Source organism: Nonomuraea sp. NPDC005650 (genome assembly GCF_040605375.1).
In the GTDB taxonomy this organism is placed as follows: domain Bacteria; phylum Actinomycetota; class Actinomycetes; order Streptosporangiales; family Streptosporangiaceae; genus Nonomuraea.
Window position 1 is genome coordinate 394,470 of record NZ_JBEXCR010000002.1, and the last position, 56,352, is coordinate 450,821.

General features: G+C 67.2%; 55 protein-coding genes, 1 tRNA gene and 2 pseudogenes (2 of these 58 running past the window's edge). 20 read left to right on the forward strand and 38 right to left on the reverse strand.

The features are described 5' to 3' along the window. Positions 1-586, reverse strand: partial view of a hypothetical protein gene (locus tag ABZS69_RS04625; RefSeq protein ID WP_355366929.1) — the 5' portion only. It extends 29 nt beyond the left edge of the window; only the first 586 of its 615 coding nucleotides appear in the window; its start codon is at positions 584-586; its stop codon lies off the left edge, out of view. Between the two features lie 351 nt (positions 587-937). Here ABZS69_RS04625 and ABZS69_RS04630 point away from each other — a divergent pair. Continuing rightward, positions 938-1,023 (forward strand) — tRNA-Leu (locus ABZS69_RS04630). A gap of 64 nt (positions 1,024-1,087) precedes the next feature. Further along, positions 1,088-1,519 carry a hypothetical protein gene (locus tag ABZS69_RS04635; RefSeq protein ID WP_355366403.1) on the forward strand — a complete coding sequence of 144 codons (432 nt, stop codon included), beginning with the start codon at positions 1,088-1,090 and terminating at the stop codon, positions 1,517-1,519. A 45-nt stretch (positions 1,520-1,564) separates the two neighbouring features. Here ABZS69_RS04635 and ABZS69_RS04640 read toward each other — a convergent pair. The 9 genes and pseudogenes from ABZS69_RS04640 to ABZS69_RS04680 all read right to left on the reverse strand — a co-directional run. Next, positions 1,565-2,680, reverse strand: a pseudogene (locus ABZS69_RS04640) (recombinase family protein); the annotation flags it as partial. A gap of 8 nt (positions 2,681-2,688) precedes the next feature. Next, positions 2,689-2,820, reverse strand: coding sequence for a hypothetical protein (locus tag ABZS69_RS04645; protein WP_355366406.1), 132 nt, complete (start codon positions 2,818-2,820; stop codon positions 2,689-2,691). After that, entirely contained in the window at positions 2,817-4,385 is a 1,569-nt protein-coding gene (locus tag ABZS69_RS04650; RefSeq protein ID WP_355366932.1) for a replication initiator, read from the reverse strand. The genes ABZS69_RS04645 and ABZS69_RS04650 overlap by 4 nt, the downstream gene beginning before the upstream one ends. Before the next feature lie 38 nt (positions 4,386-4,423). Continuing rightward, complete coding sequence (locus tag ABZS69_RS04655) at positions 4,424-4,579, reverse strand: hypothetical protein (RefSeq protein WP_355366409.1); 156 nt, start codon at positions 4,577-4,579, stop codon at positions 4,424-4,426. Next, entirely contained in the window at positions 4,572-4,772 is a 201-nt protein-coding gene (locus ABZS69_RS04660) for a hypothetical protein (protein ID WP_355366412.1), read from the reverse strand. Before ABZS69_RS04660 ends, ABZS69_RS04655 begins: the two co-directional genes overlap by 8 nt. Next, on the reverse strand, positions 4,772-6,196 hold the full coding sequence (locus ABZS69_RS04665) for an FtsK/SpoIIIE domain-containing protein (RefSeq protein ID WP_355366415.1): 1,425 nt from the start codon (positions 6,194-6,196) through the stop codon (positions 4,772-4,774). The genes ABZS69_RS04660 and ABZS69_RS04665 overlap by 1 nt, the downstream gene beginning before the upstream one ends. 86 nt (positions 6,197-6,282) lie before the next feature. Further along, on the reverse strand, positions 6,283-6,603 hold the full coding sequence (locus ABZS69_RS04670; protein ID WP_355366418.1) for a hypothetical protein: 321 nt from the start codon (positions 6,601-6,603) through the stop codon (positions 6,283-6,285). After that, on the reverse strand, positions 6,600-6,878 hold the full coding sequence (locus ABZS69_RS04675; RefSeq protein WP_355366421.1) for a hypothetical protein: 279 nt from the start codon (positions 6,876-6,878) through the stop codon (positions 6,600-6,602). The genes ABZS69_RS04670 and ABZS69_RS04675 overlap by 4 nt, the downstream gene beginning before the upstream one ends. Then, positions 6,878-7,288: a plasmid replication, integration and excision activator gene (locus ABZS69_RS04680; RefSeq protein ID WP_355366424.1), complete on the reverse strand. Its 411-nt coding sequence runs from the start codon at positions 7,286-7,288 to the stop codon at positions 6,878-6,880. Before ABZS69_RS04680 ends, ABZS69_RS04675 begins: the two co-directional genes overlap by 1 nt. 154 nt (positions 7,289-7,442) lie before the next feature. Between ABZS69_RS04680 and ABZS69_RS04685 the strand changes: the two genes are divergently transcribed. Continuing rightward, positions 7,443-7,823 carry a hypothetical protein gene (locus tag ABZS69_RS04685; protein WP_355366427.1) on the forward strand — a complete coding sequence of 127 codons (381 nt, stop codon included), beginning with the start codon at positions 7,443-7,445 and terminating at the stop codon, positions 7,821-7,823. Here the strand turns inward: ABZS69_RS04685 and ABZS69_RS04690 are convergent. Together ABZS69_RS04690 and ABZS69_RS04695 are read right to left on the reverse strand one after the other, a co-directional pair. Further along, on the reverse strand, positions 7,808-8,539 hold the full coding sequence (locus tag ABZS69_RS04690; protein WP_355366430.1) for a GntR family transcriptional regulator: 732 nt from the start codon (positions 8,537-8,539) through the stop codon (positions 7,808-7,810). The two genes, ABZS69_RS04685 and ABZS69_RS04690, sit on opposite strands and share 16 nt — an antisense overlap. 181 nt (positions 8,540-8,720) lie before the next feature. Continuing rightward, a complete protein-coding gene (locus ABZS69_RS04695; RefSeq protein ID WP_355366433.1) occupies positions 8,721-9,005 on the reverse strand; it encodes a hypothetical protein in 285 nt (94 codons plus the stop codon). Positions 9,006-9,353: 348 nt separating this feature from the next. On the opposite strand from ABZS69_RS04695, the gene ABZS69_RS04700 reads away from it, so the two are divergent. From ABZS69_RS04700 to ABZS69_RS04710, 3 genes are all read left to right on the forward strand, one after another. Then, positions 9,354-10,736, forward strand: a complete 1,383-nt coding sequence (locus tag ABZS69_RS04700; protein ID WP_355366436.1) for an XRE family transcriptional regulator — start codon at positions 9,354-9,356, stop codon at positions 10,734-10,736. After that, positions 10,733-11,275: a flavoprotein gene (locus ABZS69_RS04705; protein ID WP_355366439.1), complete on the forward strand. Its 543-nt coding sequence runs from the start codon at positions 10,733-10,735 to the stop codon at positions 11,273-11,275. Before ABZS69_RS04700 ends, ABZS69_RS04705 begins: the two co-directional genes overlap by 4 nt. A gap of 272 nt (positions 11,276-11,547) precedes the next feature. Further along, complete coding sequence (locus ABZS69_RS04710; RefSeq protein WP_355366442.1) at positions 11,548-12,537, forward strand: hypothetical protein; 990 nt, start codon at positions 11,548-11,550, stop codon at positions 12,535-12,537. Between the two features lie 223 nt (positions 12,538-12,760). Here the strand turns inward: ABZS69_RS04710 and ABZS69_RS04715 are convergent, their stop codons facing one another. The 11 genes from ABZS69_RS04715 to ABZS69_RS04765 all read right to left on the reverse strand — a co-directional run bounded on the left by ABZS69_RS04715 (position 12,761) and on the right by ABZS69_RS04765 (position 23,343). Continuing rightward, entirely contained in the window at positions 12,761-13,957 is a 1,197-nt protein-coding gene (locus tag ABZS69_RS04715; protein WP_355366445.1) for a hypothetical protein, read from the reverse strand. A 630-nt stretch (positions 13,958-14,587) separates the two neighbouring features. Next, the gene (locus ABZS69_RS04720; protein WP_355366448.1) at positions 14,588-14,752 is read right to left on the reverse strand and encodes a hypothetical protein; all 165 of its coding nucleotides are present in this window, start codon (positions 14,750-14,752) and stop codon (positions 14,588-14,590) included. A gap of 93 nt (positions 14,753-14,845) precedes the next feature. Then, positions 14,846-15,529, reverse strand: a complete 684-nt coding sequence (locus tag ABZS69_RS04725) for a zinc ribbon domain-containing protein (RefSeq protein ID WP_355366451.1) — start codon at positions 15,527-15,529, stop codon at positions 14,846-14,848. Between the two features lie 93 nt (positions 15,530-15,622). Further along, positions 15,623-16,528 (reverse strand): ROK family protein, encoded by a 906-nt coding sequence (locus ABZS69_RS04730; RefSeq protein ID WP_355366454.1) that lies wholly within the window; start codon positions 16,526-16,528, stop codon positions 15,623-15,625. 31 nt (positions 16,529-16,559) lie between these two features. After that, a complete protein-coding gene (locus ABZS69_RS04735; RefSeq protein WP_355366457.1) occupies positions 16,560-18,047 on the reverse strand; it encodes a M81 family metallopeptidase in 1,488 nt (495 codons plus the stop codon). Next, the gene (locus ABZS69_RS04740; protein ID WP_355366460.1) at positions 18,044-18,946 is read right to left on the reverse strand and encodes a carbohydrate ABC transporter permease; all 903 of its coding nucleotides are present in this window, start codon (positions 18,944-18,946) and stop codon (positions 18,044-18,046) included. Before ABZS69_RS04740 ends, ABZS69_RS04735 begins: the two co-directional genes overlap by 4 nt. Then, positions 18,936-19,853 (reverse strand): sugar ABC transporter permease, encoded by a 918-nt coding sequence (locus ABZS69_RS04745; RefSeq protein WP_355366463.1) that lies wholly within the window; start codon positions 19,851-19,853, stop codon positions 18,936-18,938. The genes ABZS69_RS04740 and ABZS69_RS04745 overlap by 11 nt, the downstream gene beginning before the upstream one ends. Next, positions 19,850-20,122, reverse strand: a complete 273-nt coding sequence (locus tag ABZS69_RS04750; protein WP_355366466.1) for a hypothetical protein — start codon at positions 20,120-20,122, stop codon at positions 19,850-19,852. The genes ABZS69_RS04745 and ABZS69_RS04750 overlap by 4 nt, the downstream gene beginning before the upstream one ends. Positions 20,123-20,184: 62 nt before the next feature. Beyond that, positions 20,185-21,450 (reverse strand): sugar ABC transporter substrate-binding protein, encoded by a 1,266-nt coding sequence (locus tag ABZS69_RS04755; protein WP_355366469.1) that lies wholly within the window; start codon positions 21,448-21,450, stop codon positions 20,185-20,187. Positions 21,451-21,629: 179 nt separating this feature from the next. Beyond that, positions 21,630-22,820 carry an ROK family protein gene (locus ABZS69_RS04760; protein ID WP_355366472.1) on the reverse strand — a complete coding sequence of 397 codons (1,191 nt, stop codon included), beginning with the start codon at positions 22,818-22,820 and terminating at the stop codon, positions 21,630-21,632. A gap of 310 nt (positions 22,821-23,130) precedes the next feature. Next, a complete protein-coding gene (locus ABZS69_RS04765; RefSeq protein ID WP_355366475.1) occupies positions 23,131-23,343 on the reverse strand; it encodes a DUF2637 domain-containing protein in 213 nt (70 codons plus the stop codon). Positions 23,344-23,601: 258 nt separating this feature from the next. Between ABZS69_RS04765 and ABZS69_RS04770 the strand changes: the two genes are divergently transcribed. Both ABZS69_RS04770 and ilvA read left to right on the forward strand, forming a co-directional pair. Further along, complete coding sequence (locus ABZS69_RS04770; RefSeq protein ID WP_355366478.1) at positions 23,602-25,677, forward strand: 2OG-Fe(II) oxygenase; 2,076 nt, start codon at positions 23,602-23,604, stop codon at positions 25,675-25,677. A 477-nt stretch (positions 25,678-26,154) separates the two neighbouring features. Continuing rightward, positions 26,155-27,405 carry a threonine ammonia-lyase IlvA gene (gene ilvA, locus ABZS69_RS04775; protein WP_355366481.1) on the forward strand — a complete coding sequence of 417 codons (1,251 nt, stop codon included), beginning with the start codon at positions 26,155-26,157 and terminating at the stop codon, positions 27,403-27,405. 578 nt (positions 27,406-27,983) lie between these two features. Here the strand turns inward: ilvA and ABZS69_RS04780 are convergent. Then, positions 27,984-28,688, reverse strand: coding sequence for a helix-turn-helix transcriptional regulator (locus tag ABZS69_RS04780; RefSeq protein WP_355366484.1), 705 nt, complete (start codon positions 28,686-28,688; stop codon positions 27,984-27,986). 1,137 nt (positions 28,689-29,825) lie between these two features. On the opposite strand from ABZS69_RS04780, the gene ABZS69_RS04785 reads away from it, so the two are divergent. The 5 genes from ABZS69_RS04785 (at position 29,826) to ABZS69_RS04805 (ending at position 35,991) form a co-directional block, all read left to right on the forward strand. Beyond that, complete coding sequence (locus ABZS69_RS04785; protein ID WP_355366487.1) at positions 29,826-30,494, forward strand: Crp/Fnr family transcriptional regulator; 669 nt, start codon at positions 29,826-29,828, stop codon at positions 30,492-30,494. Between the two features lie 105 nt (positions 30,495-30,599). After that, on the forward strand, positions 30,600-31,526 hold the full coding sequence (locus ABZS69_RS04790) for a hypothetical protein (protein ID WP_355366490.1): 927 nt from the start codon (positions 30,600-30,602) through the stop codon (positions 31,524-31,526). Beyond that, positions 31,510-33,546, forward strand: coding sequence for a hypothetical protein (locus tag ABZS69_RS04795; RefSeq protein ID WP_355366493.1), 2,037 nt, complete (start codon positions 31,510-31,512; stop codon positions 33,544-33,546). Before ABZS69_RS04790 ends, ABZS69_RS04795 begins: the two co-directional genes overlap by 17 nt. Then, positions 33,543-34,667, forward strand: a complete 1,125-nt coding sequence (locus ABZS69_RS04800) for a hypothetical protein (RefSeq protein ID WP_355366496.1) — start codon at positions 33,543-33,545, stop codon at positions 34,665-34,667. The genes ABZS69_RS04795 and ABZS69_RS04800 overlap by 4 nt, the downstream gene beginning before the upstream one ends. After that, a complete protein-coding gene (locus ABZS69_RS04805; protein ID WP_355366499.1) occupies positions 34,660-35,991 on the forward strand; it encodes a DUF4407 domain-containing protein in 1,332 nt (443 codons plus the stop codon). Before ABZS69_RS04800 ends, ABZS69_RS04805 begins: the two co-directional genes overlap by 8 nt. A 174-nt stretch (positions 35,992-36,165) precedes the next feature. Here the strand turns inward: ABZS69_RS04805 and ABZS69_RS04810 are convergent, their stop codons facing one another. From ABZS69_RS04810 to ABZS69_RS04825, 4 genes are all read right to left on the reverse strand, one after another. Then, the gene (locus ABZS69_RS04810) at positions 36,166-38,277 is read right to left on the reverse strand and encodes a hypothetical protein (RefSeq protein ID WP_355366502.1); all 2,112 of its coding nucleotides are present in this window, start codon (positions 38,275-38,277) and stop codon (positions 36,166-36,168) included. A gap of 837 nt (positions 38,278-39,114) precedes the next feature. Then, entirely contained in the window at positions 39,115-39,498 is a 384-nt protein-coding gene (locus ABZS69_RS04815) for a hypothetical protein (protein WP_355366505.1), read from the reverse strand. 46 nt (positions 39,499-39,544) lie between these two features. Beyond that, positions 39,545-39,676: a hypothetical protein gene (locus ABZS69_RS04820; RefSeq protein WP_355366507.1), complete on the reverse strand. Its 132-nt coding sequence runs from the start codon at positions 39,674-39,676 to the stop codon at positions 39,545-39,547. Between the two features lie 334 nt (positions 39,677-40,010). Continuing rightward, complete coding sequence (locus ABZS69_RS04825) at positions 40,011-40,826, reverse strand: SDR family oxidoreductase (RefSeq protein WP_355366510.1); 816 nt, start codon at positions 40,824-40,826, stop codon at positions 40,011-40,013. A gap of 81 nt (positions 40,827-40,907) precedes the next feature. On the opposite strand from ABZS69_RS04825, the gene ABZS69_RS04830 reads away from it, so the two are divergent. After that, positions 40,908-41,327: a MarR family winged helix-turn-helix transcriptional regulator gene (locus tag ABZS69_RS04830; protein WP_355366513.1), complete on the forward strand. Its 420-nt coding sequence runs from the start codon at positions 40,908-40,910 to the stop codon at positions 41,325-41,327. Positions 41,328-41,511: 184 nt separating this feature from the next. Here ABZS69_RS04830 and ABZS69_RS04835 read toward each other — a convergent pair whose 3' ends face one another. The 3 genes from ABZS69_RS04835 to ABZS69_RS04845 all read right to left on the reverse strand — a co-directional run bounded on the left by ABZS69_RS04835 (position 41,512) and on the right by ABZS69_RS04845 (position 44,887). Next, positions 41,512-43,005: an arabinofuranosidase catalytic domain-containing protein gene (locus ABZS69_RS04835; RefSeq protein WP_355366516.1), complete on the reverse strand. Its 1,494-nt coding sequence runs from the start codon at positions 43,003-43,005 to the stop codon at positions 41,512-41,514. A gap of 309 nt (positions 43,006-43,314) precedes the next feature. Then, complete coding sequence (locus tag ABZS69_RS04840) at positions 43,315-44,241, reverse strand: alpha/beta hydrolase (protein ID WP_355366519.1); 927 nt, start codon at positions 44,239-44,241, stop codon at positions 43,315-43,317. Between the two features lie 160 nt (positions 44,242-44,401). Beyond that, a complete protein-coding gene (locus ABZS69_RS04845; protein WP_355366522.1) occupies positions 44,402-44,887 on the reverse strand; it encodes an LLM class flavin-dependent oxidoreductase in 486 nt (161 codons plus the stop codon). 23 nt (positions 44,888-44,910) lie between these two features. On the opposite strand from ABZS69_RS04845, the pseudogene ABZS69_RS04850 reads away from it, so the two are divergent. From ABZS69_RS04850 to ABZS69_RS04860, 3 genes and pseudogenes are all read left to right on the forward strand, one after another. Continuing rightward, positions 44,911-44,997 (forward strand): annotated as a pseudogene (locus ABZS69_RS04850) (TetR/AcrR family transcriptional regulator); the annotation flags it as partial. Positions 44,998-45,051: 54 nt separating this feature from the next. Continuing rightward, a complete protein-coding gene (locus ABZS69_RS04855) occupies positions 45,052-45,387 on the forward strand; it encodes a hypothetical protein (RefSeq protein WP_355366935.1) in 336 nt (111 codons plus the stop codon). A gap of 44 nt (positions 45,388-45,431) precedes the next feature. After that, positions 45,432-45,905: a GNAT family N-acetyltransferase gene (locus ABZS69_RS04860; protein WP_355366525.1), complete on the forward strand. Its 474-nt coding sequence runs from the start codon at positions 45,432-45,434 to the stop codon at positions 45,903-45,905. A 9-nt stretch (positions 45,906-45,914) separates the two neighbouring features. Here the strand turns inward: ABZS69_RS04860 and ABZS69_RS04865 are convergent, their stop codons facing one another. Then, positions 45,915-46,901, reverse strand: a complete 987-nt coding sequence (locus ABZS69_RS04865) for a hypothetical protein (RefSeq protein ID WP_355366528.1) — start codon at positions 46,899-46,901, stop codon at positions 45,915-45,917. Between the two features lie 234 nt (positions 46,902-47,135). On the opposite strand from ABZS69_RS04865, the gene ABZS69_RS04870 reads away from it, so the two are divergent. Both ABZS69_RS04870 and ABZS69_RS04875 read left to right on the forward strand, forming a co-directional pair. Beyond that, positions 47,136-48,050: an alpha/beta hydrolase gene (locus ABZS69_RS04870; protein WP_355366531.1), complete on the forward strand. Its 915-nt coding sequence runs from the start codon at positions 47,136-47,138 to the stop codon at positions 48,048-48,050. Then, positions 48,047-49,636, forward strand: coding sequence for an NAD(P)/FAD-dependent oxidoreductase (locus ABZS69_RS04875; protein WP_355366534.1), 1,590 nt, complete (start codon positions 48,047-48,049; stop codon positions 49,634-49,636). Before ABZS69_RS04870 ends, ABZS69_RS04875 begins: the two co-directional genes overlap by 4 nt. Here the strand turns inward: ABZS69_RS04875 and ABZS69_RS04880 are convergent. From ABZS69_RS04880 to ABZS69_RS04905, 6 genes are all read right to left on the reverse strand, one after another. Further along, positions 49,609-50,298, reverse strand: coding sequence for a GntR family transcriptional regulator (locus ABZS69_RS04880; RefSeq protein ID WP_355366537.1), 690 nt, complete (start codon positions 50,296-50,298; stop codon positions 49,609-49,611). The genes ABZS69_RS04875 and ABZS69_RS04880 overlap by 28 nt on opposite strands. A gap of 79 nt (positions 50,299-50,377) precedes the next feature. Beyond that, a complete protein-coding gene (locus ABZS69_RS04885; RefSeq protein WP_355366540.1) occupies positions 50,378-51,289 on the reverse strand; it encodes a LysR family transcriptional regulator in 912 nt (303 codons plus the stop codon). Positions 51,290-51,320: 31 nt separating this feature from the next. Next, positions 51,321-51,704 (reverse strand): OB-fold domain-containing protein, encoded by a 384-nt coding sequence (locus ABZS69_RS04890; RefSeq protein ID WP_355366543.1) that lies wholly within the window; start codon positions 51,702-51,704, stop codon positions 51,321-51,323. Positions 51,705-51,714: 10 nt separating this feature from the next. Beyond that, positions 51,715-52,878, reverse strand: a complete 1,164-nt coding sequence (locus ABZS69_RS04895; RefSeq protein ID WP_355366546.1) for a thiolase family protein — start codon at positions 52,876-52,878, stop codon at positions 51,715-51,717. After that, positions 52,875-53,663 carry a crotonase/enoyl-CoA hydratase family protein gene (locus ABZS69_RS04900; RefSeq protein ID WP_355366549.1) on the reverse strand — a complete coding sequence of 263 codons (789 nt, stop codon included), beginning with the start codon at positions 53,661-53,663 and terminating at the stop codon, positions 52,875-52,877. The genes ABZS69_RS04895 and ABZS69_RS04900 overlap by 4 nt, the downstream gene beginning before the upstream one ends. 2 nt (positions 53,664-53,665) lie before the next feature. Beyond that, positions 53,666-56,071, reverse strand: a complete 2,406-nt coding sequence (locus ABZS69_RS04905) for a CoA transferase (protein WP_355366552.1) — start codon at positions 56,069-56,071, stop codon at positions 53,666-53,668. A gap of 218 nt (positions 56,072-56,289) precedes the next feature. Here ABZS69_RS04905 and ABZS69_RS04910 point away from each other — a divergent pair, with 218 nt between their 5' ends. Continuing rightward, a protein-coding gene (locus ABZS69_RS04910; RefSeq protein WP_355366555.1) for a LysR family transcriptional regulator crosses the window boundary here: on the forward strand, positions 56,290-56,352 show its start. Its footprint extends 849 nt past the window's final position; only the first 63 of its 912 coding nucleotides appear in the window; it begins with the start codon at positions 56,290-56,292; its stop codon lies beyond the right edge, outside the window.

Sequence of the window (56,352 nt, forward strand, 5' to 3'; positions counted from 1 at the left end):
CCGCTGTGCGGACGACGGGGGCAGGCACCCGCGCCACGAGGGCGCGGAGCACCTGCAGCCGCGGGTCGAAAACTGACCTCGCGACGTCACCCGCAGCGGCTCCGAACGAGCCGCTGCCACCGCCGTTGGGCACCAAGCCATTGGTGTCCAGGATCTTTCCGGCGGTGGACGGTGTTGGCAGGCCAGGATCCTGCTGGCTGTTGAGCCCGTCAACCGTACGCCCGGCCATGGCCTCGGCGTTGTCGTTGTCGGACGCCGTGGCGCCGTCCGGGCTGATGAGGGATCGAGACACCTGGGCGGACACATCGTCCACGGGCTGCGCGGCCGTGGACCTCACTTGCGTGTCCGCCGTCGGAGTCGCCGCTTCGGCGGCCGCCGGGGCGGCGGTGATCATGCCGAAGACGAGCGCGAACAGCCACCCGGCGGCCACCAGGGCGCCAATCGTGACTGCCCGCACGACGAGCCGACGGGCACCGGCCGCGAACCGCGCCATCCGGTCGACCCAATCGGTGGTCTCGTCCTGCGCCGGGACGGTCACGGGCAGGCGATGCACACCGAGGGCCCCAGCCCTCCGCTGCATCACCATGCGCGCCACGTGACCTCCCGCACTCCAGAACCGGCCTCATTTGTCGTGAGGCCGGCCCATGGACTCACCCCTCAACGGTCCGTAACCGTAGCAGCACTCAAAGTTGCCGCAAGGCCTTTTCATCGGAGACCCAGAAATTCACCAACTCCCCATGCCCCAAAGCATCCCCAACTGCCACAACACCCTCTTGCGTATGCCACCGAAGCCCCATCAGGAGCCCCCGCCCGCCCCATTTCCCGCCCCCGGGAGACACCCCGGAGGAGCGACTGGATTCTTGGTATGAAGCACCCCTCAGAGTTTGCTAACCTTACTGAGCCGACGCGAGATGACGGTCCCGCGTGCAGGCACCAAGTCCGGGTGGCGGAATAGGCAGACGCGCTAGCTTGAGGTGCTAGTGCCCAGTGATGGGCATGGGGGTTCAAGTCCCCCCTCGGACACAGACCCGTACCCCATATGGTCCTGGTTGCTGGAGACAGCGACCAGGACTTTATGTTGTGAGGGGTGGTAGACCAGCTCCAGGCCGAGGCTCGCGTAGATCTTGGCTTTGCGCGTGGGGTCCGCTCTCCCCAGAACGTCGACGAGGCTCCCCAGATCGCGCAGGGACGCAGCCAGGCCGTCGCGATCGAGGAGACGGGGCCGGGCGACGGGAAACCGCTTGAGCCTGTGTTGCAGCTCAGTCTTCCGACCTTGCTCCTCGCTCATCCAACTCGCGATGAGCACCGGGTCGGCGCCGGCTTCCAGGGCCGCGCGGTGGCGAGCCAGCTTCCGATCACATTCGGCCATCTGCCGCTTGATGGCTTCGGTCTCGTGCAGTACCGGGGACGGCGCTTCGTGCGCTGTCAGCAGAAGGTCCAAGGTGCGGTCGATGTTCGACGGGGTGAACAGGCGTGCCAACCAGCGGTCGAGCTTGGGAGCTACGTCGATCTCGCGTAGGTAGACGTTGCGTGGGTGCGTCACGCGGTTGGCGAGCGCGTACTCCTCTGGGAACCTGCACCGGTAGTAGGGCATTTCGTTGGCCCAATGCCCTTGCATCTTGCGGTCACAGAGCCCGCAGATGAGTCGTCCGCGGAGCTGGTACACGCGCTGAGCTCGCCTGACAGTCTTGTCGGTGTAGCGGTCACCCCGACTGTGGAGCGTCTGTTGCGCTGCCTCGAAGTCCTCCCGGCTCACGATCGGTGGATGCGCCGGGGCGTCCGACCAGATCCACTTGTCCTTGGGGTTCCAGCGGAGCTTGGGCATGTGCCCGAGGCCGACGTCATCCACATCGATCAGGACCTCGTCCTTCCGCTGCCTGTTCCATACCTGATAGCCGGTGTAACGAGGGTTGAGCAGGATGGCGCGTACGGCGCCCTTGGACCAGGCGATCCCGGACCGGTGGCGGTTGCGTCCGGGATCATGAGCGGAGGGACACAGGATGCCCTCTCGCGTCAGCCTCTCGGCGATGGCGAAGATGCCGTAACCCGAGAGGAAGTCGGCGAAGATTCGAGCGACCACGGCCCAGGCGACGGGGTCGAGTTCGAGCCGATGCAACCGCCGGCCATCCGCCGCTTTCGCCGGGTTGGGGTGCGGACCGGCATCCACCAAGATGTAGCCGTACGGCGGACGCCCGCCGAGAAATCGGCCTTCCATCTGCGCTTGGGCACCCATGGCACTGCGGACGCGGACCTTGACGCGGTTGCGCTCTCCCTTGCTCATGCCGCCGAAGACGCTCATCACAAGATCGTGCGCCTCGTTCGTCGGATCGATGGGACCACCCACCTCCGGCACCCACAGCGGCACGCCGAAGTGCTCGAAGATCGGGAACGTCAGGCCGTACTGGTTGCCGTAGAAGGCCCGGTGAGGCTCACCGATCACCACGGCCTCGAACCCGCGATCATGGTCTCGTAGCCCGACCAGGAGCTCCGCCGCCTGCGGACGACGCTGCCAGGGGATCGAGCGTGACTTGTCCACGTCGAAGAACTCGGTGACGATCACTCCCCCACGTGGCTCGATGAGCGCACGGGAACGTGTGATCTGCCATGCTCGCGACGACGCGGGGTCTTGGTTGTCCTCCGTGGAAACTCGGCCGTAGAAGCCGAATCGAATGGTGTCCATGTCGCTCCTCAGGCGGCGTCGGCGTGGACGCTCTGGGACTCCCGAGCCTCCAACAGGATCGCGAGCAACTCCGCCGCAGCGCTCGCGTTCAATGTGGGAACAGGTGGGAGGACGACCGACAGCTCGTTCACCGCCTTCATGCCGCCCTCCCCTCACTTGCCGAAGGATCTTGGTCGCCCGCCTCGGCTTGGAGTCGGGCCATGTGGGCGCGCCAGCGTTGCCGTTCGGCCACCGAGCGCAGGAGCCGGAGCGCCAACGGTGCGAGGTTGGCGTCTCCGGCCGGGACGGGCTTCCAGACGTAGCGGTGTGGATCGGTCGGTTGGTCGGTCTGGCCGAGGGCTTCCAGGACCCAGGTACGGCGGTCCTGCTTGTGCTCGGCGAGGGTCTTGTTGGACCACTTGCGGGAGACCAGGACGCGGCGCCCCGCGTAACCGAGGTGTTCGGGCTTGTGGGCCTTGCCTCGACACTGGCCGGGAGCCATGCCCGGCTTGGCTCCCTTGGGCTGGACGCCGTAACGCAGCCAGTTCGAGCAGGCCGGCGAGCAGGGCTCGTAGCGCAGCGCCTCAGCCAGGCGTGCAGCATGGTCGCGCCGGGCCTGGTGGTCCGGGTCGAGACTGTCACTGAGCGACTTGGTGAGGTACTTGGACAGGTAACGGACGCACTGGTCGGCGTCCGGGGTGCCCGCGAGCACGCCTTGCACGTCCACCTGGACGCCGAACCGGATCACATGCAGGGGTTCGGCGGTCTCGTCCACGTCGAGCTGGTCGAGCGCCTGGTCCCAGGTAGGCAACACCTCACCCGTGCTGGGGTCGAGATAGCCCGTGCCGTCCTCCCAGACGGGCAGGTGATTGCCGCCGAAGACGACCTTGTCGGCCGCCGGCCACCAGACCTGGTGGTAGGTGGCGGCGGCTATCTGCTTGATCTCCGCGCGTGGCAGGGTTCCGCGGATGGCCATGTGCAGGTGCGGCGCGAGCCGCTTTTGTGGCTCCACAGCTGCGAAGTACTGCACGTCGTAGCCAGCGACGCGGCGCAGGTTCTGCACGAATCGGTCGACGAGCTTGGAGAAGTGCAGCGCGTCACGAGCGGCGCGGGCGTAGTCGTAGGTGTCGGGCTCGACGGGAACCCCGTCCTTGACCTTGCCGTAGGACGGGAGGGTGAGAGTGACGAACAGGGAAGGCCGGTAGACCTTGCCGTCCGAGCTGGTGAAGGTCCGCCCGAGCGTGGAGTTGATCATTTTGCGCTTGGGCAGTTCGGGGGCGTCCTGCCGTCGTCTGGTCGAGCGGTTGCGCTTGGGGAGCGTCCGGCCGAGGACGTTGCCACGCATGCCCGCCGCGTTGATCTCCTCATCGAGCCCGACGATCAGCTCGTCAAGGTCGGTGGTGTCCTGGCCCGCTTGGTCTGCCGCGTCGCGTTGGGCTTGGACGTCAGCGCGGAACTCGACCAGCCAACGCTGTTCCTCGTTCGGCTCGTCCGGCGTGATCGCGGGTTCTTGGTCGAGGTGCCAGCCTTCCCGGCATTGGGCCATGCGCAGGTGCCGGTTGCGCTTGGCACACGGCGGGCACTTGGCCTCCAGGGTGGCTCCGCACGGGACATCGACGATCTCCCAGACTCCGGTGTGGGTGTCGAGCCGCTTCAGAGGGATGGGCTGGATGCACACCCCGTACTGCTTGGCGACCTCTTCGGCCACATCGCGGGCAAGGGGCATAGCCAGCCGTTCGGCGCGGGGCAACGCGCGGTCGTAGGTCAAAGATCGTCCCCCTCGTGGTCGGGGTCAAAGAGGGCGCCTTGGCCGCACTCGCGGCATTCGACCAGGCCCGCCGCCAGGTCCAACCAGAGCGTGTTCTCGCTCAGGCACTCCGAGCAGCGCAGCCCGTCAAGGAGGTTGGAGAGGTCACGCACGGTCGCTGCCCTCCGTCTCGGCCAGCTCGGCGCACAGCCGGTAGAGGCCTTGGTAGGGGTGGCGACTGATGTGGGTGTGGAAGATCTCGAACGCTCGCACGCGGGGCAGGTCCCGGACGGTGAGCATAAGGAGGACCGAACGTCCTGCCACCAGCTCGATCTCTTCGGCGGTGCCGTGGAAGCAGACCTTCATCAGGCGTCCTCTCCGGCAGCGAAGGCGTCGGCCATGGCGCGGATGTCGGCGTCGGAGACGTAGGCGGCACGGACGCGGATCGGGTCGGGCGAGGTCTCCAGCCGGACGTAGCCGACGCCGGCGCCCAGTCCTGGGACGGGTGAGATGTGGTCGGCCAGCGCTCCCCGATCCCGCGCGCCATCGCCGAGGACCATGTCCACCTGTTCGGACTCGTCCAGCCGAAGCGCGATCTTGTCGGGGAACAGGTTGCGGATGTTCATGACCTCCTTGCGTGGGTCCTGGAGAGCCGCCAGGACACCCACACCCACAGCACGGCCCTGAGTCGTGAGGGTGGCCAGCGCGGCCGAGATCCGCCGTTTCAGCTCCCTGTCGGACTGGTACGCGGTCAGGAACGCCACCTCGTCGACCACCACCAGGACGAAGGGGTCATCCACGGTCGGGGTGTGGGAGCGCTGGATGCCGGCGAAACGGGCCGCGCGCTTCTGCATGACGGACACGGCCTGGTCGAGGAGGTCGGCGCATTCCTCCGGGGTGGCGGCGTACCGGCTGCCGAACAGGTCGCGTCCGTAGGACAGTTCCATCAGTTTGGGGTCCAGGGCCCAGATCTCGACCAGGCCCACGCGGACGGCGGGAAGGAGCCCGCGGATCGTTGACCAGATGATCGAGCCCTTGCCCGCTCCGGTGGCGCCCGCGACCAGGACGTGTGTGCCGTGAACCTTGAGCAGCCAGGGTTGCCCGTCCTCCTGCTTTCCGATCTCGACCGGCCCCACGGTCGGCGAGCAGGGCATGGGAAGCGCCGGGATGCGTTCGGCCAGCGGGTCATGCCTGGGAAAGGTGAGCGTGAGGCGACCGCCCCGTGACAGCGCTACTCGGCATGAGGCGGAGCCGAACCCTTGGGCGAGGTGGTCGAGGCGGTCGGCCCAGTCCTTGACTGACTGCCCTTTGAGCATGCGAACGGTGACGAGGTCGGCCCACGGGGTGCATGTGACCTTGCCGAGCCTGGGGAGGTAATCGCGTCCCCACAAATGTCTGCCGAGACCGGAGACGATCATGACAGGTTGCCAGTGTCGCCGGTAGACCCAGACGAGCCGCCACCAGGCCAGCAGCCGCCAGCCGACCCACCTGGCGAACGAGGAACGGCCGGCGAGAGCCCAGGCGATGAGCCCTGCTGGCGCCGGCGAGAGGAGGAGCAGAGCGGTCTGCCAGCCGTACAGCCAGCACAGCACGGACGGCACCGCCAGGACCACGACGGCGATGGGGTGGCGCCAGATCGTACGGACGAGCCCGGCGAGCAGCCGCCAGGCGAGGATGACGATGGTGATGATGGCGGGGGTCTTGACGACGGCCGGGCGGAAGACGACGGCCGTGTCGGGGGTGGTGGAGACGAGGTTGCGCGCCTCGTCACCGGGAAGCCTGCGGAACATAAGCTGAATGCCTCTCGTGATGTGGATCGTGGGAGAACCAAGGGGCCGCCGGAAGTTGCCGCTTCTGGCGGCCCCGCCTTGCTTGGTCAGGCCGCCGGGTCGTTGGCGGTCATGTCAGCGGCTGACTGATCGGTGTGCAGTCGCTCGCAGTCAGCCAGGTAACGAGCGGCTGCGGTGAAGATCTCTCGGGCGATCGCCAGGTCGGCATCGGTGACCGGCCCCGCGCCGGTGGTGGAGATGTGCACGTTGGCCTCGTGCGAAGTGAATTCCAGGAACGGGCGCGGGTTGCTGAGCAGCATTCCGGAGCTGACTCGCAGCTTGGGCGTGTAGAACGAAACGGCCAGATGCGGGGCGTTGTCCGGCCGCATCGTCAGCGTGGCGTAGGTGTAAGGGCCGACGTTGCTCACGCCGCCCTCCTCTTGGGAGCCACCTCACGGTCGCCCAGGGCTCGGAAGGAGCGCTCGACCGAGCGGGCGTAGCGGGCGGTCTCGCGGGCGAGTTGGCGCGCGAACGTCAGGTCCTCCGCGGTCACCGGACCGGCGGTGGTGACCAGGACGCAGGCGGCTCCGAAGTCGAGCGCCAGCACGGGCTCACGGTGGCCGTAGGGGTGGAGCAGGGTTCTGGCGGTCCGGCCGGTGGTCAGCCGGATCACGCTGGTTCGAGGGGTACGACGACGGGTCATCAGGCGGCGTCCTTTCCGGCCTTGTTCGGGGCGCTCTGGCGGGGAGCGTGCATCTCGTGGACCTTGATCGAGTAGGCGAGGCGACCGGCGGCGTTGACGTACGGGGTGACGGACATGCCGTCGAACTCGACCGGCGTGAATGGCAGGCCCGGCATCGGCTGCGGGGGCACCGGCTGGACCGGGGCGAGGATCTTGACCGCCACGGTCTTCTGGGCGGGCTTGAGGGTCGGGTCACCGTCCATGACCGCGACCTGCCAGACCAGCTCTGCGGTCTGCTTGTCACGGGCCTGCACGAACCGGCCGTTGGACGAGGCGTCGAAGTCCTTGACGGGCTCGACCTCACCGACGATGTAGCAGCCTCGTGGGAAGACCATGGCGAAGGTGACGGGGATAGGACCTTGCAGAGCCATGACGGCCCCCTTCTTGGATGTCAGACACTTGACCTATCAAGTGATGCTCTGAAGATACGACTCACAAACTTGCTACGTCAAGTGACCTAGCTGGAGTGACACACCTCTAACCGATCCGGTAGACACAGCCCTCACGATCAAGGAGGAGCCACAGGTGTACGTGCGGTTTCAAAGCCCCAGCCCCAACGCACGAGGAGTCCATCCCGGCGTCTTCGGCCTCGTCAACGACCTCGCCAAACGGGACAGACTCTCACCCGAGGAAGAGCGCTTCAAGACCGAGACGCATGCCTGGTACCACGCGAACCTGATCGACCCCAGCAACGTGGACCCCGACATCTACAACCGGGAACGCAACCCAGGAGCCACCGCCTGGTTCAAGCTAACGGCCGGCCATCTCATCGACCGGGTCTCCGGCTACCTGGAGATCCTTGCCACACACGAGGTGGCGTGCGTGCGCGTCGAAATGGCCGACCCCGGCAACGTGATCTATGAGGACGCGCACCAAGTCATCATCGTGCCCTACCGAACCGGATAGGCGTCTTCCAACTCGTGACGGTCGGCCGGAAGCAGCACCTCCACCACGACCAGGGGACGACCGGAGGCATCCCGGACAGCCCCGAAGACCGCCAGGAGCGGGACGTTCTTGGGCATGCCGAGCTGCTTGACCTCCTGAGCGGTAGGCATGCGCGCGGTGATCTGCTCCACGATGTGATCAAAGCGGATCCCCTTGCGGGACTGGAGATGCTGCCGGATGCCCTGCGGCAACGGCTCGCCACTCGTCAGGTCGGTGCCCTCCGACAGCTCCAGGGGCAGCCAAAGCGAGACCAATTCACTCGGCTCGCCATCTCGGACGACCAGACGTCGACGCAGGAACGCCTTGCTCTTGGGCTGTGCCTCCAGCAACGCCGCCACCCGATTGGGCAGCGCGACGGCGCCGGCCTCGATCAGCTCACCGGGGGCATTGGTCTCCGGATTGGTCAGGTACGCCTGCCCGGGACGGTTGGGCTCCACGGCTGCCATCGCGGGACGGCCACGCACGAAACGCCCCTTGCCCTGCTGGGACTCGATCCAACCCTGCTCACGCATCACCCGCAGCGCGGCGACAACGGTGGGGCGCGAGACGCCGAACTCTTGGATGAGCTGGTGTTCGCTGGGGAGGAGGGAGCCGGGCGGGTAGGCCCCCGACTCGATACGCCGTTGAAGGGCCTGCACAAGCTGCGCATACTTCGGCGGCACGGACTCTAGCGACATTCTGACCGTCCAACACCCGACAGGTTGTTTTACCAAGTTTGAGCGTATCCCTGGCCTGCCCCTGCTGTCCACGCTTAGCTCAAGCAACCCAGGCCCGGCAACTGGACAGCGAGACGCGACGAGGCAGCAAGCACCACCGGCCCTCTGGCCGGAGCACCGTCACGGCCTCGCCGCACCCGTCTCAGCGACCCTTGACGTACTCCGCCAGGATCAAGGCCGCACCCCGCGGATCGTTGGTCGGATGCCGCATGTCGGCGTCCGGCCAGGAGTAGTAAGCACCGTGGTACTCGATGAACACCCGCACCGGCAGCCCCGGATGGGGCCGGGCCACCATCAGCGCACTGTTGTTGTCACGCAGTTCTGCATTCACGCCGAGGACAGTGAGCTCATCACGCAGCCGCACGAGCATGCGCCCCGCAGCCCACCGCATGACATCCGCCGCCAGTTCGGCCGCGATCGGATTCATCTCCCGCTCCCTTCGGCCCGGCCTCTTCCGAGGCAGTCGAGACACTCCCGCTCCCCAATCCCTTCGGGCTCCTCCCCGTCGTTGCCAATCAGGAGGGCGCGGCGCGAGCCCTTCAGCTTGTAACCGAGCCCCCGACACGCAGGGCAGAGCCTTGCCTCGCTGTTCTCGTCTGGCCGGGTCACCGTCGCCATCTCCTCGCGAGTCGTTCGGTACTCCCTGTGGCGGAAGTCCGCTTGACGTACCGTGGTTGATTGATGGCAAGTTCACCGGCAAATCAGAATCAGGGGACCCGCTAAGAGGCCCCCCTCTTAACCCCTTTTCGATCCACCATCGGAAAGCAGGCCAGGTATGCCCGAGGCAACACCCAATGTGCTACTTCGGAACTGGCGGCAGCAGGCCGATTTGACCCGCGCCGAAATGGCCAAAATGGTCAACCTCACCAGGAGCGGGATCAAGTACAACCTCGCCTGCGACGAGGAGCGCATACGCCGCTGGGAGGCGGGCGAGGTCACATGGCCGCGCGAGCCGTACCGACTGGCCTTGACCGAGCTCACACACCAGGACCCGGAAGACCTGGGCTTCGCGCCCACCAGACGCACCCGCACTCACGTGGATTCCCCCAAAGCGGTTGATACCCTTGCAAATGCACCACGCGCTGTGAATCTCGTCGAAAGAGGAGAGGACGAGAACGTGCGACGCCGCGAATTCGTCGGCCTCACGGGGGCCGCCCTGTTCAGCTCAGTAATCGGACAGCCCGGCCCCACCCAGGACACCGGCCTCAATATCGAAAACCTCGCCGCCGCACTCGTCGATTACTCCACGCCCACAAACGGCCCGATCGACCTCGACGCACTCGCCACCGCAGTCAGCACCGCCAAGCGCAACTACCAGGCATGCCGATACGCGCAGGTAACCGCCAAACTGCCGGCCCTGCTCAGCAAACTCCGTGCCGCCAGCACCACGCTGAACGGCGACGACCGGCTACGCGCCTACATGCTGTGCGCCGAGGCGTACCACGTGACCGCCTCCATCCTGCTCAAACAGGAGGACAAGGGACTCGCCTGGCTCGCCGCAGATCGCAGCGTCCAAGCCGCGCACGCCAGCCAGAGCCCCCTCATGATCGGCTCAAGCTCCCGCATCATCACCCACGCCCTGATGGACGGCGGCCACCACTGCGCCGCCACCGACTCCGCACGCAGCGCAGCCCAACGCATGGACACCGACCTTGCTGCCCCGTCCCCCGACGACCTGTCGATCTACGGATCCCTCCTGCTACGCGGAGCCGTCGCTGCCGCCAACACCGGGGACCGGCACAACACCGTCGAACTCCTCGACGAAGCCGCCGAAGCAGGCACACGACTGGGGCACGACGGCAATCACATGTGGACCGCGTTCGGCCCGAATAACGTCCTTTGCCACCGTGCCAATGTCGCCCTCCGTCTGGGGGATGCCGGCACCGCCATCGACTACGCCCGCCAGGTCGAGTTGGACAAGCTCCCGATCAGCGAACGCAAGGCCACGCTGCTACTCGACACCTCCCGCGCGTTCCTGATGTGGAACCAGCATGACAAGGCGCTGCACATCCTGCGCGCCGCAGGTGAGCTCGCCCCCGAGGAAATCACCGGCCGCCCCGCGGCTCTCCGGCTGGTACGTGACATCCTGGCAACCGCCCCGATCAGCGTCCGCCGCGAAGCCCGCGAGTACGCGGCAACCTTGGGAGTCAGCGCGTGACCCAACCCGGCAAGGTCCTCTACATCATCGTCTGCGCCGCAGGACCCGCCCCGGACGTCGGCCGCCTCGTCGCCCTCGCCCACGACCAAGGCTGGACCGTCCAGATCGTCGCCACCCCGCCGGCCCTCGACTTCATCGACATCCCCGTGTTGGAGAAGCAGACCGGGTTCCCCGTCCGCAGCCAGTACCGCAAGCCCGACGAGCCGAGATCACCCCGCGCCGATGCGATCATCGTCGCCCCCGCCACGTACAACACGATCAACAAGTTCGCCCAAGGCATCGCCGACACCTACGCCCTAGGAATTCTCTCCGAAGCCCCAGGCTTGGGCATCCCAGTTGTCATCCTGCCGTTCGTCAACAGCGCCCTGGCCTCCCGCACACCATTCCGCCGCAGCATCGAGGACCTACGCACCGATGGCGTGCGCGTCCTGTTCGGCCCAGACCAGTTCGAGCCGCATCCGCCGAGTTCGGGAGGCGACCGAATCGACGCCTACCCTTGGAAGCGCGCACTCACAGAACTTGCCGAATTGATCTCATAGGTATCAAGGGCGGCGCTGCGCGCCGCCGGCGCGGGCCGAGCGCGGCCGCACGCTGCGCGTGCGGCCTGGAGGCCGTTCTCGCGCACGGCCGCGCTCGGCCCGCGCATCACTCTTTCGAAGCCGCTTGCAGCTCAGCGTTCTTCCGCACCATTCCGAAACGATGGAGATGATACGCCCTATGGCACCAGCGTTGAGCGAGATATGTTCCTGCCTTGACAAGCTGTCTCAGACATGCCCTGATAACTATAAGGTCTGTCTTGCTGTGGAGGGCTATGGCCAACAGAAAATTCGCACACGAGTTCGGCCTAACACTTGTATGCACGCCGCAGCGCTTCGGCCGCCAACGAGAGTTTGAACTGCTTCCTGCGGAACAACTAGAGGGCTGTCACATCTATATCGTAAGCCAGCAGCCTAGGCTATCCATAGCGCCAAACAGCGGCGAATTCGCAAACTCAATATTTCGCGCAATCCTCCGGGTTCAGCATGCGGGCGAGTTCCATGAGCACCCAATCCGTATGCGCATTCCACCAGAGCAGGAAGGATTCACACTTAAGACCGAATGGCCTCACGACTTTATGCGTGTCTTCGATCAGCAGGGTGAGCTATATTTCTCGGCTCCAGTTGCACTATTTCTACGTGGATACAACATAAAAGGCCTGCCTGGCAACATCTTCGATCAGGAAGTTCTATATGTGGGACAGGCATTCGGGAAGGAGGGTGAAAGATCTGCGTTTGATCGCCTACGCAGCCACTCAACTCTACAGAGGATCTACTCTGAATTGTCGCCCGATAAAGAGGTGTGGCTCTCCCTATGCAAAATAACTGACGTTGTTCTTATGCAAACCATGACTCCGCACCTAGAAGCGGAGATCGAGGGCGAGGAGGAGAATTTACAACGAATCATGGATCTAGTAGCTTGGACGCAGAGCAAAGACTTCACGTCCAGGGAAGGCGTCGCACTTATCGAAGCAGCTTTGATTCGTTTCTTTCAGCCGAAATATAACATGATCTTCCGTAACAACTTTCCCGACCCCGCACATGTCAGCACTAGGGAGTGTTACGATCTAGAGATAAATGCGCTAATCATGGAATTCCATGGCAACGGCAGCGATAGCCGTTACTGGACTCCCACAGTAAATGCTGAATGGCAGCATATCCATCTATACTCGCTATTCTCTGCGGAGGATAGACGGAGCTTGCTCGACATGTGGGGTCCCGATACAGAGGCCATCCAGCTTGACGGAAAGCCCGCTTCCTCATAAGTCCGTCGTCTCAATACTCAGGCGCATGCCATAGTTCTCGTCCGCTTTCACGATAAAACAACCGCACAAGTGCAGCCCTTACGATCGCCTGGGGGTGATTGATCGCCGTGCAGAATTGGGGGCGATCGACGCGCCAAAGCTTCGTTCCTCAGCCCCGGCCCACTGAGCCACCTGGCGCAGCTCTGACGGCTTGGCATCCCAAGCACTACCCGTGCAGGGAGCGTTACTGATGCTTACGGATCCTTTTCCTTACCTTCCACAGAAAGTACATGTCGGACAATTGCACAGGACCGAGATCGTCATAGTATTTATAGATATGCGTTAGCGACGTAGCTGTGGCGGCGACTCCCGTTGCAATGATCAATGGAAGTGATCCTATAAGGCCAACTGTAGTGATTGTTGATCCCAGGGCAACGCTTGCGCTCGTCTTTGCAGCAAATGTTCTTCGACTGACTCGCAGGCGTCTTTCGATGTCAGCAAGTGCGGGCGTAATGTACTCACGTTCCACCGCGCGAGCTATGTCTTGAGGAGCGGCCGACCCGCGCTTCTCTAGCTGAGAGCGAATGGCTTCTCTAAGTGCTTGGCGAAAGTTTTCGAAGTATGGCTGCTCGTCTTCCCTGAGCTTTATCAAATCACCCAAAGGCATGCCTTCGATTGAAGGGAGTGGCAAGTCGAGAGCTACGGCGACTTCGTCCGCTACTTCTTGTTCGGCATTTACCCATGATGCACTAAGCGCTTTAGCCAGAGGAATTTTGAAGTGATCCGAAGAATCATAGTCCGACAGTAGTCCATAAGAGCATTCCTCGAAGACTTGCTTAATCACATCTTCTCGACGTGGCCGACGGCTCTTAGAGCCAGCTATCGCGACTTTTGCTGGCTCGGAAAAGAACTCGTGTGTGATTTTGAACCACCATCTGTCAGGTGGAAGCCAGTACGAGGAGACGTCAGCCTCTCTTCGCAGGCGCGCTTTTATTTCGTCGAGCACTTTCTTGTCATAAAGATTTTCGAGGATAAAACCTACGTCGCTTCCATGCTTCACTTTGCAGTCGGAGCAGAGGTGGGTTCGCATACTCTTGCGGTCGAAGATAATATGCCGATCAAGGCCAACGTTCCGGATGTATAGCAGCAATTCAATCTGCTCAGACAGAGCATGAATAAGCTTGCCCAAGTCCTTCTTTTTCGTTCGATTTATGCGATCAAGAAAGCCGTCAGCCCTGTAACCCTCTACGACTACATGATCGAAATATGTTAGGATTCTTGGATAGCTAAATTCTATCTCTTCCTGCATGCAAGCGAAGTCCAGGCATCCCATGGTGCCGGAGAGGTCAATTCCTCGGCCGGCCATAATCGTAGCGTCAGGCATTCGATGGTCTGATGGATGCGTCGGCTCTTCTTTGGCAATCTCTACGAGTCTTGCCACGGGGCCAGGGTATCGGAACAGGTCGATCACTCTTGCTGGATCATATATTTCGTACTCGTCGACCCATCTATATAGCCAGTAATCGCTAGCTTCAGGGGTTTCCATAGAGATGCTCCCTTATGCGACTCATCTGCTTATCGTGGAGTACGTAGCGTAACTCCCGCCTGGAGGTCGAGACCAGCAAGTAAGGGCCATGTTACTAAGGCGGTATAGCCGCCCGCCGGAGCAGGCGCACCACCGAGATCATGCCAACCGTGACTGACGATCCTCAGTTGCAGTTCCAGTTGCGATCTAAGGCCCTCCTATGCTGTTTCAGGTGGACCGTACGCGCCCGTTGGCCCAGGATGAACCGATCGGGACGGGCAAGATCCGAGCTGCTAATGCAGTTTGGTGGCAACCCATGCGGGGTTCAAATCCGCACGTCAGAGGTTCTCGTCTTGTTCTCGGGAGAGGGTCCATGCGGCAATCTCATAGCAGAAGATGATTTTGATCTTCCGGTTGAGAGGGACACACAGATATCGGCCTCACGATCGCCTGGCTGTGGTTTGTCGCCGTACGGGGTTGGGGGCGATCGCCGGTTCGGAGCTTCGTTCCTCAGCCCCGCCCCAACGAGCTCCCAGGGCAGGCACCTCAGTCCAGCTCAAGCCATTGTTCGCCCTGCTCAACGAGATAGGCGAACGGTTCAAGTCCCCCCTCGGACACAATTTGGTACATGATCGCCGGAGCTGAGCTCCGGCGATCAATGTTTTTCTTGGCCGGGTCGTAGGTCATATGCAGGCCGAGCTGCTCGTACACATCAGTCTTGTCCCGTGGATCGGCGCTGTGGAGCAGTTTCCGAAGGTCGCCGAGCTTCGAAGCATGGCAGCGATCTCCTCCTCAGTGAGTCTTCTAGGAACCTTGGTGATCGCCTGGTCCAGGCGCATCTGCTCGACCTTTCGCTTGGCTTCTGTCTCGGCGATCCAGTCGGCGACCACCACCGGGTCGGTCCCAAGCATCAAAAACTGCGCGATAGCCCACCGGCTTGCGTTCACACTCGGCGACGGCCTGGCGGGCGGCTTCAACGGCGGCCATCCGATGGTCACTCGCGAGTTGCGAGTTGGTCATGGCCTGGATCGTCGTCGGGAACCGCTCTGGGTCGAAGACCGTGGCCAGCCAATGATCGAGCGGCTCGACGATCAGCTCCTCGCGCACATAGACCGATCGGGGATGCTTCACGCTGTTGGCCTGGGCGTACTCCTTGGGGAACGTGCAGCGGTAGTGCGCCTTGTCGTTGTTCCAGCTTCCCTGCATCCGCCGTTCACAGCCGCCACAGAAGAGCAGGCCTCTGAAGATGTAGGGACGTGGTGTCCGGCGGGACTTGCGCCCTTCTGCGGCGCTTCTAGGCGCCACCAGCAGGGCTTGAGCCTGTGCATGGACCTCGTCGCTTACGTCGCCGCCGGCCCTGGAGATCTGGATGAGGCCGTCCGCGCCTTCGAGGAACAGATGTGGGCACGGGCCGGCAGGTGGGCGGAGATCACGACGGCCGGTCTGGAACGCCTCGTGAGCCCGGACCCCACCGAAGCCATCGCCCACTGGGACCAAGTCCAGCCATCCTGACTGCCAAGCGCGAGAGCACCAGCACCAGCACCAGCACCTCGCCACGGCTTCACAGTTCTGGCCGTCCCCCTACTCGGCCGCCAGGACGGCACCCCACGCGCCGGCCCAGCGGCCCAGTTCGGCGCCGAGGATCGGGGGCCGGGCGTGGAAGGTGGCCGACTTGTACACCTTCTGCGCCGTCGGGGTCACGACCAGGTCATGTGCCGCGGAGATGCCGCCGCCGATGATGATCGCCGACGGGTCGAGGGTGGCGATGACGCCCAGCACGCTGCGCGCGAGCGCCGTCGTGGCCTCGTCCACCATCGCGAGGGCGGCCGCGTCGCCCGCACGGCCGGCCTCGAACAGGTCGAGGGCGGTGGCCGGCCGGCCGGTGTGCGCGCTCCACCGGTTGGCCAGGTACGTCCCGCCGATGAAGGTCTCCAGGCATCCGTGCTGCCCGCAGCCGCACGGTCGCCCGCCGGGGTCCTGGCTGATGTGGCCGACCTCGCCAGCGGCCGCGTGGGCGCCGCGCCGCGCTCGCCTGCCTTCGACGTGCGCGCCGGCGATGCCGGTGCCCACGGCCAGGACGAACGCGTCCGCGAACCCTCGGCCCGCACCCAGCAACGCCTCGGCCTCGGCCGCGGCGCGGCCGTCGTGCACCGGCCGGACGGGGAAGCCCAGCCGCTGCTGCAGGGCCAAACCGAGGGCGACGCCGTCGAGCCAGGGCAGGTTCACACTCCGCACGACACGGCCGCTGTCCTCGTCGACGATCCCGGGTACGGTCACCCCGCCCGCGCCGATCGGATGTTCGGCCACACCCACCAGGTGGCCGGCGAGCCGGTCGATCGGATCGCTTCCCCGCGGGGTGGGGAAGATGAAGCGGTCGACGACGGCCTCGTCGACGGCCGGCCTCTCGCCTGCGCCGATGTCGGCGATCAGGACCTTGGTGGACGTCGCCCCGAGGTCGATGCCGACACGGTACGCGGGAGCCCTCATCGCCACCGGCCTGCGGCGAGCTCTAACGCGGTCATCGGTAGACCACCGCCGTGAGGTCGGGTTCGGCGTCGAAGGAGTCGAAGGGGAACATGGGGCGCACGATGCGTTCGTGTCCGAGCCGTCCGAGATCCTGGTCGACCGGCCCGGGAGTGAGGGCGAGCGTCCAGCCGGCCGCGATGTCGTAGAGGGTGGGCTCCAGGTAGCCGATCTTGGTGACGATGATGTCGGCGTCCTCCGGTTCGAGCCCGATGGCGCGGAAGTCGGCGACGTCGTGGAACGCCTTGCGGAACTCTGTGATGACGACGTGCAGGCCGCCGCGGCGTACGACGGCGATGCGTCCCGCGGAGGGGTCGCCCTCGAAGCGTGCGACCAGGACTCCCTCGACGAGGGCGGGGCCGCAGACCCGGGAGTCAACGCGCGCGCCCGCGTTCACGCTGACCTGCGCGCCCACCGTCGCGGAGAAGAGTTCCTCGATCGCGACCTGGTCGAAGACGGAGGCGCAGTAGGTCACCGGCGCGTCGTCGGCGGTGAGCTCGGGCATCCGCAGCAGGCGGCTGAGCGTCCACGTCACGTCCCCGGTGCCGCCCGCGCCCGGGTTGTCGCCGGAGTCGCTGATCAGGTACGGCTTGCCGGGCGAGGCCAGAGCCCGTTCCACCCCCTCCTCCAGCGTGCCGGGAGGGCCGACGAAGCCGAAGTCGTCGCGGACCGCCCAGAGCTCACCGGCCAGGCCGCTCGCGGCGTCCCGCACTCTGTCCGCGTCGGTGCCGGTGACGACCACGCTCGCGTGGCAGCGCGGCTCGTCGGCCCAGGCGTAGCCGATCCAGATCGACGCGTCGGTAATGTGCTCGCTCGCCTCGATGGGGGGAATCCGCTGGTAGAGGCTCTTGGCCGGTTCGACGCGCGTGCTCGTCTTCTCTCCCGGCAGCAGGATCGGGATCCGCGACCAGGCGCGCACGGGCCTTTCCCCCGCCCGCAGGTGGCGGACGAGGTTGCGCGCGGCACGTTCGCGGGTCTCCGCGGCGTCCTCGTGCGGGGCCAGGCGGAAGCACGTGATGAGCTCGCACGCCTGGACGAACCGCTCGGAGAGGTTCCCGTGCAGGTCCATCGACGCCGAGATGAGCGGGCCGGAGCCGATCGCCGCGCGGATGGCGCCCACCAGGTCGCCTTCCGCGTCGTCCATGTCCTCGACGCTCATCGCGCCGTGGACGTCGAGCAGGATCCCGTCGAGCGGTTCGCGCTCGTGCTCGCGGCGCAGGCCCTCGACGATGCGCCGGCGGAAGTCGTCGTAGACGTCGGCCGGCACCTGCCCGCCGGGAAGGGACCGGGCGTAGAAGACCCCCACCCATTCGGCCGAGGCGGCGAGTTCGGAGCCCGGTGCGAGGAATCCGTAGCGGTCGAGGACCTCGGCCCCGCTGAGGGTCGCGAAGTCCCGGTAGCCGGCCCGGTGGGGCGAGTAGGCGCTGGACTCGATCGCCATCCCGGCCACCGCGATCCTGGGCGGGCGCACGGACGGGGTCACCGTCCCCCCAGCCCGGAGGTCGCGATGCCCTTGACGAGGTGCTTCTGGAGAGCGATCACCAGGATCACCGTCGGGATCATGGAGATGATCGAGGCGGCCATCTGAAGGTCCCATCGGGTTCCGTTCTGCGTGGAGAAACCGGCCAGGCCGATCGGCAGGGTGCCCCTGGCCGTGTAGTCGTTGACCGTGATGAGCGGCCACAGGTAGCTGTTCCAGTAGTTGAGGAAGGTGAAGACGGCGAGCACGGCGAGCGCCGGGCCCGCCAGGGGCAGGATCACCTTCAGGAAGGTGCGCAGCGGCCCCGCCCCGTCGACGCGCGCGGCCTCCTCCAGCTCGTAGGGGATGCCGCGGAAGAACTGCCGCATGAGGAAGGTCCCGAACGCGGTGAAGGCCCATGGGAAGACCAGCGACTGGTAGGTGTCCACCCAGCCGAACCACTGCATCAGCACGAACATCGGGATGACGAGCACCTCCTGCGGCACCATCAGGGTGCCGAGGAAGAGCACGAAGACGACGTCGCGCCCCCGCCAGCGCAGCCGGCCGAACGCGTAGCCGGCCGTGGCCGAGACCACGAGCACGACGACCACGCCCGCGAGGGAGACGAAGAACGAGTTGGTGATGTAGGTGGTGAACGGCGCGTAGGTGAAGACCTCGGTGAAGTTCTCCCAGCGGAACTCCGAGCCCAGGAGGGTCGGAGGTGTCCGCATCACCTCGCGCGAGGGCTTGAAGGCGGAGAAGACGGCGTAGACGAGGGGCGCCACGAAGATGACCGCCGCGACCAGGACGGTGGCGTACGCGATGACGGTGCCGAACCGCGACTGCTCCCTCTGACCGGATCTCCCGCCCCGCGGCTCGCCGCCGGCCAGGGCGGCGGGCACCGGCGCCGTACTAGTGCTCATAGTGCACCCACCGCTTCTGCGCCCGGAACTGCAGCGCGGTAACGCCGATGATGAGGGCGAACAGGATCCACGCGGCGGCCGCCGCGAGCCCCAGGTCCTGGAACTTGAATCCGGTGGTGTAGATGAACATCACCAGCGGCACCGTCGAGGTGCCAGGCCCGCCGCCCGTCAGGAGCTGCGGCTGGGCGAACACCTGCAGCGACGAGATGATCGTCATGACGGCCGCGAAGAAGATCGCCGGTGAGAGGAGGGGGATGGTGACGCCTGTCAGGAGGCGCCAGCCCCGCGCGCCGTCGATCCGGGCGGCCTCGATCACCGAGACCGGCAGCTGCTCCAGGGCGGCGGTCAGCACCAGCATGTTGTAGCCCATGCCGGACCAGACGCTCATGACGACGACGGTGATCATCGCCCAGTCGGCGTCGACGAGGAAGTTCGGCAGTTCGATGCCGAACATCGTCTGCGACAGGCCGTTGAGCAGGCCGTCCGGCTGGAGGATCAGCTTCCAGACCAGGACGTTGGCGACGATCGGCGTCACGACCGGGATGAAGAACAGCACCCGGAACACCGCCCGGCCGCGGATCCTCGGCCCCAGCAGGAGGGCGAGCCCCAGCGCGACCACCAGGTTGACCGGCACGTACAGGACGGTGAAGACGACCGAGTTGCGCAGGGCGGGCCAGAAGTCGGGGCTCGAGGTGAGCAGTTCGACGTAGTTGCCGAGCCCGAGGAAGGTCCGCTCGCCGAAGATGGGCCAGTCGAACAGGCTCATGACGATGGCGAGGACGACCGGGACCACGGTGAACAGCGAGAGCCCGGCCACGGCCGGGGTGATGAAGCCGAACGCCTGCCGCTGCTCGGCCCGCAGGAGCGCGTTGGGACGCCGGGCCCCGCCTCGCCGCGGCGCCGTCACGGCTCCTCCAGCACGACTTCGACGGCGGGGAGCAGGACGTCGGGGCGCTGCACGGGCATGAGCAGCGTCGCGGTGCCCGGCGGAGGTCCCGCCGGTGTCATCGTGTTGGCCTGCTGATCCGGCGGGATCTGCGTGAACCGCACCTCGGATCCGTCGTGCAGGAGCCGCGCGAACCGGATCCGGCCGGCGACGCTGTAGGGGCCGAAATGCACGAACAGCCCGAACCTGTCGTGTTCGAACCAGCGTGAGCGGGGATGGCTGGGCGTCATCTTCTTTCTCCTGGGCGTGGGGAATGCCGGGCGCCCCGTCCAGGACGCCCGGATCCCGGATGTCACTTCCCGAAGCGCTGCTGCAGGCCGCCGAGCATGTCGGCCATCGGCTTCTGCCCGGTGTAGACGCTCACGAGTTCCTGCGGGAAGGCGGTGGTGATCTGCTCCCATTCCGGGGTGACCCGCTGCGCGGACGCGCCGTCGAAGGCCGCCTTGAAGGCCGTGGTGAGCCCGTCCTTCGTCTCGGCGGGCAGAGCGTCGTAGAAGAGCGGCTGGCTGCCGAGCTGCGCGGGGTAGCCGCCCTGCTTGGCGATCACCGCCTCGGTCTTCGGCCCGGCGAGGGCGCCGAGGACCTTGAGCGCGGCCTGCTTGTTCGCGCAGTTGGCCGCGATGCCGTAGCCCGAGCCGAGGGCGACGCCGAAGGGACCCGCCGGACCTGCGGGCAGGCGCACCGCGCCACCGGTGAACGGCATGTCCTTGCCGGTGTACCTGGTGGCGTTCCACGTGCCATCGAGGATCATGGCGGCCTTGCCGTTCTCGAACTGGCCGGGGTCCCAGGCGGACTCGGAGGCCGAGGGCGGGGCGCTGGAGACCTTCAGGCCGGTGACGAGCCCGGAGTACCACTCGGCCGCCTTGACGAAGGCCGGGTTGGTGAGGTCGAGCTTGCCGGCCTCGTTCACCGCCTGCAGGCCCGCCTTGGCCATCGGCAGCGAGAGCCACTGGAACTCGTCCAGGCTCACCGCGAAGCCCTTGACGCCGGTCTTCTCGGTGATGGTCTTGGCTGCGGCCTCGAACTGGTCGATCGTCCAGGTGTTCGTGGGCGGCTCGACCCCTGCCTTCTTGAACAGGTCGGCGTTGTAGAACAGGAGCATGGTGGCGGTGTCGTACGGGAGCCCGTAGAGCTTGCCGCCGTGCTCCATGACGCTCAGCGCGCCCGGGTTGTAGTCGGTGCGCGCGATGCCGGCGACCTTGAGATCCTCGTCGGTCAGCGGCGTCAGCGCGGCGGTGTAGCCCGACAGGCGCTGGCCGTTCATCGAGGTGATGCACGCGAGCTTGCCCGAGGCCATGGTGGCGTTGAGCTTGGTGAAGTAGTCGGCCCAGGGGGCGGTCTGGAGCTCGATCTTCACATCGGGGACGAGTGCCTGGGCGGCGGCCATCTGCTCCTGGAGCTTCTTGGTCGACTCGTTGTCGCCCGACCACATGCTCCAGGTGATCGTCGCCTTGGAGCCGCCGCTGGAGGCCCCGTCTCCGGTGCCCGAGCCGCAGGCGCTCGTCGCGGTCACGATAGAGACGGCCGCGACTGCCAGTGCCGCGATTCGAAGTTTCATGGTCACCTTCCACTTGTGCGCCGCGCACAGCTAAGCCGTTGAGGCTTTCCCGCTCTCCGAAACATCGGATGTGTCGAGTGTGGGACCGGCGCAGGCGACAAAGACACCCCTGTGTGCGATGCGGGATGCATTTGTTACAGAAATCAAATCAATGAAGGTGTCTTGCTTCGATTTGCGAACTAAGTGCGCGCCCCCGCCCGCAACGCGCGGTCGACCGTGGCCGCGTCGAGGATGCCGTCCAGCACGAGCGCCGCGGCCCCCAGGGTTCCGCCGTCGGCCCCCGCCTCACTCACCATGATCTCCAGGCCGTCCGTGGACATGGGAAGGCACAACGAGTAGACGCTCGAACGCACCCCCGCGCAGAACGCGTCGGCCGCCGAGAGGCTCCCGGCGAGCACCAGGCGCTGGGGGTTGAAGAAGTGCACCACGCTGGCCATCACCGCTCCGATGCGGGTTCCGGCCTCGCGGAGCAGGCGGGTGGCCAGGGGGTGGGCGTCGCCGGCGAGCTCCAGCAGCCCGGCGGTGCCGCCGACCTCGACACCCGCGGTCCGCAGGTCGCGGACGATCGCCGTCCCTCCGGCGACGGCGTCGAGGCAGCCGAGCCGGCCGCAGGAGCACAGCACCGACGGCGCGTCGGCGACGGGGGTGTGGCTCACGTCGCCCGCCATCCCCCGGAACCCCCGGTGCGGCCTGCGGGCCGCGATGACGCCCGAGCCGATGCTCGAGCCCGCCTTGACGAGCACCAGGTCGGCGATCTTCCGCCCCGTCGTGATGTACTCGCCGACCGCCATGGCGTTTGCGTCGTTCTCGGCCTGCGTGGTGACGCCCGAGATAGCCGTCATGAGGGCGGCCGGTTCGACGCCGTTCCAGCTCGGCATGCGCGAGGGTGAGACGACCCGGCCGTCGGGCACGCTGACGGGGCCGGGCACCGCGAGGCCGATGCCCGCGAGGACGACGTCCCCTTCGAGACCGCCGGTCAGGTCGAGGATGGCGCGGTGAACCTCCCCGAGGACCTGTTCGGGGCCACGGGCGATGTCGATCGCCAGCGAGCGGGCCGCCACCTTGCCGCCCGCGAGGTCGAACAGGCCGATGTTGGCGTGCCGGGCTCCGCAGTCGACGCCGGCGACGACCCGTCCGTCGGTCGCGACCGCGAGCGAGCGGGGCCGGCGGCCTCCGCGTGAGGCCCCCGAGCCGGTCTCGACGAGATAACCGGCCCGGATCAGCTCGTCGACCCGCGTGCCCACGGTGGACATCGCCAGCCCCGTCAGGCGTGACAGCGTCGTGCGCGAATCGGCCCGGCCGTCGCGGACGAGGGCGAACAGCCCGCCCGCGGTCGTGGTGTGGAAGTAGCTGCCGGCCTCGTCGCTCACCTGGTGTCCCTTCGCCGCTTTGTTGCCGCGAAGCCTACCGCTACTTACTCCGAGAAACGTAATAAGTAGGTCCGATGATGAAACCGACGCGCACTTGCGACGCATCTGTTGGTGGTGCGCGCGCTCCTGTGGGCGCCACTGGGCCCGGGGTTGCGGACATCGCGCGGCTACGGGCAGGCTACGGGCCTGGTGGTTGCGCTGGTGTTCTTGGTCGAGGTGGAAGGTCCATCGCAGTAGCCGGGTGCGGCGGCGACCTCATCCCAGATCCCCTGCCAGACCAGCGTTCTTGATCCAGTGTCCCCAACGAGGACTACGTGAGAACTGCGTGGCGATGACCTTCCCAGACGGAAGAGCTCCATCCGGCGAGCGGGATGAGCACCGCCGCGAAGTAGTCTTCATCATGACGCAGGCGCAGTTCATGCATGTGACGGAAAGAGACGACGGCCGCGATCCCGGCCAGCACTACGACCCCGCCTATGGTCGTGCGCTGGATGTGGCGCACCGCAAGAAGGCTCGGCTCCACCCTTCATCCCTGGCCCAACAGGAACTTGGCGGTGACGGTGAAGTGGTGTGCAATCGGTTCGACTCCCCCCTCGGACACCAGCCCAAATGGCAAACGCCAGGTCTCTGAACTGGCGTTTTTGCTTTTCCTGAGGTTCATGCCGGGGGTCACCCCCGCCGACATGCATCCTCGGACGGCGTCCCTGAAGCCCCCATCGGAGCCCTCTCCCACGCAGTAGCTTTGGGTTCCGCGACAGAAAGGGAGAATTCCGTGCCGGGCATGGCCCGTGAACGACTGGCCGAGTTGCTCGACGTGTCGGCGGAGCCGGCCGCGTCCAGCGTCTATCGAAGGCTTGCCAAGATCGATCTGTCGGTGGCGGTCGATGGGGTCGGCCCGCTGCGGTTTCCCGTCTCCGACGAGCAGGCCGTTCAGCTGCGCGGGCTCGGCCGGCGGGCGCGGTTCGGGCGGGGCGAGCAGACCCTGACCGACCCCGAGGTTCGCGACACCTGGGAGATTCCCAAGGAGCTGGTGCGCGGCGAGTGGACGGAGGCTTTCGCGGCCGTCCTCGACGGGATGCGCGCGGAGCTGGGACTGCCGCCGCACTGCGCGCTCACGCCGGAGCTGCACTCCATGCTCCTGTACGAGACCGGGCAGTTCTTCGTCGCCCATCAGGATTCCGAGAAGGACGACGCGATGGTCGCGACCTTGGTGGTGACGCTGCCGTCCGCGCACACCGGCGGCGAACTCGTCGTCGAGCATCAGGGTCAGACCCAGAAATACCGGGGGCTGAAGACCGCGGTCTCGCTGGTGGCCTTCTACGCCGACTGCCGGCACCAGGTTCTTCCCGTGAAGACCGGCAACCGGATCGCCCTCACCTACAACCTGCTCCTGACGGGCGACAGCCAGGCTGTGGCGGCCGGGCATCCCCTGGTCAGTGATCTCGCGGCCTGCCTTCACGCGCACTTCACCACCCCGGCCGTCCTTCCGTACAGCCATCGCAGGGGCGAGCCGCCGGCGCGGCTGGCGTACCTCCTCGACCATGAGTACACCGCCCGCGGGCTGAGCTGGTCCCGGTTGAAGGGCTCCGACGCCGCGCGGGGCGCCCTGCTGCGGGCTGCGGCGGAGCGGGCGGGCTGCGAGATCACCCTGGCCCTCGCGGAGATCCAGGAGACCTGGGACGCCTACGATCCCGACGAGGACGAGGATGCGTGGTATGGCGACGATGAGGACGAGGACCCCGACGACTACGAGGACCCGCGCAGCGCGGACGACAAGCAGTACGTCCTTCAGGAGCTGATCGAGACCTCCATCACGCTCGCTCACTGGATCGGCCCGGAAACAGGGCGGCTGGAGGACATCTCGCTGGACCTCGGCGACGCCGAGGTGGCATCGACGACCCCGACGGCTGATATGACGCCCTACTCCTCGGAGTACGAGGGTTACATGGGTAACTACGGCAACACCCTGGACCGCTGGTACCGGCGAGCGGCGCTGGTCATCTGGCCACGGGGCCAGGGCTTCGCCAGCCGGGCCAAGGCGTCTCCTGGATGGGCGCTGGACGAACTCACCGCGATGGCCCGCGCCGGGCAGAGCACGCAGGCCCGCGAGGCGGCGCGGTCGCTGGAGTCCTTCTGGCACGCCGCAGGCCGTCACGCCGACCAGACCGAACTTCTCCGCAAGGCGCTGGAGGCAGCGAGAGAGCTGGATGACGCGCAGATCGCCGCCATGCTTCTGCGGCCGTTCGCGTTGGAGCGGCTGGTCCCCGGACACGGCCCGGCATTCGCCGGCCTGGCGGCGCACTACGGCGACGCCTGGATCGGCGGTCTGCTGCACGACTGGTCCGAGGGCTGGCGACCCGGCTCCTACGGCCTCGCCCAGGCGCCGCTGGAATGGCTTGAGAATCTCCCACGGCTGTGTACCGCGCTCTCGGTGGCGGGAAGCCCGGCGGCCCGGCGCATCGTCGATCTGTCGTGGACGATGTTCGCGGGCCAGGTCGGTCCAGCGCTCGACGGGCCTCTCACCTCCCGGCGAGAAGCGTGGCTGACCTCCTTGGGGGCGCCATGCTCCGGGATCATCGCGGCCGCGGCCCAGCTGGGATCGGCGCGCGTACTGGAGGACGCCCACAGGCTCGCGCGGACGGCCGGTGATCGGGCGCACGTGCTGGCGATGGCCACGCTGCGCGCCGCCGGGGGGGCACCAGGCGGGCTTCGGCGAGCTGGCCATCACCTGTGCCGAACGGATCCGGGCATCACTGGCGCAGCCACAACGCGCGCCGGGCGACTGGTCGATCGAGCTGCCCACCGGATGCGCGTGCGACCTGTGCGAAGCGCTCGGCACGTTCCTCCGGCATCCTGAACGGCGTGCTCTCGACTGGCCGCTCGCAAAGGACAAGCGCAGGCATGTCCACACCCGAATAGATGACGCGGAGCTGCCCGTCCGTCACGAAACCCGCCGGCAGGGCCGCCCGTACACCCTGGTGCTGACCAAGACAGAAGCCCTTTTCGAACGAGAGCGTCTCGCCCGAGGGCGTCACGAAGCAGACCTGGCCTGGCTCACCGGCAACTGGAAGGCCACCACCTCGGGTCATGCCGAATGATCCCCTCAGACCCCTTGATCCAGGGCCGGCCACCTCTCCCGCGCGGCGAAGGGCTGACGCCGTCCGGCTGAGGGGCGGGCGTTGCCGGAATAGCATGGCCTGGTGGGATCGTTGTGAACGGTGTGCTCGACCGGCGTCGGGCACCGTTCCCGGCAGTCGCCTGTTCGGCTGCGACCGTGGCCATCACGACACGCCCCGCCACCATCCTTTGATCCACCGCTGTGCCAGGAGTGCGCATGACCGACCGCCTCACCGCCGGGCTGATCAGCCAGGCGGCCGAACGGCTACGGCCGGTGATACGCCATACCGCACTGGAGCCGAACCATCGGCTGTCCGACCTGCTCGGCGGCCAGGTGCTGCTCAAGCGCGAGGACGCGCAGGTCTGTCGCTCCTACAAGGTGCGCGGGGCGTTCAACCTGATCGCCTCCCTCACGGATGAGGAACGGCGGCGCGGCGTGGTCTGCGCGAGTGCGGGCAACCACGGGCAGGGCGTCGCGTTCGCCTGTGCCCGTCTGGGGATCAGCGGTCGGGTGTACGTCCCGTCCACCACGCCACGGCAGAAGCGCGAGCGCATCGCGGCGCTCGGCGGCGACCGGGTGGAGGTCGTGGTCGGCGGCGGCACCTACGACGAGGCGAGCAGCGCCGCGCACGCCGACAGCGAACACACCGGTGCCATCTACGTGCATCCGTTCGACGACGTCAGGACGATGGCCGGGCAGGGCACGGTCGGCATGGAGATCCTGGAGCAGTGCGGGGAGGCGCCGCACACCGTGGTCGTCCCGGTCGGTGGAGGGGGTCTGATCAGCGGCATCGCCGTCTGGCTGCGCGAGCACTCGCCCGCCACCCGCATCGTGGGCGCCGAACCCTCCGGAGCGGCCAGCATGCGAGCCGCCCTCGACCACGGCGGGCCTCTCGCCCTGCCCGAGTTGGACACCTTCGTGGACGGCGCCGCCGTCGGAAGGGTGGGAGACGCCACGTTCCCCCTGGTCAAGGATCTGGTTGACGAGGTGGTCGCGGTCGATGAGGGCGCGGTGTGCACCGAGATGCTGGATCTCTACCAAACCGACGGCATCATCGCCGAACCCGCCGGAGCTCTCGCGGGCGCCGCGGCCCGCGAGCTCCTGCCATACGCCTCCGGAGGACCGGTGGTGTGCGTGGTGTCGGGCGGCAACAACGACGTCAGCCGGTACAACGAGGTGCTGGAGCGCTCTCTCGTACACATCGGGCTGAGGCACTACTTCCTGGTGACCTTCCCACAGCGCCCCGGCGCCCTGCGCCACTTCCTGGACGAGGTTCTGGGAGAGGGCCAGGACATCATCGCCTTCGAGTACGTCAAGAAGAACAACCGCGAAACCGGCCCGGCGCTTGTCGGCATCGAGCTCGAGCGGGCCGGCGACCTCGACAGTCTCCTGTTCCGGATGAAGGCCGGCCCGCTCACGGTGGAGCGCATCCCACCGGGCTCGCCACTGTTCACGTTCATTCTCTGACAGCACGCCACCGTGTGCCGGTGATCCACAATCTCGCGGTTGTCTTGGTAGAGCGCTTCCTTGCCGTCGCGGCGGGAGGTGACGCCCCCTCTGCGGATTCCGGAACAAAGTGGCACGCGGGCCGGGTGTCCTCAGTGGCCCCGCGCAGACGGAGGACAGCATCGTGCACAGATGAGAGCACGCAGCGCGGCGACCTCTGGATGGCCCATGCGGCACACCCTCACCCCAGTAACCTCCCGAAGCCCCCACTGCCAGCGCGTTGCCTGCCCTGTCTGGTCCGTCACGCTCGTCAACAGTCACATCGATGAGCGCCGACAGGGCACAACGCGGGCTCGGGCAGCCTGGACCAGCGTCATCTCCTGGCTCTTGCCGCGTACCTGGTCCTGATGGACAACGGCGCCGTCTCAAGACCGGCGCGTTCCTGCACGAGCTGATGCACGATGGCCGCACCCGCTCAGTGCGCCCTGCCGCCGGCAGCAAGGAGGATACGCACCTTGCTGGTGGCGGGCCGAATCCCATCCCGCGCCGTGACCCTGTCCGAACTGGTGCTTGCCGGTGTCCACGTAAGCCCCTGTGCCCTACAACTCCCTGAGCAGTTGAACATCGTCGAGTTCGACGCCGAGATGGCGCTCAAGTTGCCGGACCGCGTCCTCTGAGGTATCGAACTCATCACCGAATGCGACTATGCTCCCATCGGGGTTGATGACTTCAAATCGAACGCGACCCGCCGCCGTGGGCCGGAGCACGAACCGCACCTCGTTCCCAACTGCGCGACGCCGGCGGCTCCTCGGCTTGGATCCGTGGAGAATTCCCGTGACGCGCTTGAGCAACTCCACCAGGTGCGAGGAGAGCTCTGGTTGAGAGGCCAGGCGGAGAATCGTGGCAAGGTCATCGACCACGTCGACTTCGCCGCGTTCGGCGCCATCCAGGATCCGGATCAACTCGTATACCAGGGCTCGCTCTTCCGCGAGGCGCTCATTCCAGTACTTGATGAGCGCGTCCTTGGACTCGTCACTCAGAGGTGAGTCAGTGATACGACGGACTGTCTCAGTGATGGGGGAGGGCGGCTCCGGCAGGTCCGCCCTGGTATCAAAGACACCAGGGCTCACGTGCCCCGCCAAGGCCAGGAGCCCTTCCAGGCGTACACCAAGGATGCCGCTCAACTTCGCCAGATGCTCGACTGAGGGTCGGCTGCCTCGCCTCCACCGCAAAATCGTGGAGGGGCTGATCTCAAGAGCTTCCGCCAGGGACGCGTCGGTTGGATAGCCCATGGCTCGTGCCATTTGAGCTAGCCATGAGGAGAAGGAAGTCTCTTCGCTAGTGCTACTGGAACTCACTGATCGACTCCCACATCTCTGTCGTCGTACGCAACTGCACCATAGTCATCGCACATCTTGATACGCAATTGATCAACATGCGGCTCATTCCGCAGGTGCTCGCCAGCTGGACACTGATTCAAACGCAAGCCTTCGGACACTGAGGCGACACGCCGATCGAAGTCCTTGACGGAAACCATTGGGCATGCCTGTCCACGTGCGGATACGTGCCCGCTGAGCCGGGTGTCCAGACGGCCGTCTAGAGGATTATTCGGCGCAACCTCGTATCCAGCAGAAGTTGCGCGTGCGGAAGTTGACACGCATCCGAGGGGGCGCCAAGCGGTGTAAGCTAGCCCGAGATCTACGGAATGACCAAGAGGTGAGCTTTGGTCATGAAGTGAGGCATGCCCCAGAAAGGGGGACGGCCCGGCGGGTCGCCCGAGAGCTGCAACTCTCGGACCCAGCCAGGCCGATGTCCCCTCTCCAGACCCGCAAACTGCGGGAGTCGGTCTCGACGCGACTCAGAAGAAAGGATCTGAGGTGAACTATATCTGCGGTCCGTAGCGACTCGTCCAGCGGATCGGTGACATGTAGACGTCGATATGCACTTGTTGTGGGTCGTCAACGCCCAGGCTGGTCGACGCGTCGCCGATAGTGCTTCCGATCACATCATCCGTCGCGAGAGGGCACATTCCCAGAACGTGCCTCTGGTGGACGCCATCTCTCGACGTCCGTCTGGCTGACGCCGGCACCTGCGCCGGCCAGACCTGTCCTCAGGCTCTCAGTTCTTGCCTGAGGTCCTGGCGCGAATGCCTCCCCAACAGGATGATCGTGGTCCGGAACCAGCACGACTGGCCACCAGAGCCTGACGTCATGTCAGCCTGACGCCAATCGCAGGGAACATTGTTCCGTTCGCCCAGAATTTCGGCTCCCTTTTTCGGGGGCAGCCGGGCAAACGGCCATAAACTCACAGTCTGAACACTATTCAAATCTGACTCCTGAGTGTTTCAGGGTGTAGCTTCCAATAGCTTCACATCAATGACTCAAGGCACATCACCCGTGATAAATGATCAGCCTCCGACCAGGTGGCCCATTGGCACCTTTATGGACAGACTCAGCCCGGAGGAACGGACGGAACTTCTGGCCCTCGCGCCGTCGTCCCAGCGAAGGGCTGGCGAGCCACTCATATATCAAGGAGATCGAGAGACGTCCGAGGTCTATCTACTGAGGTCTATTCCAGGTCAGCGGCTCACGGCGTGTGTGAAGGTGATGGCCTACTTGGAATCGGGCGGGGCGGCCATGCTGGGCATCCGCGTCAGCGGCGACGTGGTCGGCGAACTGGCTGCTCTGCGAAGACAGCCCCGAGCAGCCATGGTGACCACGTGCAGTCCGATGTTGGTGCACGTCATCCGCGCACAGGCGTTCACCGACTTCCTCGATCGCCACCCGGCGGCATGGAATGCACTGGCCAGAATGATCGCTGACCGACTCGACTGGGCCAACCGGAGAAGAACTGACTTTGCCCAGTTCAGCGTGCCCGTACGGGTCGCGAACGTGCTCGTGGAAATCGCAAGCCGACACGGAATCGACCGGATAGACGGCAAACGCGACCTCGGAGTCGATCTCACCCATGAGGAGATCGCCAATCTTGTCGGGGCCAGAAAGGACGCCGTCTTCAAAGCCGTCCGACGTTTCAAGGACCTCAACCTGATCGACCCGAGTCATCGCCGAAAGATCGTCATCGACCCGATCGGCATGGCCAACTTCCGGTAGAGCGTACTGGTACGTCTTGGGACGAAGCGATCTTCGCCAGACTCTATCCCCGGCGATCTCCCCGACCGCTCCGGTCGATCTTTCCCGCACACACAAGGTGACGTGATGCTTGATTCTGATTTCAGCCGCCGCTTGGTCATGGCGGTCGACGCGGAGGGATACGGCCGCGGCGATGATCTACGGCACGACTCGATCCAGTCGGGTCTGGCGCAGGTCATGGACCGCGGCGCACGAGAGGCCGGCCTGCGCCGCGAAACCTGGACCCGCCAGGAAGCCGGCGACGGTGAGGTCATCGTCCTCCCCGAAGGGGAGCCCGAGCTCCGGGTCATCGACGACCTGGTCCGCCGCGTACGCAAGGCGCTCCACGACCACAATCGCGAACGTCGGGACGACGCCCGCCTGCGGATACGCATCTCTATCGGCCACGGGGTCGTGAAACGTGGCGCGATGGGCTTCGTCGGCCAGGTCGTGGTGACCACCTGCCGGCTGCTCGACGCGAAGGCCGCCCGTACCGCTCTGAAGGTGAACCCACGCGCCGATCTGGTGCTGATCCTCACCGATCGGCTCTACGAGGACGTCGTCCGACAGCTCCACACCTCCTACCGACCAGAGTCCTTCACCCGGCTGGAAGTGCCGACCAAGGAGCGCACCGAGATCGCCTGGATGTGGATTCCCTCAGAAGACCTGGATCAGAAAGGAACTCTCGACATGGACAACTTGCCTGAGGTCGCCGACACTCTGTGGGCGCTGATCGCTGGTGGCGCCCTCGAACGTCTCGGCGCCTATGGCACCGAGACCGGGCTCGGCGGTGCCCGGAAACTGCTCGCAAAGATCAAGGAGTTCCGGTCCGAGCAGGGCCGACCGGCCAACCCGGAGTCGCGCAACGACCTACTGGAGTCCCTGGAGAAGCTGGTGCGTGTCGACGCCGCCGCGGAGCAGTTCGCGCAGCAGTTCAACTCCGAGCAGATGACCGTCAACCTGATCACCGCCCCCATTTCCGGTGAGGAGATCAACTTTGGCATCCGAAACTGACTCGCCGGCCGAGGGAGTCCTGATCGGCGAGGAAGCCACGCCGGTCGATTTGACTGATCAGGCCGAGGCGACGGACAAAATTTTCGCGCAGGTCTCCCAGGTCCAGACCGTCATCAACCACATCCACGGCAACATTGGGGGAGCCTCTTTCGGCATCTCGGGTTCCCGCCCCAAGTCTCGCCGCACGTCCGGACCCGTATCCCCGCACGAGATGGCGGAGGCCCGCACCTGCTACGTCCGCCACGCCAGCTACAAGGCCGCCGCCGAACAGTTGGGGAGCTGCAACATGGTGGCCTTGATCGGCAATGCCGGCACTGGCCGCCGGACGGCGGCGCTCAATCTGCTTCACGACTTCGTCGGGGGGCGGCACGAGGTGGTGGTGGAACTCAGCCCAGCCCACACGCTGGAGAAACTGGCCGCCCGCGAATACCGGAAGGCTCACGGCTATTTGCTGTGCGACTGGCCCAAGGACGACGCTGACGGGAGCATCGCCGACTTTCACGTACGGGAGATCAGGCGCCGAGTGCGCGATGCCGGGGCCCACCTGGTGATCACGGGAACGGCCGCTTCGCTGCCCGAAGAAGACCAGATCTCCTGGCTACCGCCGCCGGCCCGCGACGTCCTGCTGGCTCACCAGGTGGCGCCCGACGTCGCTGACGAGGCCGCCACTCGAATCACCGCCGACCATGCCATGACCGACGTGGTGACACTGGCGCGTGACCTGGCCGCGGGGGTTCCGCTGGACAAAGCGCTCGGCAAGCTGGAGTCCGCCGGACGGCGCGACGTGGTCGCCTGGTTCGATGGCCCGCGTACTCGAGGTGAGCTCCTCGAGATGGTCGCCATGGCCTTCACCGCCGGCCTCCCCGAAAGCGGCTTCGAGTCGCTGCTCGCCCGGCTGGAGTCCATCGCCGGTATCGAGGTGGAAGAGGCGGATGCCATCTCGGCGGATGATCCAATGCCGAGCCGCCGCCAGCTCCGGGTGGCAGAGGGCTCGCTCTTCAGTCTGTCACCGGGACGCAGGCTGGAGTTCAGGGTCGATGGCCACCGAACACATGTGATGCGGGAGCTGTACCAACTGCACGGCATGCGGTTGTGGGACCCGGTCACCGAATGGCTACATGAGTGCGCCACTCTACGCGACAATCCCAGCGCACAGGCAGGGATCGCCAGGGGGGTGGCGATTCTGGCCTCCGTCGCGGACTACTCGTACGTCGAAAGCACCTTTCTCACCCCATGGGCCCGCGGAAGCGGCGTCATGCGCAGCCAGGCCACCGCCGCGATGGCCATCTCATGGTTGTGCCTGGACGAGACGACCCGTCCGGAGGTTCTGCGTACGGTCGCCTCGTGGACGAGAGCATCCGCCGCCAGACCCAGATTCACCGCCAGCCTTGCCTGGTCCGGTGAGCTGGGCATCCGGTTCCCGCTGGAAGCGGCCCGGATGCTTTGGCTACAGATCAGAGACAGCGAGAAGCCTGTCCGGCATGCGGAGATTGCACTGGCCCGTCTCTTTACAGCACTGACCGAGGCCACCGGCAATGCCCTCCCGATGCTCGACCGGTTTGCGCGTCAGATCAGCAACGACAGACGGATCGGCCGTGCGATCGACCCGCTGATTCGGGCGATCTTGAGTGTCTTGTCGGCTCGCGCAGACGGCGTCAGAATGCCCACAGTCACCGTTCACCTGCGCAGTTGCCCTGAATCAGCTGCTCCCCTCGCCAAACTTTGGTCCGCGGTACTGGTCACGCGCCCTCACCGCAAGGATGCACTGGCCGCCCTGTACGACGCCGTCTGCGCCTTCGACGAGCGCGACGACGATGACCGCGACCGTGTCCGTGCCCTGTTCGCAGCGCTCGTGGAGGCGCTCCCTGCGAAGGAACGGCCGCTGCTGGCCCATGACCTGCGGCGTTACGCCATCTCCCGCAACGCCGACGAGAACCGGCTGGAGCTTCTCCTGTCGCTGCTCCGGATCTTCTTGAACCCGGCTGTACTGTCCCTCGACACCATTGGAAAGCGTCCGTGAGCTACCCCGTGATCAGCCAGATCCCCCTTGATCCTGTCGCCAAGCAAGGGTTCCTGAGCAAACCCCGGCGCCCGATCTCCAGTCTGCCCCGCCAGCTCCCACACCAGCGGCTCGTCTTCGAGTACGACGGTACGTTCGTGCTGGGCGACCGGCGGCTGCGCGGTGACGAACCGCACGTGCTGCACGGCGACAGCGTCAGCGTCGTGGACGTGGCCAAGGACCAACCAGTGACAATCGACGTGTCGATCAACTCCTCCGGCGCCCACGACTTCACGGTCGCAGTGCAGTTCCGCTGCACGGTCGACGAACCGATCGAGGTGGTGCGCGCCGGCCTTACCGACGTCACCGAGCACCTGGTCACCTACATCCGGGCCTACCACAAGCTCTTCGAACTCGGTCGAAGCTACGGGCTGCACAATGTCCACGAGTTGTGGACGATCGTGCATGCCCAGGTGAAGGCTTACACGACCCTGGTGCCGTGTGTGCTGCCCGGCATGTCAGCCGAGTTCGCCGGCCTCGACGTGCGTCCCCCCGACGAGATCGCCCAGGGGCGACGGCGCTACGAGACCAACCTGCACAACATCCAGGGCGAACACGGCCTCCGCGACGCCAAGCGCAAGCTCGACCGTGACTTCGACTTCGACGAGCAGGAGTATCTGCAGGCCAAGAGCCACAGCGCCAACGACTTCACCCGGCAGGAGTCGGCTCTCGACCGGGATCAGCAGATCACCGAGGCCACGCAGATCAAGGACTTCCTGAACAGCGGTCCTGGCGCGGCCGATGGCCTGTACGCCACCGTTCGCGGTCTCAACGAACAGCAAGTCGCCGACCGTTACGCCGCCCTGAGCGACCGGGAATACAGCACCATCCAGCGCGGGATCCAGCAAGAGCACGAGTTGCAAGTCGTTCAGGCCCGCGCCCGGGCCGACGTCGTCCGGACGGCGATTGCCCAGGGCCTGTTCAACGAGACAACCGGCAAGGAACTGCTTGCCACCTTCGACGACGACGAGCCTGAGGCGGAGGTGAAGGACCTCGAAGAACCTACATACGAGGCCCGCGCCGAGGTGACGGCGGGCGACACCGACGACGATTTCTTCATGGAGGAGGACGTCCGTGGTTGACATCCTCCACGGAGCCAAGACGGCCGAACAGCACGGACGGCACCCCCGGCGCCGGAGACAGCTCACTCCCGGTGCGTTCCTGCGCCGGTTCACCGGAGTCGACGAGAAGATCCTCGCAAGTGTCCCGCAGGAACGTTCCCGCTACACCAGCCTCGGCGGAGTCGTGGTCAGCACCGCGCTCATCGCAGGCGCCTCCATGCTGGGCGCGCTTACGCTTCTCTCGCAAGCGTCCCCGCTGTACCTGGTGCCGGTGGCGGTGCTGTGGGGCCTGATCATCGCCAACGTCGACCGATTCCTGATCACCAGCCTCCACGGCGACAATGACGGCTGGTCACGCTGGGGCAACGTCCTGATCCGGCTCGCCCTCGCCGTCGTCATCGGCGTCTTCATCGCCGAGCCACTGACTCTGAAGATCTTCCAGGAGCGACTCGACCGGCAGATCATGGTGGAGCGTGTTCAGGCAATCGGTCTGGCGGAGAGCCGGTACGAGCAATGCAACCCTCTGAGAGGGGCGGCACCCACGGGCATCGACTGCACCGGCTATCTCGTTGACGGGGGCAACAAGGCACTCACCATCGACGGCAACATCGCACAGAGGCAAAGCGTCCTCAAGGCCGAGGAAGATCGGCTGGCAGCGGACAAAGAACGGCTTGGGACTCTGGAGGGACGCCGCGACCGGGAGTGTTATGGCGTCAAGGTCCCGAACCGGACCACGGGCGTGCCGGGCAACGGACCCGAGTGCAGGGCCCGAAAAAACGAACTCAACACCTTCCTCGCCAACCATGACATCCCCCAGCAGCAGGCGCGGGTGGCGAGGCTAAAGGGCGAGATCGACTCACTCACGGCCAATCTCGCCAGCGCCGAAGCGGACCGCACGGCAACTCTCAGCAAGAAAAAGGCCGAGCACCTCCAGGAGAAGGAGCGGGCCTACTCCGACATCGGCCTGCTTGAGCGATGGGAGGCCTTGGGTACAGTCGCAGGCCAGAGCGGCATGGTCAACTTCGCACACTGGTTGTTGCGCATCATCTTCGTCCTACTCGACTGCATGCCGATCATCTCGAAGATGCTGAACGGCAAGACCGAGTACGACCGCCTTCTCACTCAGGAGCTCCGCGCGGGCTCGGCCTGTCACGAGGCCGAACTGAACTTCACCACCCGGCAGAGGACCGGCGAGTACGAGATCAGGCTGCGCGACGAGGAGCGCCGGCTGAAGGCCGAACGCGGCCGAATCGACCGAGACCAGCGCGTCGATGAGGCCTCAAGGGACGATGAGATCGACCGCCTCGCCCGTACCTTCATGGCCTCGATGCCCACGCAACGATAACGACCGGCACGAATTGCCTGAACGCACTCTGCAGCCATGCAGCCGTACGCGCCTCCAGCGGCACCCTCGCCGAGGTCCATCAGGTTCCGAGGGCTGGAGCGAACAGGCACCGTCCATCAACCCGCCGTCTCTGTGAGGGTTAGACCTCATACCGCCGCAGTGACGGCTCCCTTGTCATCTGCCGCCGGGCGGCTGCGGATCGCCGTCAGGCTCCAAGGCCGCCTCTTCCGGCGACTTATCGACGCTGACAGCATCCTCCTCTGTCATGCCGGGGTCGGTCCCGGTTGTGGCCATCGTGGCGATCCGGCGCGCGGCCTCATTTTGAGCCAGTCTGCATATCGTGAGCAGCGAGCTCAAGCTGGCGCGCAGGTCGTCCTTGACCGCATCAAGCGGCACATCCCGACGGAGCCAACCGACCTTCCGCACCTGCTGGAATTTGACAGGCTCGTGCGGAAGGTGTTCATAGGGCCCGGTGACTTCGCCGATGGCGATGTGGCCGGGGCGTGATCTGAGCGGCATGACCACCAGGTCTCCTCGTTGGAGCTCGGTGGCGAATCTCCAGAGCTGTCCCTTCCAGTTGGCGATGACATTGGGACTGGCCGTCGGGAAAGCGTTGCGAAGGGCCTCGGCCAGCTCGTCTCGATTTGAAAAACGGCTGAGGTCCCCCACCTCATGCCAGCCGATGACGATTAATCCCTCTTCCAACGCTCGCACCTCACGCTCCCCCTCACGACCACCGCGCACCATCCATGCTCGAGGCGACGCGTCTGCGGCCAGCAGGTCGTTCAGCGCCCGGAGGATGATCTTGGAGGCGTCCGGCCGTGCCAGGGCAACTGGTATGGAGGACGGCCTCTTCGCGTAGTTGGCAGCCGCAAGTTGCGCCGGCAAACCCGCCCATCCAGGAAGTACGGAGAGGGCATGGGCGAGTCGCTCCAGGCGATCCACCGGCACACCCCTGTTGCGCATCCACTCGAAATTGATCGACAGCACCGACTTGCTTACGCCGGTATAGATGCTCCACATCGCTGCCTCGTCCTGGCCGGTACTGAACCAGGCAGTGACTGAGGGATGGGCGCCTTCCCCGAAGTAATAGCCTCGGAAGGCTGGATGGCTCTCCGCATGCCGGTAAACGGCGAGGAGTGCGTCGGCCACGTCAGGAGGACAGTACTCGTCGAGGGCGTGGAGAAAGCTCTCCTCGGTCCATTTCGACAGGCCCCGGATCACGCCCCTACGCTTCGCGTCAGTCTGGGCTGGAGTAGCCCCCAGGAAGCCGGCCTCGGCTGGGGGGACACTGTGATCCGTGGCCGGCGGCAGGTCGCCGAGCGCCTGGAGTATCGCGATCGCAACCGACTCGAGCACATCGATGGTTTGCTCGGCCTCCCGCACAGTGATCCTCTTCTTACGACGGAAGCTGTCCGGGTCGTGGTCGGCAGTGTGCGCGATGTTGTTCCGGCGCCTAGCGATCTCGGTGAGCTGCGTGCGTACCTCGTCGGCCGCAACCGGCTCGCTCGGGTCCTGATCAGTCAGCTTGTCGGCGACGACCTTCCACAGCCTGACCTTGCTGACATGGGAGAAGCCCTCCGCGATCTTGTCCGGATGCTGAAATGTTTTGAACTCGAAGAACCGTTCCAGCGCGGCACGAAACGCGTCTTCCAACGGCTCGGCGTTACGGTGTACTTTCTCCACCAGCTCGACCGGCATGGACAGCTTGCTGAAATTGTTCGGACGTGGGGCTCCTGGCCTCTGCGCCAGGGCCACTGCCCGATCAATGATCTCTTGAGTAACCCAATGGTCAAGGGCCGCGACGGCCTGGGTCCATGCCGCCCGGTAGAGATCAGTGACGTCGAAGGCGCCGACGCCCAACCTTTCCAAATTGCGACCGCCGTGCACGAGCTGTCGGGCGTAGCCGAGATTGCGTTGATATTGCTCGAAGGCGCCTGGAAAATCGCCTGCTCTGAAGAGCCGCCGTTCACGATACTGGCGTTGCAACTCCTGATAGATGGCAACGCCCGGAAAGTCTTCCAGCGCCTTGGCTCCGCCGCTGGTGATCGACCAGCCGTTCCTTTTGGCCATCCATCCCAGGGACGCCGCCTCGCCTGTGCGGAAACTTACCTGGGTCCACCAGCGGACCTCGCCATGTGCATCAGGACGCTGCAGGTCACGTGGTATGTCAACGCGCCTGGAAACCGCTTCGCGCACCGCGCTGGGCGGCATCCGGCCCCCGGCCTCACGCAGCACCTCTAGAGCGGCGCGGAAGATCGGCATAATCTCCTCGGCGAAGGACATACGGCACACCTTTCTATGTTCAGTTGTCAGCCTTGGCTCAGCAAGGATTCAACCCTCCCCAGGGCGAGGAATCTTCTGACAGGGTACGGCTATCGCACATCACGGTGAGCCGGTAAGTGCGATAAATCTATGCCGCATCCCGATTGGACGGCCGACAGTGTCGGCGGCCTGCAGTCTCAGACAGCACACGTCTAGCCACCACTGGATAGGACGGAACCCTCTGCAGCCCGTGCCGTACCGCGCAAGGTCGATCTCGTTGTCCACTCGATGCAGAGTCGCACCCTCGTGTCTACGCTCGGAATGGCTCATGGCTCCACCGCGGTTCGCAAAATATGCGCCCGGCCGTTCACTCAGCCAGGCAGGCAGGAAGAAATGCTTAAATCACACGTATGCGATGTATTGGACTGGGCATAGCAGTGGGCCATGGACGTTCGGTGGGCTGCTGTCGGCGACACGGCGCGAAACCGCCGGTCCCCGTCGGGAGCAGGCTCACCTTCGACTGCACGCTCAACTCGGGCAGTTCGACTTCCATCTCCTTCGCGACCAGGCGAAGTCCGTTGTGAATCAGGCGGCGTATCCAGCGGCGAAGAGCTGCTCCGGGTTGGTCTTGTCGCCGCCGGGGCCGCCCAGGTCCTTCCGGATCGCGAGGGCTTCGTCCAGGACGCCGTCGAGGGACCGTACGTGGCCATTGCGGCTGTCGCCGGTCGACAGGGCTTGGTGGTGTACAGCTCAGACATGTTCGCGGGCGCCAGGGATGACGGTGGGCAAGGTGGCGCGGGCCGGTGTTTCTTTGGAACCCGGTCCGGGGAAAGAGGCGGACCCGACCGGTAGTGCGGGTCAGCGCACGTTGACCGGGCGCAGCGTGAAGCCGTCGTTCGGCTTGCCTGCCAGCAGGGTGGCCAGGCCGCCGCTGCGCGTAGGTCGTGCCTCGGGGGCCGACCGTGACGGCGCAGCTGACGGGTCCGCGGCAGTGGCGGTGATCGAGACGGTGGCGGACTTCCAGTGACGGCCAGGGCGAACCCGCTGCACGACGGAGGCCTTCCCGCTGAGCAGTCCACTGCTGATCGCGACGATCGACCCCGTCGGCAGGACCCAGATGCCCGCGGTGAGGGCCTTGAGGTTCGTGGAGAGCCGGACCTTGGAGGCCTGTTCGGGGTGGTCGATCGGCACCCGCACCAGGCTGCCGTCGGCCTTCGCAACGATGAGGATGTTGCCGGGCATCCTACGACGGCGCTCATGCCCACGTTGTCCAGGAAGTCCGGGATTCTCAGATCCCCGGCCAGCAGTCGTCGCGCAGGAGGGCGGAGGCCCGTCCGCGGCGGTCGATGCGCAAGACCGTCGGGGAGAGCTCGTCGACGGCGTCCGCCGTGCCGTTCGGCGCGATCGTCACGTCGGACACGAGATGCTGCTTGCCGTCATTCGCGACCTTGTTCAGGTTTGCGTACCAGAGCCGGCGTCCACTGTCGGCGTCGTAGCCGGCACCGGGTCAGCGGCGGCGCTGCGCCTTCTCACCCAGGCCGGTATTCCGAGCGGTGTTCAGTCTGAGGGCCAGGCGAGGCGAACCGAGTCCCCGATAGCCGGGCCGGGGAGAGCACTCTGACGACAGCTCGAACGCCCGCTCGTGCGTGAGCCGAGGAGCGGGTCACCGACGACCCATCCAGATCACCGTCTTCCTCCACGGCCCCTCCGATAAGACGCAGCACAAATACCAAGGACTGGTCGTCGCCGGATTGCTAGGTGAGGTCGACGACTTCGTGCAGGTGGAGCCGGCGGTTGAAGTCGCCGGCGATCCGCGCGACGACGGTGCGCGGCAGCAGGCGCGCGGGCCAGGTCAGGGCCCGGTTCACGGCCCGGCCCGGGTAGGACACCGGGCGCCGACGGGCGTAGTCGTCCAGCGTGCGGGCCGCGACGGTGGCCGGCGCGTCGGCGACCCGGGAGTCGATCGTGGCCGAGGTGCCGTCGAAGAAACCGGTCGCGATCGCGCCGGGGTGCGCGGCCATGACGTGGACGCCGGTGCCGCGCAGTTCCTCGGCCAGCGCCTCGGTGAAGGAGAGCACGAAAGCCTTGGTCGCGGCATAGCTGGCCTGGTAGGGCATGGGCTGGAAGGCCGCGGTGGACGAGATGTTGATGATGCCGCCGGAGCCGCGGGCGACCAGTTCGGCCCCGATCGCGTGGGTCAGCGCGATCAGACCGACGACGTTGAGCCCGACGGAGCGCAGTTGCGGCTCGAGCGGGCGGCCGAGGAACGGGCCCGCGCTGCCCGCGCCGGCGTTGTTGAGCAGCAGATCGACGGTCAGGCCGCGGTCACGCAGCTCCCTCAGGACCTGCTCGGGACCATCCGGAGCGGCGAGGTCACCGGTGATGACCTCGGCGTCCGACCTGCCGTGCCGTTCCCGAATGTGTGCGGCGAGCTCCCGCAGGCTCCCGTCCGAACGGGCCAGCAGGATCACCCGTGCTCCCCGGCGCGTCAGCTCCAGCGCGTACGCCCGCCCCAGCCCCTTGGACGCGCCCGTGACGAGCGCGGTGACGCCGCGATAGTCGTCGGCCACAACATCCTCCAGTGCTTCAAGTCTCGAAGCATTGACGCTAGCACGATCCTTCGAGACTCGAAACACCGGTAGGATGGCGGCATGACCACGCCCGAGCTCACCGCGGTGGTCGCCGCGACCCACGACATCTGGATGCGGACCAACGACCTGATCGGGCAGGCGCTGGCCAGGCACGCCCTGACACCGGCGACGTTCCAGGCGCTGTGGGCCATCGACCCGGCCGAGCCGCCACCCTCGATGAAGGTGATGACCGAGCGCCTGTACTGCAACGCCCCCAACCTGACCTTCATCACCAACCAGCTCGCCGACCGGGGGCTGGTGGAGCGCGCCGTGGACCCGGCCGACCGCCGCTCCCGCGTCCTGGTCCTGACCGCCAAGGGCCGCGAGGTTCGCGACGAACTGGTCCGGACGGCGCTGGAGAAGACCCCGCTGGCGGTGTTGAACCGCGACGAGCTGCGGCAGCTCATGGTCCTGCTGGAGCGCGCCGTCCGCTCCGGCTGACGTGCCGAAGGCGGGGGCACGGCCCGCTATCACGCCGTCCCGTCTCCTCGCTCTGAGTGGTGTCGGGTGGGGTTGCGAATGGACGTCCGGTGGCGCTCGCTCTCGTGGGACCGCCGGCGGCCGGCGGTCCCACGCTCATGCCGTTCGGTGGAACGCACTCACCCGAGTGTGCCCAGCCGGTCCCCTACGGTGCGATCGACCAGAGCTGGCAGGTGTTGTTGAGCCACATCCACAGCCGGGCCGGCGTGCCGTTCGCCGTGCCGCAGTTCTGGTTGTCGAGCACCATGCCGCTGTTCTCGACCACCAGCTCATATCGGCCGTTGCCCGCGGGGATGACCGCCCACTGCTGGCACGTGTTGCCGAGCGGCTCCCACAGATTGACGGCCGTGCCGAGGGCCAGCCCGCAGTTGACCGCGTCGAGCACCTTGCCGGCGTTGACGTTGGTGATCGTCCACTTGTTCGCGCCGACGCTGTTGAAGCGCCACTGCTGGCAGGTGTTGCCGAGCGCCTGCCACTGGTCGATCTGCGTGCCGTTGGCCGTGCCGCAGTTGACGGCGTCGAGCACCTTGCCGCTTGTGAGGTTCGTGAGCCGGTAGGTGGCCCCGTTCACGGGAAAGGTGACGCTCTTGGTGTAGCCGACGGAGACGACGTTGGCCTGCACGGCGTTCTCCGTGGCGTCGCTCGGATAACCGCTGGTCATCACGCCTTCGAAGAACGATCCGACAGAGCCGTTGCTGTTGTCGCCGCCGATGCCGAGGATGATCGCGCCTTGCTTGGTCATCGGGTTGTAGCCCGCCTGGGTCGGCAGCGCTCCGTTGTACCGCGTCGCCAGGCTGCCGGACTGCGCGTTGCCGTCCTTGATGGCGTACGTCGAGGTGCCGTTGTTCTTCAGCATCGCGGTCACGAACGCGGAGCTACGGCCGGTGTTCGCGGTCCAGGAGCCGTTGCCGCCGGCGAACAACCCGTTCTCGAGGTCCGCCGCGACGCGCGGCCCGCCCGCGCACGGTGAGAACCAGCACAGCGTGCCGAAGTAGATCGCGTCCATGTCGCCGTTGCCGGTGTCCATGTTGTTGGTCTCGGCGTTGCCGTAGTCGAAGCAGCACCGGTTGTTGACGTGGGTGCCCTCGGTCACCATGTACATGCCCTCCGGCTGGCTGCCGGTGGCGACGCCGTTCGTCGCGTTGTTGCGGTAGCCGTTGCCCGCGGAGATGTAGACGCCGTAGACCTTGTGACCGCCTGCCGTCACGGGCAGAGCCGCCGCGTTCGCGCCTTGGTCGGCTGTGGGATTGGCGCCGCCGCCGGGAGCGATCGTGAGGTCGTTGTGGCGCGACGTCTGGTCGTAGATGCGAACGATCGTGCAGTACGTGCCCGAGCAGAAGGAGTCCTGGGTCGCGGCGTTCGCGTAACCGCCGGCGCTGAGCACGCCGATGTTGGTCGTCGCGCCGTCGGACCAGCGCCGCACCTGGTAGAGCGCCCCGTTGTAGGAGCCGAAGAGCGCGCGGGTGGTGCTGTGAGCGGCGACGCACGGCGTGCCGCCGCTCGCGTAGATGTCGCAGGACAACGTGCCGGCCGCCTGCGCCGTGCCTGGCACGGCGACCAGCGCGGTGACGACGAGCGCCGCGAAGGAGGCGACGGTGAGGGCCGTTCGCCGCCAGTGGCGCAGAGACCAGAATCCCATGGTGTGCCTTTCTTGTGCGGCGAGACAGCGAGCAATATGTTAGCGCTAACATAATTACCCGTTAAGTTGGATTGTTAGCGCTAACATGGATATCTATCAGCGTTTCTGGCAATGGTGACGCCGTCGGGATGGCCCTGCGCACAGTGACGTGCGCCGCAGGTCAATCGCCGGCGAGCGCCCCGCTATAACATGCAGGTTTCCGCTGTGTTTCGACCAAAGTGTCATCAACGACGCGGCGACTGTCAATACCCGGCGAAGCGGCCCCGGTGCCGGGGCCGCGTATATCAAGGTTCACCAGCCGCCGGTCGCTCAGCGCGCGGCCTGCGAGGCGACGCGCCGAATGGCCTGGACGGCGATCTCGGGCTGGTCGAGGTAGATGTAGTGCCCGCTCTTCTTGGCGGTGCTCAGCCTGCTGCGGCCGGACAGGCCGAGCCACCTGCGCTGGCCCGCGGTCCACGCCTGCTCCAGGCGCGGCCCGTAGGTGGGGAGGGCCGCGAGGTACTGCTTGCCGTGCTTGATCACCTCGACCGGGATGTTGCCGGCGGCACGGACCTTGCCGTCGGTGATGACGAGCTTCTCCGGGTTCTTTCCCTTGAAGATCGCGAGGTTCTGGGCGCGCACCTCGGCCGCCGGGCCCTTGGCGGAGGCGGGGATCGTCCTGGTGATGTCGGCGATCATGGTCGAGGGTGTGGCGTCCATCAGGACCAGGCCCTTGACCCTGCCCCGGTGCTCGGGGGCGTACCTGGCGGCGATCAGCCCGCCCAGCGAGTGCCCGGCCAGCACGACCGGGTTGTCACCGGCGACGCGGTCGAGCACCCCGGTCAGGACCTTGCCGGTGCTCGCGAAGTCCTGCGGACCATCGGGCTGGTCGCTGCCGCCCGCGCCCAGCCGGTCGTAGGAACACACCCGGTTCTTCTTGCTCAACGTCTTCTGCAGGGCGGCCATCTTGTCCAGAGCGTCACCCCCGCCGTGCAGCAGGACGACGACCGGCTTGCCCTCCGCCGGGTCGCCCGAGCAGGACACGTTCACCGACCGGCCGCCCACCTCGATCTTCTTGGTGCCGGAGAACGGATCAGCCTTGCGCGGCGTGGCGGCGAAGGGGTCCCAGTCCTCCGCCTTGGTGGCGGCAAAAGGGTCCCAGTCCGCCGCCGAGGCGCTCCCGGCGCCGGCGATTCCGACACCGGCCACGGTGCAGCACAGAACGGCCACGGCGGATGCCTTGAACTTGCGAAGCATGATGTCCTCCGGTCAGAGAAATGACGCCGAGCCGAAGCGCTGCGGCCATGACGTAACGCTATGGAATCGACAGCTCCGGAATCGTCACCACCAGGTGGACATTCGCCGGTAGCTCGCACGGGGGACAAATGCGTCGCGCCAGACGTAAGGCGGCAGGTCTCTATTGGTTAGGAGCCAGGGCCGCGATCAGGTCGATGGTGCGGTCCTGTTCATCCGGGCTGCCGAAGGGTGCGGCGAAGAAGTCGGTCACGCCCGCGTCTCGAAGCCGTCGAAGCCGGCCTTCGACCTGGGCTTCGTCCCCGACGATGGCGACATCCTGGGGGCCGGCGGCCCGTTCCCGGTCCAGCACCGCCCGATATTCGGGGACCTGGCCCGCCAGACCGAACTGTTCGGCGATCCGCCCGCGAACCCCGTGCTCGTCGTCGGTCACGCTGACCAGCAGCCCGGCGACCACGCGCGGCGACGGGCGGCCCGCGGCCTCGGCGGCCTTGGTGATCGAGGGCACGATGTGGTCGGCCAGGGTGCGGGGGCCGGTCATCCAGGTCACGGTCCCGTCGGCGAGTTCTCCCGCCAGGCGCAGCATCGCGGGAGCCAGGGCGGCCAGCAGCACCGGCGGCGGCGTACCCGCGACGGCCACCTGGCCCACGGCCGTCAGGGTCTGAACAGGGCCCCCACGCCTCGCTCAACAAGATCGCCCAACAGGCGGGCGTGGGACCCGGCACGCTCTACCGCCACTTCCCCAACCTCCAGGCCCTTCTGGTCGCCATCATCGGCGGCGACGTCCAGGCCCTCTGCGCCCAAGGCCGCGAGCTGCTCGAACACCCGTCCCCCGACGAGGCGCTGCGCACCTGGCTACGCGCCGTCGCCCATCACGCGACCGCCATGCGGGGCCTGGTCGCGACCGAGATGATCGCCAAGCCCACCCCGGAGACCGGCACCGCCCTGGCCGCCTGTCACGAGGCGATCCACACCACCGGAGCCGCCCTGCTCGGCCGCGCCCAACGGCACGGCAACGCCCCCGCGCAGCTCGACACAGCCGACCTCCTCATGCTCACCAACGCCATCGCCTGGGCCAGCGAGCAGACCCCCAGCGACACCGGCCTCCTCGACCGCCTCCTCGCCCTGATCAACACCGGCGTTCCCTAGCGAGCCGTTCACCCCCTGTATGGCCGGCTCATAGGGTTCTCGACATGACCAAGAGCCTCCGCCTTGTGCCTGTCACCCCCGCCAACATCGAGACGGCCATCGCCGTGAAAGTCCGCCCCGAACAGGAGCACTTCGTCTCGCCTGTGGTGAAGTCGCTGGCCGAGGCGTACGTCCACCCGAACGCGGCCTGGCCGCGCCTCATCCTGGACGGCGGCCACCCGGTCGGCTTCCTCATGGCCTTCTTCGACCTCGACTGGAACGGCAAGGGGGTCGATTTCCGGTCCGGCCTGTGGCGCCTCAACGTCACAGCCGACGCGCAAGGGCGCGGAGTCGGCCGCTTCGCCGTCGAATCGGTGGCGGGCGAGGTCAGGCGTCGCGGCGGCACGCAGATGTATGTCACGTGGGAACCGGGAGTGGGCGGTCCCGAAGGCTTCTACCGAAAGCTGGGGTTCCAGCTCACCGGCGAGAAGAGCGAAAGCCAGCTGGTCGGAGTGCTGGACCTGACGAAGCCCTCGTAATGGCAGCACCTAGTGCGGTGCATGCGGTTGCTGGAGTCGGGGCAGGAATCTGTGGCGGGCGAGGGCGGCCGTCGTCTCGGCGACGAGCGCGCCGATGAAGACCGTGATCGCGGCCAGTACGCACCAGGCCAGCACCATGTACCCGACGGGCTTTCCGTAGCTGATCCAGTGCAGGGCGAAGATGGCGACGGCGGCGTACGGGAACGCGAACGACCAGAACGCGGGGCCGAACGACAGCCGGCGGTAGACGGGGATCAGCCGGAGCTGGACGATGGCGGCGAGCGCGGTGAAGCCGCCGAACACCAGGGCGACGGCGTCGACCTTGTCGTGGGTGATGGACAGGTAGGCGAGGCCGCCGAGGGCGGGCGGCGCGATCTCGATGGCCAGGGTGGGAATCAGCGGCGCGGGCAGACGGGGGCGGAACAGCAGCCGGGCCAGGATGACGGAGCCGATGAGCAGCCACGACACGACGCCGATGCCCATGAACACGTGGGCGATGGCGGTCCAGCCGGCGCGGGCGGCGCCGATGGAGGCGATGAGCCCTCCGGCGACGGCGGGCAGGACGTAGCCGGAGTGCAGCCGGTCCAGGTCGAGCTCCTCGACGATCCATTGGCCGGTGATCCACCCGGCCAGGATGACGGTGGCGACGGCGAAGATCGCGAACAGCCACCGGCCGGCGATGGGGGCGTGGGGCATCAGACCGGTCGCCAGGAGCATGCCGACGATCGGGATCAGCGACACGAACGGCCCCAGCACCGGATCGGCCAGTTCGGCGCGCCAGCCGCCGGGCCGGTGCGGAACCTGCGACACGTAGCCGACGATGAGCACCAGCCACACGACGGCGGTGACGATGAACAGGATGTCGGCCACCAGCGCGGGCGCCACCCCCCGCATGGCCGCGTACCCCCAGCAGGTGGCCAGACCGGCCAACCCGTAGGAGATTCCGAACAGGTTCGGGGTGATCCCGACCTGGGGCTGAGCTGTCCGCGTGTTCATCGAGCCCTCCACCGCGAATACTGGCGGCCGCGTGCCCTCTGCGAATTCGCTGACGCTGGCTGTGGTTGTCGGGCGACGTCGTAGGATCCGGCGCCGCCTGACAGTTCGACCTACCCCGAAAACCCAGGCCCATGCTGGGCACCGTTCGTTGACGGAATGCATCATGCATTTTACATTCAGGGCACGCTCCGGGTGATGCAGATCACTCCACGGCCCCGGTGAGGTGACCCTTCCATGTCCCTTGACGACGCGACGGCCCAGTTCCTCAAGCAGCTGAACGAAGCAGGCGGCAAGCCGCTGCACAAGATGACCCCCGTGGAGGCGCGCGCTCTCGGCGGCGCGCTCGGCGAGCTCTACGGCAAGGGCCCGGAGCTGGCCGGCGTGGAGGAGGTCGTGATCCAGGCGGCGGACGGCGGATCGTTCGGGGCACGCGTGCTGACCCCGGTCGAGCACCCGCGGGCGGTGATCGTGTACTACCACGGTGGCGGCTGGGTCATCGGCGCCCTGGACGAGTTCGACACCTTGGGACGGACGCTGGCACACCGGACGGGCTGCACCGTCGTCCTGGTCGACTACCGGCTCGCCCCCGAGCACCGCTACCCCGTCGCGGCCCGCGACGCCTACGACGCTCTGTGCTGGGCCGCCGCGAGGGAGCCGGACCTGCCGATCATCGTGGCCGGGGACAGCGCGGGCGGCAACCTGTCGGCCGTCGTGGCCCAGCGCAGCCGCGACGAGGGCGGCCCCGCCATCGCGCTGCAGGTCCTCGTCTACCCGGTGACCGACCACGACCTGGACAACGCCTCCTACACCGACCCGGCCAACCAGCTCATGCTGAGCCGCGACAGCATGATCTGGTTCTGGGACCACTATGCGCCCGACCCGGCCACGCGGGCGAACGCGGACGCCTCCCCGCTGCGGGCCCGGGACCTGTCGGGCCTGCCGCCGGCCGTCGTGCTGACCGCCGAGCACGACGTGCTGCGGGACGAGGGCGAGGCGTACGCGGAGCGGCTGCGCGAGGCCGGCGTACCGGTGCGGTTCAAGCGGTTCGAGGGCCAGATGCATGCCTTCTTCACGATGGTGAACGTGCTGCCGGGCAGCGCGGCGGCGATCACCATGGTCGTCGAGGAGATCGACGGGAGCCTGCGATGAGCTTCGACGCCGTCGTCGTCGGCGCGGGCTTCGCCGGCATGTACATGCTGCACAGGCTGCGCGGCCTGGGCCTGACCGTCCGCGTCTTCGAGACCGGCGACGGCGTCGGCGGCACCTGGTACTGGAACCGCTACCCGGGCGCCCGCTGCGACGTCGAGAGCATGGAGTACTCCTACTCCTTCGACGAGGAGCTCCAGCAGGAGTGGGAGTGGAGCGAGCGCTACCCGTCCCAACCCGAGATCCTGCGCTACGCCAACCACGTCGCCGACCGCTTCGACCTGCGCAAGGACATCCAGTTCGAGACCAGGGTGACCCGCGCCGGCTACGACGAGACCGCGAACCTGTGGCGCGTGGAGACCGGCCGCGGCGACCACGTGTCGGCGACGTACCTCATCACCGCGGTGGGCTGCCTGTCGGCGGCCCGGATACCGGGCTTCCCCGGCGCCGGCTCCTTCCAGGGGCCCAGCCACCACACCGGGCGATGGCCGCACGAGGGCGTGGACTTCACCGGGCAGCGGGTCGCCGTCATCGGCACCGGGTCCTCCGGCATCCAGGCGATCCCGGTGATCGCCACGCAGGCGGAGCACGTGACGGTGTTCCAGCGCACCGCCAACTACAGCCTGCCCGCGTGGAACAGGCCCATGGAGCCGGAGTACGCGCAGTGGGTGAAGGCCAATTACGCCGAGATCCGCGCCGCCATGCGCGCCTCCGCCGCCGGCGTCATGGGCACCCCAAATGCCACCTCGGCGCTGGAGGCGACGGAGGAGGATCGGCTGCGGGAGTTCGAGACCCGCTGGGCCAAGGGCGGCGCGGCCTTCCTCGGCGCCTTCGGCGACACCGCGATCGATCCGGAGGCCAACGAGATCAGCGCCGAGTTCGTCCGCGGGAAGATCCGCGAGATCGTCACGGATCCGCGGGTGGCCGAGTTGCTGGCGCCCAGGGACCACCCCATCGGCACCAAGCGGATCTGCATCGACACCGGTTACTACGCCACCTACAACCGTCCCAACGTGACCCTGGTGGACGTCCGCGACGCGCCGATCGAGGAGATCACCCGGACCGGCGTGCGCACCGCCGACGCCGAGTACGCCGCCGACACGATCGTGTACGCCACCGGCTACGACGCCATGACCGGTCCCCTGCTCGGCATCGACATCACCGGCAAGGGCGGCCTGTCGCTGCGGCGCAAGTGGGAGGCCGGGCCGCGTACGTACCTGGGGCTGATGACGGCGGGCTTCCCCAACCTGTTCACCATCACGGGACCGGGCAGCCCGTCCGTGCTCAGCAACATGATCGTCTCCATCGAGCAGCACGTCGAATGGATCGCCGACTGCCTGCGGCGGCTGCGGGCGGACGGCATCGCCACCATCGACGCCGACCCGCCGGCGGAGGACGCCTGGGTGGACCACGTCAACGAGGTCGCCGGCCACACGCTCTACCCGCGGGCCAACTCCTGGTATCTGGGCGCCAACATCCCGGGCAAGCCCCGGGTGTTCATGCCGTACGTCGGCGGCGTCGGCGCCTACCGGCAGAAATGCGATCAGGTCACGGCGGACGGCTATGCGGGATTCGTGCTCTCCACCTGACCGCCGAGGATCACCCCGTCGGCCGTCGCCTCGGCCAGGTGCTCTTTTACGGTGACGAAGATCTGCCCGAACCGCCGGAGCGCGCCGGCGCGGTCGCCGGCCTCCAGCAGGGTCAGGGTCTCACCGTAACCGGACTGCCACAGCGGCCAGAACCCGCTGGTGGCGGTGAGCATCATGAGGCGCTGTGCCCTGGCGATCATCAGGTTCCACAGCGCCTCCAGCTCGCCGTTGCCGCCCGCGTGCACCACGATCAGCGTGAACCGGGTGCCCGCCGCGGTGGCGGCGGCGGAGTCTTCGACGGCCAGCGCCGCGTCCATCGCGTCGAGCTCGGCCCGCATCCCGGCCAGCAGGTCGGGCGTCAGCGCGGGCATCGCCCGTTCCAGGGCGGCGGTGCCGAGCACGCCCATCACGTCGATCACCTCGATCGCGCTCTCGCGGGTGACCGGAGCGACCCGGCGCACCCGGTTGGGCACCGCCTCGATCAGCCCTTCGGTGACGAGCTGGGCGATCGCCTCGCGAACGGGGGTGATGCTGAGGTTGAGCCTGGAGGCGATCTCGGCGTCCTTGATGACCTCGCCGGGACGCAGCACACCGCTGACGATCTCGGCGCGCAACTGCCGTGCGGCCGCCTCGCCTCGGGTGGGGGGCACGGTGAAGGTCATCGACCGTCCTCACCTCGGGGAGCCCGTGGAGCGGCTCCGGACAGGCCCATTATCGAGGGTCGGAGGGCGGAGCACGTCCTCAGAGGATGACGAGGGAGTCGCCGCGGCGGGTGCGCAGGGCGTCGAGGACCTTCGCGATCGGGCCGCCGCGCGCTTCCGCGTTCGCGGGCCAGACGACGCCGAGCCGGAAGTGGAGATCCGGGTCGTGCAGCGGCACGAGGACGAGGCCCGCCTCGCCGAAGATGCGGCCCGACATGGTGCTGAGCGTGGTCAGCGACAGGGCTCTGGAATGGGTGACGTGCGCGGCGACCTGGACCGCGTCGTTGTGCGGCAGCTCACGGATCTGGGTGACGCCGCCCGCGCGCAGGTGGTCGCGGAGCCCGTTCATCACCAGCGGATGCACCTTGTGCGAGGTGAGCAGCATCTGCCGGTCGGCGAGGTCGGCGAGGGTGATCCGGGGACGGCCGGCGAGGGGGTCGTCGGCGCGCATGGCGACGGCGAAGCGGTACTCCGCGAGCGCGAGGCTGCCGAGACCGCCGGCGTCCACGGGCAGGTGGACGACGGCGATGTCCAGCTTGCGCGTCGACAGCAGGCTGAGCAGCCCCGCGGACGGCTCCAGGGTCACCGGCAGCTCGATCCCCGGGCTGACCTCCGCGAACGTCTCCAGGACCAGGTCCAGGACCTGGGCAGGGGCGAGCGGCGTGGCCCCCACGCGCACGACCGTCGGCGGTGGGGCGGCTCCGGCGGCCAGCTCGGACAGCGCGTCGAAGCGGGCCAGGACGTCGCGGGCGGGATCGAGGAACGTCCGTCCGAAGGAGGTCAGCTCGACCTGGTGGTAACGACGGTCGAACAGGTCGTGGCCGAGCTCCTTCTCCAGCTCGCGGATGCGCCGGCTCAGCGGGGAGGACGTTACGTGCAGCCGCTCGGCGGCGCGGCCGAAGTGGAGCTCTTCTGCCACGACCACGAAGTAGCGGAGCTGCTGGATGTCCACCCGGCCAGGGTATCGACCACCCTGCGCAGGTTCACGAGGCCGGGCGGAACACGGGGATCGCCTCGCCCCCTTCCGGGTGCTCGAAGGCGACGCGTACGCGCAGGCCGCCGTACACGTGCTCGGGCGCGATCTCGACGATCTGGGCCTGGATCCACGGCTCCTCGTCCAGCTCGACGATGCCGACCACGAACGGCGGCGCGCCCTTGCCGTGCACCACGGACCAGCTCACCACCAGGCCCGTCCCGGCCGCGGCCGTCCAGGACAGCTCGGGCGAGGCGCATTGCGGGCACGTGCGCGCCTGCGGCGCCGAGTGGGCGCCGCAGGCGGCGCAGCGCCGGATCAGCAGTTCGCCGCGGGCGGTGCCGTCGAAGAACTCGGCGGTGGCCGCGTCGCGGTGGACGATTCCCACGGGCATCGGCGTGCTCCTATCGGGCGTGCGGGCTGAGGATCAGGGTGGAGTGGTGGTCGAGGACGCCGCCGTTGCCGCTGACCAGGATCAGGTCGTTGCGTGGCGCCTGGCGGTCGCCGCCCTGGCCGCGGGCCTGGATGACGGCCTCGGACAGCGGGGTCATGCCCCACATGTAGTAGGAGGAGAGCTGGCCGCCGCCGGTGTTCACGGCCAGGCTCCCCTCCGGTCCGAGCGCGCCGCCGGCGACGAAGGGCCCGCCCTCGCCCTTGGCGCAGAAGCCGTAGTCCTCCAGCGAGATGAGCGCGGTGTAGGTGTAGCAGTCGTACAGCTCGGCGACGTCGATGTCGGCGATCGTGATCCCGGCCATCTTCAGCGCCGTGGGACCCGACAGGGCCGCGCCGCTGACCAGGCCGAACTCGCTGTCCCTGCCCATCACGTACCCCGGGTGCGCCTGGCCCCAGCCGCGGATGTGGACGGCGGGCTGGGCGAGGTCGGCGGCCCGGCCGGCGGAGGTGACGAGGACGGCGACGCCGCCGTTGCTGACCAGGCAGCAGTCGAGAAGGTGGAACGGCTCGGCGATCCACCTGGAGTTCTGGTGGTCCTCGATGGTGATCGGGTCGCGCAGCTGGGCCAGGGGGTTCCGGGCCGCCCAGGCTCGCTGGGCGACGGCGATGTGGCCGAGCTGTTCGCTCGTGGTGCCGTACTTCTGCATGTGCCTGCGGGCGGCCAGCGCGTACATGGTGTTGGCGCTGTAGATGCCCGAGGCGGCGGTCAGTCCCTGCCAGCCGGCCGGCCGCCGGCCCGCGGCGGCGTAGGCGGCGGCGCCCCCTGACGACCTGTCCCGCAGTGGGGCGTCGGCGAAGACGCAGGCCACGACGTCGGCCATGCCCGACATCACGGCCATGGCGGCGTACTGCACCATGGCTCCGGCCGACGAGCCGTACGCCTGCACCTCCGACAGCAGGCGCAGGTGACGCAGCCCGAGGTCGCGCTGGAGGCCCAGGCCGACGTCGCCGGTGATGCCGGTGTTGGTCAGCAGGCCGTCCACCTCGTGGAGGTCGATCCCGGCGTCGGCGGCGGCGCGCCGGACGGCCTCGGCGGCGAACTCGGGGGCGGTCCTGCCGTACACCTTGCCCAGCTCGGTGAGGCCGAGACCGGCGATGACGGGCGCGCGGTTCATCGGCCCTCCCAGACGGGGGCGCGCTTCTCGGCGAAGGCGCGCGGCCCCTCCTTCGCGTCGGCCGAGCGCATCAACGTGGCCGCCTCCGCGGCGGTCCGCTCCCAGGCGGCCTGCTCAGAGGCGACCGTGCCGTCCGCGATGCCGCGCGCGATCCGCTTGCTGGCCTGTACGGCGAGCGGCGCGTTGGCGCTGACCGCCTCGGCCAGGGCGAGCGCGGCGGGCACCACCCGGTCCTGCGGGACGACCCGGTTGACCAGGCCGAGCCGCAGGGCGTCGGCGGCGGTCACGGGCTCGCCGGTCAGGAGGAGCTCCATGGCCACCTTCGTCGGGAGCTGCGCGGCCAGCCGGAACGCGCCGCCCGCGCCGGCGATGATGCCGCGCTTGACCTCGGGCAGGCCGAAGCGGGCGCTCTCCGCGGCGACCACCAGGTCGGCCCACAGGGCGATCTCGGTGCCGCCGCCGAGCGCGAACCCGTTGACGGCGGCGACGACCGGCTTGGCGATCGGATGCGTCACGCACCCGGCGAAGCCCCAATGCGGTTTGACCCCTTCGGTGGAGAACTCCCCGCGGGCCACCTCCTTGAGGTCGGCACCGGCGCAGAACGCCTTGTCCCCGGCCCCGGTCAGCACCACGGCCCGGATCCCGGCGTCCGCGTCGGCCTCGTCCAGGGCCTCGCCGACGGCGCGGGTCATCGCCCCGTTCACCGCGTTGCGCACCTCGGGCCGGTTCAACGTGATCAACATGATGTGGTCGCGGCGCTCGACGAGCGCGGCGGGCTCACCCATGGTCAACTCCCTTCAGCTGGTTCTTCCAGCGCGCCCGCCTCGATGAGCGCCTGGATCTCCGGCTCGGCCAGGCCGAGCAGTTTCGTCGCCACCACCCGGGTGTGCTCTCCCGCCAGGGGTGCCGGGCGCAGCTCCGGGTCGGCCACCCCACCGAAGGTCGCCGGGCCGTTCTCGGTCCGCAGGGGGTGCCCGATGTGCGGGTGCCGCATCTCGCGCAGGAAGCCGCGGGCGGTGAGCTGGGGATCGTCGAGGTATTCGAGCACGCGCCGCATCGCCCCGGCCGGCACCCCCGCCGCCTGCAGCCGTTCCATGACCTCGCTGGGCGGGACGGCAGCGGTCCACGCGCTCACGGCCGCGTCGACGAGCTCGCGGTGCGCGCGGCGGCCCGCGGAGGTGGCGAGCCGCGCGTCGGCGAGCAGGTCGGCGCGGCCGATGACGCCGCACAGGCTCCGCCACTGCTCGTCGCCCTCGACGCTCACCACGCACCACTCGTCGTCCCCCGCGCACGGGTAGAGGCCCTGCGGCGCGTCCCACTCGCCGCTGTTGCCATGGGCGGTGAACGATCCGGGCTCCAGCGACTCGCGCAGCAGGCTCGTGGACAGCTGGGTGAGGATGGTCTCGGCCTGGGAGACGCTGACCGTGCCGCCCTTCCCGGTACGCCGCCGCCGGATCAGCGCGGCCAGCACGGCGACGGCGCCGACCCGAGCGGCGATGTGATCCGGATAAATGGTGATGCCGTCGCAGAACCCCGCCTCGACGCCGACGTCACGCCAGAGCCCGGTCAGTCCGGTGGAGGCGCGCACGAGAGGGCCGTAGCCCATGCGGCGGCTCCATGGCCCGGTCGGGCCCAGAGCGCTGCTGTCCGCCATGATGATCCGGGGGTTGAGCTCGCTGATGACGTCGTAGCCGAGCCCCAGCGACTCCAGCGTGCCGGGCTTGAAGTTGGACAGGATCACGTCAGAGCCGGCGGCGAGCCGTTTGAAGAGCTCCAGCCCTTCGGGCGAGCGGAGGTTGATGCCGGCGCTGAGCTTGTTGCGGTGGCCCCAGGCGAAGCCGGCGCTGATGGCCTCGCCGGTCAGCGACTGCCGGCTGCCGTCGGGGTAGGCCCGGCTTTCGATCTTGATGACCTCCGCGCCCTGGTCGGCGAGCAGCCGGCCGAGCTCCGCGCCGACCACGATGACGCCCAGGTCCAGCACGCGGAGCCCGTCGAGCGGCCGCCGCCGGGGCGCGTTCTCAACCGGATCCGGGGTGGCTGTCGGCGGCTCGGCGAAGACCTCGTCGTTGTGCTCCCCGACTTCGGGGGCCGGGCCGCGGAACCCGGCCCGTACGCCGTCCAGCTCGACGTACCCGGTCGGCAGCCGGCCGGTCAGGCCGGGCGCGAGCTCGGCGTCGACCAGTCCTCCTCGTGCGAGGAAGTGCGGACCGGCGAGCACCTCCCCGGGGTCGAGCAGGGACGCGATCGGCACGCCGCGCTCCTGGCCCTGGGCCACGAGTTCGTCCCTGGTCCTGTCCTTGAACAGGTCGCCGATCAACGCGTGCAGCCGTTCGGTGGCGCCGTAGCGGCCGGCGAGGGTGTCGTACTTGGGGTCGGCGAACTCCTCGGGCTCCCCCAGCCAGCCGAACATCCCCCGCCACTGACGCCTGGCCAGCACGCAGATCCGTACATATCCATCCGCGCACGGGAAGATCGGGTAGAGGCTGCCGGCGTCGGGGCGGCCACGCGGCAGCTTCGTGGCCGGCACGCCGCCGGTGGCCGAGCCGCCGATGCCGAAGCCCGGGTCCAGGACCTGCGCGGTCATCTCGTACACCGAGCAGTCGACGTGGTCACCGCGCCCGGTCTCCAGCCTGTTCGTGTACGCCAGCAGGCCGGCCCACGCGGCCTGTACGGCCGCCGACTCGTAGGCCGGCGAGCCCGGCGGCACGACCGGCGCGCGGCCGGGGATGCCGGAACGCGACAGCACGCCGCCGAGCGCCAGGTGCGTCCAGTCGGTGCCGGCCCAGTCCCGGTACGGGCCGCTCTGCCCGAAGTCGGTGATCGAGATGACGACGAGCGCCGGGTTGCGCGCGAGCAGCGCGTCCGCGCCGAGGCCGAGCCCGTCGAGGGTGCCGGGCCGTTCGGTCTCGATGAGGAAGTCGGCCCCGGCGGCCAGGTCGAGGAGCCGGTCGCGGCCGGCGGGGTCGTGCAGGTCCAGGGTGATGCCGCGTTTGCCGGCGTTGTGCGTGGCGAAGTAAAGGCTCACACCGTCGTGGAGCGGCTCCCTCCGGCGGGTCGGCGCGCCTCCAGGAGGCTCGACGCGGATCACGTCGGCTCCGAGGTCGGCCAGGAACCGGCCGCACATCTCGGCCTTGCCGTCGGCCAGGTCGATGACGCGGAGACCGGCGAGGGGAAGGTCCCCGTCTGCGGGCATGGTGAATCACCCCACTGTGTGTGGCGGGCGGGTGCGGAGGACCTGTCTCGCGGGGGCCGTGAGCGGCGAGGCGTCCTGATCGGCGAGGACAGGTTCCTGAGGTGAGACTGCCACGCCGATCCCGGCCTGAAAACGTCCGAATCGGCAACATGCCACGCGTCCCAATCGGCAACGTGCGCGGTTGACGTGCGGCATGGACCATCACGAAACTCCAGGTCATGGACGTACAGCAGCTTCGGTGCTTCCTCGCGGTCGCCGAGGAGCTCCATTTCGGTCGCGCC

Coding starts and splice junctions, on each gene's coding strand:
- ABZS69_RS04645 (WP_355366406.1), bottom strand. CDS start 2,820: ATGAAGGCGGTGAACGAGCTGTCGGTCGTCCTCCCACCTGTTCCCACA.
- ABZS69_RS04650 (WP_355366932.1), bottom strand. CDS start 4,385: ATGCCCCTTGCCCGCGATGTGGCCGAAGAGGTCGCCAAGCAGTACGGG.
- ABZS69_RS04660 (WP_355366412.1), bottom strand. CDS start 4,772: ATGAAGGTCTGCTTCCACGGCACCGCCGAAGAGATCGAGCTGGTGGCA.
- ABZS69_RS04665 (WP_355366415.1), bottom strand. CDS start 6,196: ATGTTCCGCAGGCTTCCCGGTGACGAGGCGCGCAACCTCGTCTCCACC.
- ABZS69_RS04675 (WP_355366421.1), bottom strand. CDS start 6,878: ATGACCCGTCGTCGTACCCCTCGAACCAGCGTGATCCGGCTGACCACC.
- ABZS69_RS04680 (WP_355366424.1), bottom strand. CDS start 7,288: ATGGCTCTGCAAGGTCCTATCCCCGTCACCTTCGCCATGGTCTTCCCA.
- ABZS69_RS04690 (WP_355366430.1), bottom strand. CDS start 8,539: ATGTCGCTAGAGTCCGTGCCGCCGAAGTATGCGCAGCTTGTGCAGGCC.
- ABZS69_RS04695 (WP_355366433.1), bottom strand. CDS start 9,005: ATGAATCCGATCGCGGCCGAACTGGCGGCGGATGTCATGCGGTGGGCT.
- ABZS69_RS04700 (WP_355366436.1), top strand. CDS start 9,354: ATGCCCGAGGCAACACCCAATGTGCTACTTCGGAACTGGCGGCAGCAG.
- ABZS69_RS04710 (WP_355366442.1), top strand. CDS start 11,548: ATGGCCAACAGAAAATTCGCACACGAGTTCGGCCTAACACTTGTATGC.
- ABZS69_RS04730 (WP_355366454.1), bottom strand. CDS start 16,528: ATGAGGGCTCCCGCGTACCGTGTCGGCATCGACCTCGGGGCGACGTCC.
- ABZS69_RS04740 (WP_355366460.1), bottom strand. CDS start 18,946: ATGAGCACTAGTACGGCGCCGGTGCCCGCCGCCCTGGCCGGCGGCGAG.
- ABZS69_RS04750 (WP_355366466.1), bottom strand. CDS start 20,122: ATGACGCCCAGCCATCCCCGCTCACGCTGGTTCGAACACGACAGGTTC.
- ABZS69_RS04755 (WP_355366469.1), bottom strand. CDS start 21,450: ATGAAACTTCGAATCGCGGCACTGGCAGTCGCGGCCGTCTCTATCGTG.
- ABZS69_RS04770 (WP_355366478.1), top strand. CDS start 23,602: ATGGCCCGTGAACGACTGGCCGAGTTGCTCGACGTGTCGGCGGAGCCG.
- ilvA (WP_355366481.1), top strand. CDS start 26,155: ATGACCGACCGCCTCACCGCCGGGCTGATCAGCCAGGCGGCCGAACGG.
- ABZS69_RS04780 (WP_355366484.1), bottom strand. CDS start 28,688: ATGGCACGAGCCATGGGCTATCCAACCGACGCGTCCCTGGCGGAAGCT.
- ABZS69_RS04785 (WP_355366487.1), top strand. CDS start 29,826: ATGGACAGACTCAGCCCGGAGGAACGGACGGAACTTCTGGCCCTCGCG.
- ABZS69_RS04790 (WP_355366490.1), top strand. CDS start 30,600: ATGCTTGATTCTGATTTCAGCCGCCGCTTGGTCATGGCGGTCGACGCG.
- ABZS69_RS04810 (WP_355366502.1), bottom strand. CDS start 38,277: ATGTCCTTCGCCGAGGAGATTATGCCGATCTTCCGCGCCGCTCTAGAG.
- ABZS69_RS04815 (WP_355366505.1), bottom strand. CDS start 39,498: ATGCCCGGCAACATCCTCATCGTTGCGAAGGCCGACGGCAGCCTGGTG.
- ABZS69_RS04830 (WP_355366513.1), top strand. CDS start 40,908: ATGACCACGCCCGAGCTCACCGCGGTGGTCGCCGCGACCCACGACATC.
- ABZS69_RS04835 (WP_355366516.1), bottom strand. CDS start 43,005: ATGGGATTCTGGTCTCTGCGCCACTGGCGGCGAACGGCCCTCACCGTC.
- ABZS69_RS04840 (WP_355366519.1), bottom strand. CDS start 44,241: ATGCTTCGCAAGTTCAAGGCATCCGCCGTGGCCGTTCTGTGCTGCACC.
- ABZS69_RS04860 (WP_355366525.1), top strand. CDS start 45,432: ATGACCAAGAGCCTCCGCCTTGTGCCTGTCACCCCCGCCAACATCGAG.
- ABZS69_RS04865 (WP_355366528.1), bottom strand. CDS start 46,901: ATGAACACGCGGACAGCTCAGCCCCAGGTCGGGATCACCCCGAACCTG.
- ABZS69_RS04870 (WP_355366531.1), top strand. CDS start 47,136: ATGTCCCTTGACGACGCGACGGCCCAGTTCCTCAAGCAGCTGAACGAA.
- ABZS69_RS04875 (WP_355366534.1), top strand. CDS start 48,047: ATGAGCTTCGACGCCGTCGTCGTCGGCGCGGGCTTCGCCGGCATGTAC.
- ABZS69_RS04880 (WP_355366537.1), bottom strand. CDS start 50,298: ATGACCTTCACCGTGCCCCCCACCCGAGGCGAGGCGGCCGCACGGCAG.
- ABZS69_RS04890 (WP_355366543.1), bottom strand. CDS start 51,704: ATGCCCGTGGGAATCGTCCACCGCGACGCGGCCACCGCCGAGTTCTTC.
- ABZS69_RS04895 (WP_355366546.1), bottom strand. CDS start 52,878: ATGAACCGCGCGCCCGTCATCGCCGGTCTCGGCCTCACCGAGCTGGGC.
- ABZS69_RS04900 (WP_355366549.1), bottom strand. CDS start 53,663: ATGGGTGAGCCCGCCGCGCTCGTCGAGCGCCGCGACCACATCATGTTG.
- ABZS69_RS04905 (WP_355366552.1), bottom strand. CDS start 56,071: ATGCCCGCAGACGGGGACCTTCCCCTCGCCGGTCTCCGCGTCATCGAC.